Here is a 40,848-nt window from a genome sequence, read left to right as displayed (position 1 = left end):
GGGCCGCCGTAATGATGGAACCAGAGAAAAGCCAATAGATGGGCGAGAATGATCGCCAGCAACAACACACCGAACAGGCGTCCGAACAGCGTGTCGAAGCGTGCGCGCATCAGCCGATTTCTCTCGCGTCGAACAGGTAGCCTTCACCCCGCACGGTCTTGATCAGTTGCGGCGATTTCGGGTCGTCGCCGAGTTTCTGTCGCAGCCGCGAGACCAGCAGGTCGATGCTGCGGTCGAAGGCCTCGATGGAGCGGCCGCGGGCGGCATCGAGCAACTGTTCGCGGCTGAGCACCCGGCGCGGACGTTCGATGAACACCCAGAGCAGGCGGAACTCGGCGTTGGACAGCGGCACCACCAGCCCGTCGTCGGCGATCAGCTGGCGCAGCACACTGTTCAGGCGCCAGTTGTCGAAGCGGATATTGGCCCGCTGCTCGGTGCGGTCGTCACGTACCCGGCGCAGGATGGTCTGGATCCTGGCCACCAGTTCGCGAGGCTCGAAGGGCTTGGCCATGTAGTCGTCGGCCCCCAGTTCCAGGCCGATGATCCGGTCGGTGGGTTCGCAACGGGCGGTGAGCATCAGGATCGGGATGTCCGATTCGGTGCGCAGCCAGCGACACAGCGACAGGCCGTCTTCGCCCGGGAGCATGAGGTCCAGCACCACCACGTCGAAGGTTTCGAGCTGCAAGGCCTGGCGCATGCCGGCGCCGTCGGTGACACCGGTGGCCTGGATGCTGAAGCGTGCCAGGTAGTCGATCAGCAGTTCACGGATCGGGATATCGTCGTCGACGATCAGCGCGCGGACATTCCAGCGCTTGTCATCGCCCGGCGAGAGCGGTTTGTTGACATCAGCCAGAGGAGCGGGAGTGTTCTGCATGCGTGCGATTATCTACCGGTAGGCGGCCAACCACCAAGAGGGGCCGCGAGATTGTTGCAGGATAGGTACCCGGCCAGCAGGCGCGCGTCCCTTTCAAGTGTAGCTGCGCAAGAAGCTACAGGCGGCGCATGTTGGCCGCTTGTCGGTTATGTATCGAAACCGACACAGTGAGTTTCCTTCGCGTCCTCCATTTCTTGGCGGGCCTGCGGATTCTAGGGTGTAACGCCTGCGTAAACTCACTCTTTACGCCTTCTTTACGCATCGCCCCGGGCGTCGCCCTCGTTCCTTTACGGCCTCCCTCACGACAATGAACCCCACACGCGGCCATTGCCGTACCACGGGGAAAATTCCATGAGCATTCTGGACGGGGTGTCACTGCTGTTGGCTGTGGCGCTGTTCATTTATCTACTGGTTGCGCTGTTGCGCGCGGATCGGAACTAGGAGCGGCAGGTATGCACAGTTATGACTATTTGCTGATCCTGGCGTTTCTCGTGCTGGTGCTTGCGCCGGCACCGGCATTGGGGCGGTTCTACTACAAGGTGATGGAGGGCCAGCGGACCTGGCTGACGCCGCTGTTCGGGCCGGTGGAGCGGGCCTGTTATCGGCTGTCCGGGGTGGATGCCAACAGTGAACAGAGCTGGCAGAAATATGCCCTGGCCTTGTTCGCCTTCAACCTGGCGGGATTTGTGCTGCTCTTCGCGATCCTGCTGTTCCAACAGTACCTGCCACTCAACCCGCAGAATCTGCCGGGCCTGGAGTGGACCCTGTCGTTCAACACCGCCATCAGCTTCATGACCAACACCAACTGGCAGAGCTACAGTGGGGAAGCCTCGCTGAGCTACCTGAGCCAGATGGTCGGCCTGACCGTGCAGAACTTCGTCAGTGCCGCCACCGGCCTGGCCGTGCTGGTGGCGCTGTGCCGCGGTATCGGTCGGCGTTCGGCGGCGACCCTGGGCAACTTCTGGGTCGACATGACCCGCGCCACGCTCTACGGCCTGTTGCCGCTGTGCCTGGTGCTGGCGCTGTTCCTGGTCTGGCAGGGCGTTCCGCAGAGCTTCGCCCACTACGTCAATGCCGTGACGATGCAGGGTGTGGACCAGGTCATCCCCCTGGGACCTGCGGCCAGCCAGATCGCGATCAAGCAGTTGGGCACCAACGGCGGCGGTTTCTTCGGCGCCAACTCGGCCCATCCGTTCGAAAACCCCACCGCCCTGAGCGACCTGCTTGAACTGGTGTCGATCATCCTGATTCCGGCGGCGCTGGTGTTCACCTTCGGGCATTACGTCAAGGACCTGCGCCAGAGCCGGGCGATCATGGGCTGCATGCTGGCCCTGCTGCTGATCGGCGGCGCGGTCTCGCTGTATGCCGAGTATCAGCCGAACCCGGCGCTGCATCATCCGCTGGTGGAGCAGACCGCTCCGCTGGAAGGCAAGGAAACCCGCTTCGGCACCACCGCCAGCACGGTCTGGGCGGTGACCACCACGGCGGCGTCGAACGGTTCGGTCAACGCCATGCATGACAGCCTCAACCCACTGAGCGGGATGGTGTCGCTGGTCAACATGATGGTTGGCGAGGTGATCTTCGGCGGTGTCGGCGCGGGCCTCTATGGCATGTTGCTGCACGTGCTGACCGCGGTATTCCTCGCCGGCCTGATGATCGGCCGCACCCCGGAATATCTGGGCAAGAAGCTCCAGGCCAGGGAAGTGCAACTGCTGGTGGTGACCTTGCTGGTGATGCCGGTGGGCACCCTGGTACTGGGCGCGATTGCCGCCAGCCTGCCAGGACCTGCCGGCGCGATCAGCAACCCGGGGGCGCATGGCTTCAGCCAACTGCTGTACGCCTACACCTCGGCCAATGCCAACAACGGCTCGGCGTTCGGCGGCTTCAGCGGCAACACCGCGTTCCACAACCTGATGCTGAGCCTGAGCATGCTGCTCGGTCGCTTCGGTTACATCGTCCCGGTACTGGCCCTGGCCGGCAGCCTGGCGATGAAGAAGACCGCACCGGTCGGCCAGAACAGCTTTCCGACCCATGGCCTGCTGTTCGTCACGCTGCTGACGGTGACCATCCTGCTGGTGGGGGGCCTGACCTTCCTGCCGACGCTGGCACTGGGACCAATTGCCGAACAACTGAGCATGGCTGCTTTTGGGCTGAAGAGCTGAGGAATCAATGATGAATATGCCTCTACCCGCAACAAAACCGGCTGTGGTGGAACAGCCCAAGACCGCGATTTCCGCCCTGTGGCGTCCGGCCCTGGTACAAGCCTTCGTCAAGCTCGACCCGCGCCAGTTGCAACGTGCACCGGTGATGTTCGTGGTCGAATTGACCGCGGTCCTGACCACGCTCCTGTGCTTTGTGCCGGACTCTGCGGTTTCGACCTTTATCGCCGCCCAGATCGCCCTCTGGCTGTGGTTCACCGTGTTGTTCGCCAACTTTGCCGAGGCCCTGGCCGAAGGCCGTGGCAAGGCCCGCGCCGATAGCCTGAAGGCCGGCAGCGAAGGCCTGGTGGCCCATCGTCGCAAGGCCAACGGCAGCTTCGAGTCGGTCCCGGCCGCCAACCTGCGCAAAGGCGACGTGGTGCGCGTATCCGCCGGGGAAATGATTCCCGGCGACGGCGAGGTGATCGAAGGGATCGCCGCCGTCAACGAAGCGGCCATTACCGGTGAGTCCGCGCCGGTGATCCGTGAGTCCGGCGGCGACCGCTCGGCGGTCACCGGCAATACCCGCCTGGTGTCCGACTGGTTGATCGTGCGCATCACCGCCAACCCCGGCGAGTCGACCCTGGACCGCATGATCGCCCTGGTGGAAGGCGCCAAGCGGCAGAAAACGCCCAACGAAGTGGCACTGGACATCCTGCTGATCGGCCTGACCCTGATCTTCCTGCTGGTGGTGGTGACCCTGCAGCCCTTCGCCCATTTTTCCGGTGGCAGCCTGCCGCTGGTGTTCCTGGTGGCGTTGCTGGTGACCCTGATCCCGACCACCATCGGCGGCCTGCTCTCGGCCATCGGTATCGCCGGGATGGACCGCCTGGTGCGCCTGAACGTGATCGCCAAATCCGGTCGTGCGGTGGAAGCGGCGGGTGACGTGCATGTGCTGTTGCTGGACAAGACCGGCACCATCACCTTCGGCAACCGTCGCTGCACGGCGGTCTATGCCACCCCTGGCGTCAGCGCCAAGGAACTGGCCGAGGGTGCCTTGCTGGCCTCGCTGGCGGACGACACCGCCGAAGGCAAGTCGATCGTCGAGTACCTGCGCGAACTGCATCCGCAGAACGAACCGGCGGCGGCCGAACTGACCGCCGTGCCGTTCAGCGCCGAGACGCGCCTGTCGGGTGTCGACTACCAGGGCCGGGTGTATCGCAAGGGCGCGGTGGATTCGCTGTTGGCCTTTGTCGGCCAGAAGCGTAGCGATCTGTCGCCGGTGCTGTCCCGGGAGATCGACCGGATCGCCCAGAGTGGCGGCACGCCGTTGCTGGTCTGCGCCGACGGCAAGCTGCTGGGGGCCATCCATCTGAAGGACGTGGTCAAGCCGGGCATCCGTGACCGGTTCGCCGAGCTGCGCAAGCTGGGTATCCGCACCGTGATGGTGACCGGCGACAACCCGCTGACCGCGGCGGCAATCGCGGCAGAGGCGGGGGTTGACGACGTGCTGGCCGAGGCCACCCCGGAGAAGAAGCTGGCGCGCATTCGCCTGGAGCAGAACGACGGTCGTCTGGTGGCGATGTGCGGTGACGGTGCCAACGACGCCCCGGCACTGGCCCAGGCCGACGTCGGCATGGCGATGAACGACGGCACCCAGGCGGCACGCGAGGCGGCGAACATGGTCGACCTCGACAGCGACCCGACCAAGTTGCTGGACGTGGTGCAGATCGGCAAGGAATTGCTGGTGACACGAGGGGCCTTGACCACCTTCTCGATTGCCAACGACGTGGCCAAGTACTTCGCCATCCTGCCGGCGCTGTTCGCGGCGATTTATCCACAGCTGGGGGTGCTCAACATCATGCACCTGGCCAGCCCGCAGAGCGCGATCCTGTCGGCGATCGTGTTCAACGCGCTGATCATCGTGGTGTTGATCCCGCTGGCCCTGCGTGGCGTGCGGGTGCAGGCGGCGAGTGCCGTGCACCTGTTGCGGCGCAACCTGCTGATCTACGGGCTGGGTGGGATCGTGGTGCCGTTCGTGGGGATCAAGGCCATCGACATGCTGCTGACGGCGTTGCATCTGGTGTGAGGCGTTTTCCTGTAGGAGCCGGCTTGCTGGCGATAGCGGCCGATCAGGCGATGCAAGGCTCACTGGCCCCATCGCCGGAACGCCGCCCGCAGCAAGCCGGCTCCCACAGATTGTTGTGTACCCCTGAATTCGAGGAATTGAACATGTCCAGTGTAGTGCGTCCGGCCTTGAGCCTGTTGGTCCTGATGAGCCTGATTACCGGTGTCGCCTATCCCCTGGTGGTCACTGGCGTGGCCCAGGTCGCGTTCCCGGAACAGGCCAATGGCAGCCTGGTGCGCGATGCCGACGGCAAGGTCCGTGGCTCGGCGCTGATTGCCCAGGATTTCACCGGTGACGCCTGGTTCCACCCGCGGCCTTCGGCGGGGGCCTTCGCCACCGTGCCCAGTTCGTCCAGCAACCTGAGCCCGAGCAACCCGGCCCTGGCCACGCGGATTTTCGACGACGCGACCAAGCAGGCGGTGCCCGGACAGGGGCCGGTGCCCTTGGCGTTGTTGACCACTTCGGCCAGCGGCCTCGATCCGCACTTGCCACCTGAGGCTATTCGCTATCAACTGGCGCGGGTTGCGCAGGCGCGCAACCTGCCGGCGGCGGATGTCGAGAGACTGGTTGAAATGCATATCGAGCAACCGCTGATTGGCCCGCCGGTGGTCAATGTGCTTGCATTGAATGCGGCCTTGGCCGAAGTCTCGAAATAGCGCCACAGGCACCAGAGAGAGTCCAGGACATGAGTGATTCCGGTCGCGCCGATGCGCTCCTAGCAGAACTGCCCCGCGAAGGTCGCGGCCGGCTCAAGGTGTTCCTTGGCGCCTCGCCCGGCGTCGGCAAGACCTACGCCATGTTGCAGGCTGCCCATACCCAACTGCGCCAGGGCGTGAAGCTCCTGGCCGGGGTGGTGGAAACCCACGGCCGCGCGGAAACCGAGGTGCTGCTCAGCGGCTTGCCGCAGCAGCCTATGGTGCGCTCCGAGTATCGCGGCGTCATGCTCGAGGAAATGGACCTCGACGGCCTGCTCAAGGCCAAGCCGAAACTGGTGCTGGTCGATGAACTGGCCCACAGCAACGCCCCCAACAGCCGTCACGTCAAGCGCTGGCAGGACGTCCAGGAATTGCTGGCCGCTGGCATCGACGTGTTCACCACGGTCAACGTCCAGCACCTGGAAAGCCTCAATGACCAGGTGCGCGGCATTACCGGCGTGCAGGTGCGCGAAACCCTGCCGGACTGGGTCCTGCAGGAGGCCGACGAACTGCTGCTGATCGACCTGCCGCCGCGTGAACTGCTGGAGCGCTTGCGCGACGGCAAAGTCTATGTGCCGGAGCAGGCCCGCGCCGCCATCGACGCGTTCTTCAGCCAGACCAACCTCACCGCGTTGCGCGAACTGGCCATGCAAACGGCCGCCGCCCAGGTGGACAACGATCTGGCCCTGGGCTACCGGACCCTCGGCCAGTCGGCGCCGGCCCTGCGCGGACGCTTGCTGGTGGGGGTGGACGGCGATTCCCAGGCCGAGCGCCTGGTGCGCCATGCCAGTCGGGTCGCCCAGCGCCGCCATCTGCCCTGGAGCTTGGTGCATGTGGACAACGGCAGGGTCCGCGACGAGCCGTCGCGCCTGCGCCTGCAAAGCGCCCAGCAACTGGCCGAGCGCCTCGGTGGCGAAGTGGTGTTGCTGCGCGCCGGGGAAGTGGCCAAGACCCTGATTCAACACGCCGCCGAACGTCGGGCCAGCCTGGTGCTGGTGGGGCAGTCACGCCAGCGCTGGCGTCGGCGCGTGTTTGGCGGAGGCCTGGCCGCGCGTTTGTTGCGCAGCTCCCACGGGCTGGAAATCAACGTGCTGGACCGCGACGAAGAACAACATGTCGCGCGGGCCCGCGCCCCGCAAGCGGTGGTCTGGTTCGACTACGCGATGGCGCTGGTGGCGACGATCCTGGCCACGGCCCTGGCCTGGGGCGTGGCGAGTCTCCTGCCGTTGCCGAATATCTCCCTGGTGTTCCTCGCCGCCGTGTTGCTGGTGGCCGTGCGCAGCAGCCTGGGGCCTTCGCTGGCCTGTGCGGTGCTGTCGTTCCTGAGTTACGACTTCCTGTTCACCCCGCCGAAATTCTCCTTCGCCATCCAGCGCGAGGAGGATGTCCTGACGCTGCTGTTTTTCCTCCTGATGGCGGTGCTCACCGGTAACCTCGCTGCCCGCCAGCGGCAGCAGCTGGAGGCCCTGCGCGATACCCAGGAAGAAACCAGCGAACTGCTCGACCTGTCGCGCAAACTGACGGCGGCCACCGATCGCCAGGCGGTGATCAGCGCCGCCTCCCAGCACCTCAGTGGTTGGGAGGAGCTGCAAGTGTGCCTGCTCAACCGCGACGGCCAGGGTGGCTGGAAAGTCGAGACCGGCGGCCCGCAGACCTTCTCCGAATCCGAGCGGGCCGCCGCCGACTGGGCCTGGCAGCATGACCAGCCGGCGGGCATGGGCACCGGGACCCTGCCGTTCGGGCGCTGGTGGTGGTGGCCGCTGTCGGTGGAAGAGGGACCGATGGCCCTGTTGGGGGTGCGTCCCAAAGACGGTCAGACCTTGAGCGGGCAGCGCCGGCGCCTGTTGACCGCCCTCAGCCAGCCGCTGGCCCAGGCGCTGGCCCGGGCCCAGTTGGCCGACGACCTCGAGGCCGCGCGCCTGCATGGCGAAACCGAACAACTGCGCAGTGCCTTGCTGGCTTCGGTGTCCCATGACCTGCGCACCCCGTTGACCTCCATGCGCGGCAGCATCGACAGCCTGTTGGCCCTGGGCGAGGCGATTCCCCCGGAAGATCGCCAGGAGCTGCTGGAAGGCACCCGCAACGAAGCCGAGCGCCTGGACCGCTATATCCAGAACCTGCTGGACATGACCCGCCTGGGCCATGGCGCATTGAAGCTCGCCCGCGACTGGGTCGCGCCGGCGGATATCATCGGCAGTGCGCTGAACCGGCTGCGGGCGGTCCTGGCGCCCTTACAGGTCAGCACCGAGTTGCCGGCGGAGTTGCCGCTGCTGTATGTGCACGCGGCGCTGATCGAGCAGGCGCTGATCAATGTCATGGAAAACGCCGCGCGCTTCTCGCCACCCCAGGGGCGCCTGCAACTGTGCGTCGGTACCACCGACAAGGAGCTGTTCTTTTCCGTCAGTGACGAAGGACCGGGGATTCCACTGGATGAGCGGCCCAAGATCTTCGACATGTTCTACACCGCCGCCCGCGGCGATCGCGGCGGGCAGGGCACGGGCCTGGGCCTGGCGATCTGCCAGGGCATGGTCGGCGCACACGGCGGGCATATCGGCGTGGATGACGGCATCGACGGCCACGGCACCTGCATCAGCCTGTTCCTTCCTCTGCAGGAGCAACCGGGCATTGAAAGTGAAGCCTGATATGCTTTGGCTACCGATTGCCACGATACCAAGACCATGACCCAGACCGCGACCATCCTGGTCATCGACGACGAGCCGCAGATTCGCAAGTTCCTGCGCATCAGCCTGGTGTCCCAGGGCTACAAGGTGCTGGAAGCCGGCACCGGCGGCGAGGGCCTGGCCCATGCGGCCTTGAATAAACCGGACCTGCTGGTGCTCGACCTGGGGTTGCCGGACATGGACGGCCAGCAGGTGTTGCGCGAGTTTCGCGAATGGTCCATGGCACCGGTGCTGGTGCTCTCGGTGCGGGCCGGCGAGGGGCAGAAGGTCGAGGCGCTGGACGGCGGGGCCAACGACTACGTGACCAAGCCATTCGGCATCCAGGAATTCCTCGCGCGGATTCGTGCCCTGTTGCGCCAGGCGCCCAGCGGCGAGGCCCAGGAGGCGGCGTTGGACTTCGGTCCGCTGACCATCGACCTGGCCTATCGACGGGTGCTGCTGGATGGCGCGGAGGTGGCGCTGACCCGCAAGGAGTATGCGGTACTGGCGCAGCTGGCACGGCATCCCGGGCGGGTGATCACCCAGCAGCAGTTGCTCAAGGATATCTGGGGGCCGACCCATGTCGAGGACAGCCACTACCTGCGGATCGTGGTCGGGCATCTGCGCCAGAAACTGGCGGACGACCCCACCGCGCCGCGATTTATCGTGACCGAGGCGGGGGTCGGTTATCGGCTACTGGATAGCCAGGCCTAGCGGCCTTCTTCCTCGTAGCGATCCAGTGTATCGCTGGCAATCTCGCGCCCCAGGGCGATCAGTTCCGGTGCCTTGTAGAACTCGAAGAACCGGCACACCCTTTTCGGCACGTTGATCAGGATGTCCGGCGGATAGCCGGCGATCTTGTATTGCGCCAGCGAGGTCTGCATCACCTCGAAACTCTGGTTGATCAGGTCCAGCAACGACGCAGGTCCGACGTTGTCGATGATCACCGAGCCGGTGGCGGACTTCGGCGCACCATTGTCTTGCGCTGCGGCGGCGGCCTGCCGGACTTGCGGTTCCGGGCCGTCGAGCCAGGGATTGTCCAGCTGTGCGGCCTCTCTGGCGAGGGTCTGCTGTTCCAGGCGCAACAGCTCCTCGGCCTGTTTACGCCGGAACGGCAGGCGCGAGCCCATGGAGCTGAGCAGGTTGTTGAAGCGACTCTTGAACGCCGGCGGCCGCTGGATCACCGGCAGCTTGTACTGCTTCTGGTTGGTGGCGTTGAGGTTGACGGCGATGATCAGGTCGCTGTGGCTGGAGACCACCGGCACGATCGGCAGCGGATTGAGAATGCCGCCGTCCACCAGCATGCGGTTGCCCTGCATCACCGGGGTGAACAGGCTGGGAATCGCCGCCGAGGCGCGCATCGCCTGATGCAGGCAACCTTCCTGGAACCAGATTTCCTGCTGGTTGGTCAGGTCGGTGGCGACGGCGGTGTAGGGGATGCGCAGGTCCTCGATATTGACCTCGCCGACGATCTTGCGGATCTGCCCGAAGACCTTTTCACCGCGCATGGCGCCCAGGCGAAAGCTCACGTCCACCAGGCGCAGCACATCCAGGTAGTCCAGGCTCTCGATCCATTGGCGATACTGGTCGAGTTTGCCGGCCGCGTAGATGCCACCGACCACCGCGCCCATGGAGCAGCCGGCGACGCAGGCGATGTCATAACCGCGTCTCTCGATTTCCTCGATGACCCCGATATGGGCATAACCCCGGGCCCCGCCCGAGCCCAACACCAGCGCGACGCGTTTTTTCATGACTCGATCCTTGAACAACCCTTTGCTAACAATGCACCTCCAGGACGGCGGCTACAATCGGGACGTGGGCTGTTTTTTGGCCTGGGGGAGCGGATCGACTGCACTAAACTTCATCTTGATTGGTTAAGCTTGAGGCAGGCCAAGGCACTTTTTGCCCGGCGCACCGTCTTAACCTGCACGATTGTTTATTTTCCTGAGGTGTCATTGATGAAAGCCTGGATCTGTGTGCCATTGATCGCGTTGGCCTTGGCCGGTTGCGCGGGTAAATCAGCCTACCGAGAAAGCTGTGGCACACAGCTGGACGCCGCCTGGCGTGAGCTGGACCTGGCCAAAGCCGAGGGCTTTGCCGGGACCGTGAGCTACTCCAAGGCGCTGTCGCTGTTGACCGGGGCCAAGACCCAGCAGCAGTTCGAAGCCTACGAGGGCTGCACCAACAAGGCCGAGAAGGCACGCTTCTACATTCGTGAGTCCCGCGCCGGACGTTGAGCCCCTCTGATGATTGATGGCCGAACACGGTAATATCCCCGGCTTCTTCCCCAGTTCGGATGTCTGCCCATGCGCAGTAAGCTGGAAGCCTGCCTGCAGGCCGTCAATCAGGTGGTGTTGGGCAAGGATGCACAGGTTCGCCTGGCCCTGACCTGCCTGCTGGCCGACGGTCATCTGTTGATCGAAGACCTGCCCGGCATGGGCAAGACCACCCTCGGCCACACCCTGGCCAAGGTCCTTGGCCTGGGTTTCCAGCGTATCCAGTTCACCTCCGACCTGCTGCCCAGCGATATCCTCGGCACCTCGGTGTTCGACAAGGACAGCGGGCAGTTCGTGTTCCATCCGGGACCGATCTTCGCCGAACTGGTGCTGGCCGACGAAATCAACCGGGCCACGCCCAAGAGCCAGAGCGCGTTGCTCGAGGCCATGGAGGAAGGGCAGGTGACCCTCGAGGGCGCCACCCGTCCGTTGCCGTCGCCGTTCTTCGTGATCGCCACGCAAAACCCCAGCAGCCAGGGCGGCACCTTCGCCTTGCCGGAGTCGCAGCTCGATCGCTTCCTGATGCGGGTGTCCCTCGGCTATCCGGCCCGGGCCGCGGAAAAGGCCCTGCTGCAAGGCGTGGCGCGGCGTGACCTGCTGCCAAGGTTGCAGCCGATCCTCAGTCATGCCGAGCTGTCGGCGTTGCAACAGCAGGCCAAGCAGGTGCGCACCAGCGATCCGTTGGTGGACTACGTGCTGCGTCTGGTCGGCGCGACCCGCGATCAGCCGCAATTCGCCTGGGGCCTGTCACCCCGGGCCAGCCTGGCGATCCTCGCCGCCGCCCGGGCCTGGGCCCTGTTGGCCGGACGCGACTATGTCATCCCGGAAGATGTCCAGGCGGTCTTGCCCTCGGTGGTCGGCCATCGCCTGCGCGAGCGCGCCGACCCCGCCGGGCAGGGCGGCGGCGCCCTGGTGCAGTGGCTGCTGCGCGAGGTGCCGGCGCTTTGATCCGGCGCCTGCGCGGGCTCTGGCAGGCCTGGCTGGTGCGGCGCCTGCCGCCCTCGGCGCGGGTTCAACTGACCCAGCGGCAGATCTTCATCATGCCCAATCGCGCCGGTGGCGTGTTTGCGGCCCTGTTGGCGCTGGTCCTGATGGTCGCCATCAACTACCAGAACAGCCTGGCCTACGCCCTGTGCTTCCTGCTGCTGTCGGTGTTCATCGTGGCGATCCTGCATACCTGGCGCAACCTGCAGGGGCTGGTGCTCAGCGCCGGGACCGGGCCCGCGGTGTTTGTCGGCGAGCAGGCGCGTTTTGTCGTGCGCCTGGAAAGTGCCGGGAAAGCCCATCAGTCCATTGGCCTGGGCTGGTCGAGGCAGACCGTGCACAACGTCGATGTGCCGGCCGCGGGCTTCCGTGAACTGGAGTTGAATCGACCGACCCAGGTCCGGGGCTGGCTGCACGCGCCGCGCATCGGCGTCGAGAGCAGCTTCCCGCTGGGGATCCTGCGGACCTGGAGCCGGCTCGACCTGGGCCAGAAGGTGCTGGTTTATCCACAGCCCCTGGAAGGTGAGCTGCCGACCCTGGCCAGTGTCAGCGCCGATGACCCGGAGGAGGGGGCCCGTGCCCATGGCGTGGGTGTCGACGACTATCAGGGGTTGAAGACCTACCAGACCGGCGACTCCTGGCGGCGGCTGCACTGGAAAGCCTACTCGCGGGGGCAGGGCCTGTTGATCAAGGAGTTCGCCCGGCTCGATGGCCGTGAGCTGTGCCTGGATTTCCTCGCCCTGGGGGGCGATGTCGAGCAACGTCTGTCGCGCCTGTGCTATTGGGTGCTGGAGCTGTCCCGGCGCGAGGCGGCGTTCTCCCTGCGCCTGCCCGACCGCGTGCTGGCCAGCGACAGCGGTGCGGCCCATTGCGAAGCCTGCCTGCGGGCCCTGGCGCTGTTCGGGAAAAGCCCATGAGCAGCGCGCCGCTGATTTCCCGCGCCAGCCTGGTCTGGCTGCTGGTGGCCCAGACCCTGGTGATGCTGCCGTTCTGGTTTCATGTCCCGCCGTGGATGCTGGCGCTGTGGCTCGGTTGCACGGTTTGGCGGGTCCAGGTCTACCGCATGCGTGCGCGTTTTCCCGGGCGCCTGATGGAAGGGCTTCTGCTGCTGGGCACCATCACCGGCATCTGGCTCTCGCGCAGCAGCCTGATCGGGCTGGACGCCGGGGCGGTGCTGCTGGTGGCGATGTTCATCCTCAAGCTGGTGGAGACCCGCACCCGCCGCGATGCGCTGGTCCTGATTTTCCTCGGGCTGTTCTGTGTCGCGGTGGCCTACCTGTTCGAGGACAGCTTGCCCTGGGCGTTCTACAGCCTGTTGCCGGTGGGGGCGCTGCTGGCGGCCTTGATCGGTTTGCAGCAAGGGCCGGCGACCCGCCCCCTGGCGACCTTGCGACTGTCCACGACCTTGTTGTTGCAAGCCTTGCCGCTGATGCTCCTGCTGTTCCTGTTCTTTCCCCGTATCGCGCCGCTCTGGTCGTTGCCGTTGGCCGTCGACAAGGCGCAGAGCGGCCTGTCCGAGAGCATGTCGCCGGGGGATGTGGCCGAGCTTGGGCGTTCCGCGGAACTGGCCTTTCGCGCCAGCTTCGACGGCCCCCCGCCGGCGCGTCGCGACCTGTACTGGCGGGCGCTGACCCTGGAGCAATTCGACGGTCGGCGCTGGAGCCAGGCGCCGGCGATTGCCTACAGCCAGGCCCCGAAATGGCAGGCCGACGGCGAGTCCTGGCGCTACAGCATCATCCTCCAACCCAGCGGTAAACCCTGGTTGCCGGCGCTGGATGTGGCCCGTACCGATCAGGCGGATGTGCACCAGTTGGCGGACTATCGCGTGCAGCGCCAGCGTCCGCTGCAGCAGGCGTTGCTGTATCGGGTCGAATCCTGGCCGCAGGTGGTGCGCGATCCGCAGCTCAATGAACGGGCTCGGCGCCAGGCCCTGCAATTGCCGGCCCAGGGCGATCCGCGCAGCCGTCAGTGGGCGGTGCAGCTGCGGCAACGTTATCCACAGCCCCAGGCGCTGGTGGCGGCCCTGCTCAGGCACTTTCACGACGAGCCGTATCACTACACCCTCAAGCCGCCGACCTTGGGCACCGACAGTATCGATGGCTTCCTGTTCGACAGCCGCCAGGGTTTTTGCGCGCATTACGCCGGGGCCATGACCTTCGTGTTGCGGGCGGCGGGGATTCCGGCGCGGATGGTGGCCGGCTATCAGGGCGGTGAGTGGAATCCGGCGGGCGGCTTCCTCACGGTGCGTCAGTTCGATGCCCACGCCTGGGTCGAGTACTGGCAGGACGGGCAGGGCTGGCGCAGTGTCGACCCGACCTACGCGGTGGCCCCGCAGCGCATCGACCAGGGGCTGGAGCAGGCCCTGGCGAGCGACGAGGATATGCTCGGGGCATCGCCCCTGTCGCCGCTGCGCTACCGCCACCTGACCTGGCTCAATGACCTGCGCCAGGGCTGGGATAATCTCAATTACGGCTGGCAGCGCTGGGTCCTCGGCTATCAGGGCGAACAGCAACTGCAACTGCTGGGGCGCTGGTTCGGTGGCCTGGCCGGCTGGGTCCTGCCGGTCGGGCTGGTGCTGATCCTGGGCTTGCTCTCGCTGCTGTTGCTGCGTCCCTGGCGGAACCGGGTCGATCCGGCGCTGCGCTTGTTCGCGATCTTTGAAAAGCTGCTGCGCAGGCAGGGGCTGGTGCGTGAACCCGGTGAGGGTCCGCTGGCTTTCGGCGAACGGGCGGCCTTGCAGTTGCCGCATCAGGCCGAAAATATCCGTGCATTTGTCCAGGGTTTCGTTGCCCGGCGCTATGCTGAACGAACCCCGTCGATGGATGCATTGCAACAGCCGTTGCGGTCATTGCGTCGCAGTCTTGGAAGTTCGATTTGGGAGTGAGTGTCGAATGTCTGCCCTGGTGGATGAAGTGGTGGCTCAGGTCGTGAGCCTCGAAGTGCGCTTGTTGGCGTGTCATGCGCGAGTGGATGCGCTGACCGACGAGGAAGGCCTGCATGACTTGCGCACCACGGTACGGCGCCTGCGTAGCCTGTTGCGGCCCCTGCGTGGCTTGCCGGGTGTCGAACAGGTCGAGTTGGCGGCGCAGCGGGTCGGAAACCTGACCACACCGATCCGCGACCGCGAAGTGCTGGCCGCCTACCTGCACCGGCAGGGGCATCACGTGGCGGCGGCGCGGCGCACGGCGCAGTTGTCCGAGGATTATTGGGCCGTGGCGCGCAGTACCGAGTTGAAACAGTTATTCGACATGCTCGATGCCTTCCCGCGATTCCTGCGTGCTTCGCAGCATCAGGGCCTGTTGCGCAAGTTGCGCAAACGCATCGAAAAACGCCTGGATAAACAGTGGGAGGCGCTGGATGAAGCCTTGCACGATCCGCTTCATGACCGCCATCGGCTGCGCCTGCTGATCAAGCGGGTGCGCTACGCCGCCGAAGCCTATCCGCAACTGAACCGCTTGCCGGCGGCGGCGATCAAGGGTCTGAAGTCGGCCCAGGAGGCGCTGGGTGACTGGCACGATTGCTGGCAATGGCTGCTCCGGGCGGAACATGAAGCGGACCTGCAAGCCTGCATCACGGGATGGCGCAGGACCATGACCCTGGCCGAGAGCAGGGCCGACAGGGTGCTGGATCGGTTGAGCGAGACCTGTTTCAGCTGACGGGCGACGGCCTGTTTGGCGGCTGCTTTGGCTGGTATGGGCGCTGTATGCCCCGAATGAGCTGGTTACTATTGCGCAGGACTTTTTCCAGCCGAGGTGTGCATGCGCTTTTCAGATTTGCTCGATGCGGTTCGTCGCCAGCCGAGGGGGCTTTCCATTCCCGCCGATTGGGCGCAGGGGCGGGCCACGTTCGGTGGCCTGGTGGTGGCGCTGCAATACGAGGCGATGCGCGCCCGGGTCCCGGCCGAGCGCCCGTTGCGTTCGCTGGCGGTGACCTTTGTCGGGCCGGTCGAGCCGGGGCTGGCCGTCGACTTTGAAGTGGAGGTGCTGCGCGAGGGCAAGGCGGTCAGCCAGGTGCTGGGCCGGGCCGTGCAGAACGGCCAGGTGGTGACGCTGGTGCAGGGCAGCTTCGGCGCCTCCCGGGAATCCGTGGTGAATGTGCCGGCCGAGCCGGCGCCGTCGTTCAAGCACTGGGACGAATGCCAGGAGCTGCCGCATGTCCCCGGGGTGATGCCGGAATTCATGCGTCATCTGTCGATGCGCTGGGGCGTCGGCGGCATGCCTTTTACTGGCAACAAATCCCGCGAGATGGGCGGTTGGGTGCGCTTGCGCGGGTATATCCGGCAAGAACCGTTGACCGAGGCGCACCTGCTGGCGCTGGTGGATGCGTGGCCGCCGGCCTTGTTGCCGCACCTGGGCAAACCGGCGGCCGGCAGCACCCTGACCTGGACGGTGGAGTTCGTCCAGCCGTTGCTGGAGCTCGATACCCTGGACTGGTGCCAATACCGCGCGGTGATCGAGCATGCCCGCGATGGCTACGGTCATGTGGCGGCGGCGTTGTGGAGCGCGGATGGACGGCTGATTGCCTTGAGCCGGCAGACCGTTACCGTGTTCGGCTGATATAGGCGGTGACTGTTACATCGCTATCGTCAGCAATCGAGCGTCGACCGGCCGCTCCCACAGGTGCGAGGCCCGGCGATAGTTTTGTGTTGGAACACGGACCTGTAGGAGCCGGCTTGCTGGCGATGAGGCCGGCAAGCCTTGCGTCGGTTGTCCGATCGCTATCGCCGGCAAGCCAGCTCCTACAGGTGCGAGGCCCGGCGATAGTTTTGTGTTGGAACATGGACTTGTGGGAGCCGGCTTGCTGGCGATGAGGCCGGCAAGGCTTGCATCAATCGCCAGCTCCTACACAAAACCGTAGCGGTTCAGGCTTCCAGCGCCAGGCGCTGGCCTTTGCTGCGCAGGCTGAACGCAGCCACCAGGCCCAACACGCCGACGGCGAAGTTGGTCGGGTTCTCGGCGAACACCCCGGAACTCACCAGCAGGAAGGACAGCGCGAACAGGATCACCGCCAGCACTTGCATGCCTTCGCGGGTGCCATCGTGCGACGCTTGGGGAGCAACCCGCCATTGCCAGGCGGGGAAGTTGGGGTGACGTTGGCCCATGGTCTTGTCCTCTGTTCGGGTAGTCGGTGAACAGAGATTAAGCCGGGCCGACGGCCAGCGCGAATCAACTCTTCCTATCGATCCTATAGTTTGAGCTGGCCAATGGCCTTGCTCAGCTCTCCCGCCAGCTTGGCCAGGTCATGGCTGGTGGTGGCCGAGTCCACGGTCTGCTGCACGGTGTTCTCGGTCACGTCGCGGATGCTCACCACCGCGCGGTTCATTTCCTCCGCCACCTGGCTCTGCTGTTCAGCGGCCACGGCGATCTGGGTATTGCTTTCGCGCATCTGGGCCACCGCGCCGGTGATCTGGGCCAGGGCCTCCCCGGCTTCCTGGGCCTGTTGCACACAGTCGTCGGCCTTGAACGAGCTTTCCTGCATGAAGTCCACGGCGTCGCGGGTGCCGGCCTGCAAGGCGGAGACCATGGTGGTGATTTCGTCGGTGGAGGTCTGCACCCGCTTGGCCAGGTTGCGCACTTCATCGGCGACCACCGCGAACCCGCGGCCCATTTCCCCGGCCCGGGCCGCTTCGATGGCGGCGTTCAGCGCCAGCAGGTTGGTCTGTTCGGCGATGCTGTGGATCACGTTGACCACGCCATTGATCTTCTGGCTGTCCTCGGCCAGTTGCTGGATCATCACGGCGGTCTGCTGCACGCCGCTGGACAGCCCGGTGATGGACTGCTGGACCCGGCTGACCACCGCCTGCCCGCTGCCGGCCAGGCCGTCGGCGGTTTGCGACAGGTCACGGGTGGCACCGGCGTGCTGGGCGATGTGATAAACGGTCGCCGACATCTCGTTGATGGCCGTGGCGGCCTGGTCGGTTTCGCTCTGCTGGCCGAGCATGCCGTGGCGCACGTCGTTCATGCTCGAGGCCAGGCGCGCGGCGCCGACATCCAGTTGCGCCGCGGTGCGCGCCACCGTGCCGACGACCCGCTGGTAGCCGGCCTGCATGGCATTGAAGGCGCTGGCCATTTGTCCGACTTCGTCCTTGCACGCCAGCGGGACACGGGCCGAAAGGTCACCGCTCTTCTCCACATGGAGCATCACGTCCTTGAGGGTATTGAGCTGGCTGAGCAGGAAGCGGATCAGCAACTGCGAGGCGCCGAGCATCGCCAGCATCAGGATGAACACCGCCACCGCATAGTTGGCGAAACGCTCGCTGAACACCTGGGCCAGGCTGGGGGCATAGGCGAGTACGGCCACTTGCTGATCGCCATGGCCGAGCACTTGCGCGCCGAGCAGCGGGTTGTCGCCGAACAGCGGCATATAGTCGTAGGCGACCCAGCCGCTGGCGTCCTTCAGGCGCGGCAACATCTGGCCCTTGAGGGTAGGCGTTTCGCCGGCCTTGAACGCCAGCAGGTTGTCGGCTTCGGGCCAGGCCTTGCCTTCGGGCCAGCTGGCGAGCAGGCGGGCCTGGGCCTGGGCCGCGCCGCGCGCGGCGTCGGTGCGGGCCTGCTGTTCCAACTGCACGGCGTACAGCACCAGGAGCAGGGTGGTGACGAAAGCGACCGCGTTCACGGCCCAGAACTTGTACTTCAGCGAGATATTGCTAAGCCAGGCACCCATGGAAGGTCTTCTCTGATTGAGCGGAAACAGTTTTGGCAAGGTGCCATTATTGTGCCGCTACCCAGGAAGACGAGTGTTGATGTGCGTCAATCCCGGTTCAGTCAAGGCTCGGCAAATGGAAGAACGCCCGGGCACAAGCGGTCGTGTGGGCGGCCAGGTCTTCCTGGCTTTCGCCTCGGTGAAGGGCCACTTCGCGCAGCACTTCGCCCAGGTAGGCCGGTTCGTTGCGACCGTTCTTCGGCTTGGGCCGCAGGCTGCGTGGCAGCAGGTAGGGCGCATCGCTTTCGAGCATCAGGCGGCCGCGGGGGATCTCCCGTACCAACGGGTGCAGGTGGCTGCCACGGCGCTCGTCGCAGATCCAGCCGGTGATGCCGATATGCAGGTCCAGGTCCAGGTAGCCGAACAGCGCCTTCTGTTCTCCGGTGAAACAGTGCACCACGGCGGCGGGCAGGCGGTCGCGGTAGTCACGCAGGATCTCCAGCAACCGGGTGCTGGCGTCGCGTTCGTGGAGGAACACCGGTCGCTGCAACTCCACGGCCAGGGCCAGGTGTTCCTCGAGGACTTTTTCCTGTTGTGGGCGCGGGGAGAAATCGCGGTTGAAATCCAGCCCGCACTCGCCGACCGCGCACACGTTCGGTTCCTTCAGCAGGGCTTTCAGACGAACGGCACTGTCGGCTGTCCAGTCACTGGCCGAGTGGGGGTGGATACCGGCGCTGGCGAACAGCCGCTGGCCGCTCGGATCCCGCTCCCGACAGAGTTCCAGCGCCTGTTCGCTGCCCGCGAGGCTGGTGCCGGTCACAATCAGTTGGCAGACGCCGGCGGCGTAGGCACGGTCGAGTATTTCCTGCTGTTTGCCGGCAAAACTGGGGTTGGTCAGGTTGACGCCGATATCGATGAGTTGCATGGTGCTACCTCAGGCCACAGGCCGAAAAGCATACCAGAGCTGTAGATTTATAATAAAAACCAAGAACTACAACGAGTTATGACTGTCTCTTAAAGCCGGAAGAAAACATCGGTTGGCGCGACCCTGCTGTCGTAGCCGGTCTTCCGTACTTTTCGCGTTGATAAAGACGCTCGATTTCAGTCGTCCGACTTCAGGCCAGCGTGCCAGGGACCGGGCAGTATTCTTTCCGGAGAACGGATGAAGCGACCCTCGCTGTTGCTCCTGCTGTGCCTGTCCCTGCTGCTGCCGTTGCCGGCGCTTGCGCGGCTGGCCGGGCCATTGGAAATCGTCCAGCCGGGCAAGGTCCGCGACCTGGCGGAGATTCGCAGCAGCCGTGTCCTGCGCGTGCTGGTCAACCAGAGCCGCAACAGCAGCGGCGAGGTCCAGGGCGAGGCCATCGGTATCGAATACCACCGCCTGCGCGCCTTTGAGCAGTTCCTCAACAGCCAGGCCCGCGACCATCAGGAAATCACCCTCAAGATCATTCCCAAGGCCAAGGACCAGTTGCTCGCTGCCTTGCAGCGCGGCGAGGGCGACCTGGTGGCCCCGGGGGAATTGCTCGAAGCCCAGCCGGGCCATGCGGTGATCGCCAGCGATCCGATTGGCAGTACGGTGCCGTTGTTGCTGGTGGGGCTCAAGGGCGAGAAGCGCTTCAGCCGTTTCGAGCAACTGTCCGGCCGCACCCTGGCATTGACCCCCGGCAGCGCGGCGGGCGAGGCGGTCAACCGGATCAACGAGAAACTGGCGTTGCACAAGCTGCCGCCGGTCAAGGTCGAATGGGTCGATCCGAGCCTGGCGGTGGAAGATGTGCTGGAGATGGTCCAGGGCGGGATCTTCCACCTGACCATCGTCGAGCAGCCGATTGCCGAACGTTGGGCCAGGATCATGCCCAAGCTGCGGTTCGACAAGCAGGTGCTGGTCAGCGAGCCGGGGCAACTGCACTGGTTCGTGCGCGACGATGCGTCGATGCTGCGAGCCAGCATCGACCGGTTCCTCAAGACCTACAAGGCTCCTTCGGACCAGGACAGCGCCTTTCTGCGGATCTATCGCCGTCTCTACCAGGTGCATTACCCGTTGAGCCACGCCGATCGGCAGAAGCTGGAAAAACTGCGCCCGGTGCTGCAGCGCCATGCCCAGGCCCAGGGCATCGACTGGCTGAACCTGGCGGCGCTGGCCTTCAAGGAGTCGGCCCTGGATCCCGGCGCCCGGGGGGCCAGCGGCGCGATGGGGTTGCTGCAGATCACGCCGGCGGCGGCGCAACGGGTCGGCGTCAGCAATATCCAGAATGTCGATAACAATGTGCAGGCCGGGGCCAAGTACCTGGCGATGATCCGCCGCAAGTTCTTTGCCAGCCCCAAGCTCAACGAGCGCGAGCGCATGGCCTTTGTCCTGGCGGCCTACAACATGGGCCCGGAGCGGGTCCAGGGCATGCGCGCCGAGGCCCGCCGCCGTGGCCTGAATCCCAACCAGTGGTTCTTCCAGGTCGAGCGCATCGCCATGGAACAGGTGGGGATGAATGCCGTGAACTATGTGAACAGCGTGAACAAGTACTACCTGGCATTTGACCGGGAGCGCGACTCCCTGGAACCGAATGCGCGCAAGATTGCTCTGGGTAAATAATCGAAAAAATCGATTGTTTAGTGAAGGTTTTTGCGCTTTTTACTTTTTGAAAACTGATTAATATGAGGTCCATCAACCCCAGCATTAAAAAGGATTCACCCATGAGCACCTTGAGCAACCGCGTCCTGAACACCCGTGCCGGCTATGGCCTGACTGTCCTGCGCATTTTCGTCGGGATCATCTTCGCCGCCCATGGGGCGCAGAAGCTCTTCGGCCTGTTCGGCGGTTACGGCCTGGCCGGGACGGCGCAATGGATGGAGAGTATCGGCCTGGCGCCGGGTCACCTGATGGCCCTGCTGGCGGGTGGCACCGAGTTCTTCGGCGGCCTGGCCCTGATCATCGGCCTGTTGGCCCGTCCGGCCGCGCTGGGCCTGACCTTCACCTTGCTGGTGGCGATCTTCTCGGTACATATCCACAACGGTCTGTTCATGGCCAACAATGGTTATGAATTCGCCCTGGCCCTGTTGGGTGGCACGCTCGTGGTACTGACCGAAGGTGCTGGCAAGTTCTCGGCGGATGGGGCCATCGCCCGTTCGTAAGACTGGCACGCGCTCCGCGCAATGAAACAAGCCCGCATTTTTGCGGGCTTTTTCGTTGTGGGGGATTCTTGACAGCCAGCTACCGGCTTCTCTAGGATTGAGACATGCGCCGATTTAAACAGCTACTTGCGGGGCGCCAGGCAGGTCGAAAGACCGCCGACAGAAGCTTGCGACAGGCTTCGAAATACCGCTAAAGCGCTGGTTCGGTGTTGCCTCACACCTGCCCGGCAGATCGTTGAGGCGGAGACACGCACTTTGAACAATCCACGCCCCGTAGTACGTCTTGCGCCGATCACGGCGAACCTGCCTTTTCGCAACCCTAAAATCCTCCTTGGCGGTAATCATCAGCCCACGCTGCTGCGCTATCTCGATGGCTGGCCGCGACGCAAGGGTCAAGCTTCGGCCTTCCTGATCCAGTTCGTCGAGGACGGCGATTCCCTGGCCCGTTTTGCCGATGACAGCTTCGACCTGGCGGTGATCCAGGCGCCGGATGCCGAGCACGCCGAAGCGGTGATCCGACAGCTCACCCGCGTTGCCCGCCAGGGTTTGATCACACGACGCTAAGGTCTGCCCCGAGACATTCGAGCCAGGATTCGACAGGCTTTATCTGTGCGATTTTCAAACAGATATTGTGCCGGTTTGTGCGTTGTTGAGACAGGGAGCCCTTCCTAGACTGGCCCTCCAGTCAACTCATGTGCTCAACAGGACGCCTCGTCATGACCACCATCAGCCTGTTCAACCTCGCTCAACCCCGTCGTTCTTTCTCCGCTACCCTCAAGGCCTTGGCCGTTGGCCTCGGGCTGCTGGGCGGGCCGTTCGCGGTCGCCGCCGACACACCGGTCAACCCGCATCCGACCCTGCGCGCCCTGTCCGGTGTCACGCCGATCGATCGCCTCGACCCGAAGACCAGCGCACTGCTGGTGATCGACTTCCAGAACGAATACTTCAGCGGCCGGCTGCCGATTCCCGATGGCTTGCAGGCGCTGCAGAACACCCGGCGCCTGATCGATTTCGCCGACAGGGAAAAGATCCCGGTGATTCATGTGCAGCACGTCGCCCCGGCGGGCTCCGCGCTGTTCGCCCTGGATGGCCAGACGGTGGATTTTCATCCGCTGATGAAGCCGCGCCCCCAGGACAAGGTCCTGCGCAAGACCAGCGTCAGTGTTTTCGCCAGCACCGATCTGGACGCCCAACTGAAGAAAGCCAAGGTCAAGACCCTGATCGTCACCGGGCTCATGACCCATGCCTGCGTGGCCGGTGCCGCCCGTGACGCCGTGCCGTTGGGCTATGACGTTGTGGTAGCATCCGACGCCACCGCGACCCGTGCCATCGAGCGTTTCAATGGCCAGTCCGTGAGCAAGGACGCGCTGCACGAGGCGGCCCTGGCCGAAATCGAGGACACCTTCGGCGATGTGTTGAGCACCTCGCAGATCGTCGCCTTGCCGACACGCTGATTCACTCGCCAATCCCTGGGGCAACGCTTGAATGAACCAGCTCGCCGCGATGCGTGCCTTTCGTTGTATCGTCGAGAGCGGAGGCTTTTCCGCGGCGGCGGAGCGCCTGGATACCACCCATTCGACGATGTCACGGCAGTTGCAGCAGCTGGAGGGTGAGCTGGGTGTGCAACTGATCAACCGCAATACCCGGCGTTTCAGCCTGACCGGGGCGGGCGAGCAGTACTACAGCGCCTGCGTGGATATCCTGGAACGGATCGACGCGGCTTCCCGGGCCATGGCCCAGGGGCACCAGCGGCCTGGAGGCCTGTTGCGGGTCAGTGTGCCGTTGGTGGTGGGGACCCTGGATCTGCCCCACTGGCTGCCCGGATTTCAGAAACGCTACCCGGACATCGAGCTGGAGTTGTGTTGCGATGACCGCTTCGTCGACCTGCTGGCCGAGGGCTTCGACGTGGCCCTGCGCATCGCCGGGGCCTTGGACGATACGACGCTGGTGGCGCGGACCCTGACGGTCTCGAAACAGGTCCTGGTGGCGTCGCCGGCCTATGTCCGCGAACACGGCCTGCCACGCACCGCGCAGGAACTCACGGGGCATCGCCTGTTGAGCTTTGTCGGCGCCACCTCGGGTTGGCAACTGGCTTCGGCACGGGGTGAGTCGATGAATATTGCCCCGGCGGGGTGGTTCAGGACCAATACCATCAGCGCGCTGCATTCGGCAACGCTGGCCGGGGCGGGGATCGCGTCGTTCACCCACGCCACGGTGCGCAACGACCTGGCCCAGGGGCGGCTGGTGGCGATCCTGCCCCAGTATTCCCTGGGCGAGCGCCACTATTTCGCACTGTACCCGCAATCCCGGCACCTGGCCCCCAAGGTCCGGGTGTTCGTCGATTACATGGTCGAGTTCTATGGGCCTGACAAGGCTCAGGGATAGTCGATGGCGGTGATGTAGACGGTCTGCTCGCCGGTGGGCGTCATGACCCGGATCTCGGCGTCCAGCGCCTTGCCGATCAGTGCGCGGGCCAGGGGCGAGTCGATGCTGATCAGGTTCTGCTTGAGGTCCAGTTCGTCCGGCCCGACGATGCGATAGCGCGATTCCTTGCCGTCCTCGTCCTCGATGGTGACCCAGGCGCCGAAGTACACCTTGTTCAGGTCGCTGGGTCGTTCGCCGACCACCTTCAGACTTTCCAGGCGCTTGGTCAGGAAACGCACGCGGCTGTCGATCTCGCGCAGCATCTTCTTGCCGTAGGTGTACTCGGCGTTCTCCGAGCGATCGCCCTGGGCCGCCGCTTCGCTGACCGACTGGGTGACCTGGGGACGGCGCACGTGCCACAGCTCGTGCAGCTCGGCGCGCATGCGGGCCTCGCCCTCGGGAGTGATCAGGGCGGTGCCGGCGGTGCGCGGCGGGCGGTAGCGACTCATCTGCATTCCCCAGGCGAAACAAGGTGTTGAGTCTATCAGCCCTCGCGCAGCACTGTCAGTGGGCTGGCATTGAGCGCCCGGCGGGTGCCGAACACGCCCGCGCCGCCGACCATCAGCGCACCGATCAGCGGCAGCAGCAACAGCCAGGCATGGGGGTGCCACGGCAGGTCGAAGGCGAACCGGTAGAGCACCCAGCTCACCAGTTCCGCGCCCAGGGCGGCCAGCAGGCCGCTGACCGCCCCCAGCAGGCCGAATTCGATCCGCCGTGCCTTGACCAGCAGTGGCCGTCCGGCCCCCAGCGCCCGCAGCAGGGCGCCTTGGCGGATACGTTCGTCCAGGGTCGCCTGCAAGCCGGAGAACAGCACCGCCATCCCCGCCGCGAGGACGAACAGCAGCACGTACTCCACGGCGAAGGTGACCTGCGCCAGGATGCTGCGCAGTTGCTCCAGCAGGGCCTCGACTTGCAGGATGGTCACCGCCGGGAAGGCCCGGGACAGTTCGACGATGTCCCTGTCGTGACCCGGTGCCAGGTAGAAGCTGGTGAGGTAGGTCGCCGGCAGGTCCTGCAGGGTGCCGGGCTGGAAGATCATGAAGAAGTTCGGCTGGAAATTGTCCCAGTTGATGCTGCGCAGGCTGCTGACCACGGCCTCGCGGTTGACCCCGCCGACGCTGAACACCAGGTGGTCGCCGAGCTTGAGCTTCAGGCTCAGGGCGACCTTGGCTTCCACCGAGACGCCGGGAATGTCCCCGCTGGGTTTGTCCGGCCACCAGCTGCCGGCGGTCAGGCTGTTGCCCGGCGGCAGGTCGGCGGCCCAGGTCAGGCTGAGATCGCGCTGGGTGGCGCGATCGCCGCCGGAGTCCTTGCTGACGATTTCCTGCACCGGCGTGCCGTTGATGCTGATCAGGCGCCCCGGCACCACCGGATAGATCGGTGCTGACTGGGCCGCGAGCTTGATCAGGTGGTCGCGGAAACCCTCCTTGTCCGCCGGCAGGATGTTCAGGGCGAAATAGTTCGGTGCGTTCTTCGGCAACTGGTTCTGCCAGGTGTCGAGCAGCTCGCCGCGCAGCAGGGCGATCAGCGCCATGGACAGCAGGATCAGGCCGAACGCCAGGGATTGTCCGGCCGCCGCCAGCGGATGGCGCAGCAACTGGCCCAGGCCCAGCCGCCAGGGCAACGAGGCCCTGGCCAGCAGCCGGCGCAGGCTTTGCAGCCCGAGCAGCAACAGGCCGCCGAGGACCAGCGCGGCCACCACGCCGCCGCCGAGCAGGGCGAAGGTCAGCAGCAGGTCCAGGCTCAGGCGCCACATGATCAGGCCCAGGGCCAGCAAGGCCGCGCCATAGACCAGCCAGGTGCTGGCCGGGATCGGCAGCAGGTCGCGGCGCAATACCCGCAGCGGTGGCACCCGACCCAAGGCGGCCAGGGGTGGCAGGGCGAACCCGGCCAGTGCCACCAGCCCGGTGCCGATCCCCGCGAGCGCCGGCATCAGCCCACCCGGCGGTACGTCGGCGGGCAGCAGCTCATGCAGCAGGTAGAACAGGCCCAGCTGGGCGAGCCAACCGAGCAGGGCGCCGCTGACGCTGGCCAGCACGCCGAGGATCGCCAGTTGCAGGCTGAACAGGCTCATGGTTTCCCGGCGCGACAGGCCCAGGCAGCGCAGCAGCGCACTGGCGTCGAAGCGGCGGGCGGCGAAACGGTTGGCGCTGAGGGCCACGGCGACGCCGGACAGCAGCACCGCCACCAGGCTGGCCATGTTCAGGTAGCGCTCGGCCTTGCCCAGGGCGCCGCCGATCTGCTGGTTGCCGTCGCGGGCGTCCAGCAGGCGCTGGTTCGGCGCCAGGCCCGGCTTGATCAGTTCGCGGTAGGTGGCCAGGGCGTTCGCCGAGCCGCGCCACAGTTCGCGGTAGTCGACCCGGCTGCCGGGCTGGACCACACCGGTGGCGTCGAGGTCGGCGAGGTTGATCAGCACCCGTGGCGTCAGGCTGTAGAAATTGCCGGCGCGATCCGGCTCGTAGGTCAGGACCCGGGCCAGGCGCACGGTCTTCAGGCCGACATCGATGCTGTCGCCGATCTTCAGGTCCAGCGCAGTCAATAGTCGCGCCTCGACCCAGGCCTCACCGGGTGCGGGGCCGCCGCCGGCGGTCTCGACGCCGAAGGGCGCGGCGGCGCTCTTGAGTTCGCCGCGTAGCGGGTAGTGTTCGTCCGTGGCCTTGATGCTCGACAGCTGGATGCCATTGTCCGTGGCGATCACGCTGGAGAATTCGACTGCCCGTGCATGGGCAAGTCCCAGGTCGCGGCCGGTCTGGAGCTGTTCCGGACGGGCGCCGGAGGTGCCGTCGAGCACCAGGTCGGCGGCGAGGAATTCGGTGGCCCGCAGCAGCATCGCGCCGTTCAGGCGTGCGCCGAAGTAGCCGATCGCGGTGCTGGCCGCGACCGCCACCAGCAGGGCGAAGAACAGCACTCGCAGTTCACCGGCGCGGGCGTCGCGCAGGAGTTGGCGGATGGCGAGGCTGAACAGGCGCAACAGCGGCAGGCGTGCCATCAAGGCTCCAGGGGGCCGACCAGATGGCCGGCGTCAAGACGGATCAGGCGCCGGCAGCGATGGGCCAGGCGTTCGTCGTGGGTCACCAGCACCAGGGTGGTGCCGCGTTCCTGGTTCAGTTCGAACAGCAGGTCGCTGATGCGCTCGCCGGTGTGGCTGTCGAGGTTGCCGGTGGGTTCGTCGGCGAACAGCACGTCCGGCTCGGCGGCGAAGGCCCGGGCAATGGCGACCCGTTGCTGTTCGCCGCCGGACAACTGGCGGGGCGAATGGGTCAGGCGCCGGCCCAGGCCGACCCGCTCCAGCAGGTCGCGGGCGCGTTCGCGGGCATCGAGGCGACCGTCCAGCTCCAGGGGCAGCATGACGTTTTCCAGGGCATTGAGGCTGTCCAGCAGTTGGAAACTCTGGAACACGAAGCCCACGTGCTCGGCGCGGATGCGCGCGCGCTGGTCTTCGTCGAGGGCGCTCAGGGCTCGCCCGGCCAGGGTGACTTCGCCGTCGCTGGGCAGGTCGAGGCCGGCGAGCAGGCCCAGCAGGGTCGATTTGCCGGAACCGGAAGCGCCGACGATGGCCAGGCTGTCGCCCTTGCTCAAGGTCAGGCTCAAGGGGTGCAGGATGGTCAGTTCACCTTCCGTGCTGGGAACCACTTTGCTAAGGTTCTGCGCGGTGAGAATGCTTTCGCCCATGGAGAATCCGATGCGAATGTGGTTTTTGAGTGCCGGCCTGGCCTTGATGTGCATGGCCCAGAGCGCGGCGGCGGGTACAGTGCTGATCGTCGGGGATAGTATCAGCGCGGGTTTCGGCCTGGATACCCGTGTGGGATGGGTCTCCCTGCTGGAAAAGCGCCTGAAGGCCGAAGGTTTCACCGACCAGGTGGTCAATGCGTCCATCAGTGGCGACACCAGCGCGGGCGGGCGGGAGCGGCTGCCCGCGCTGCTTGCAGAGCACAAGCCGCAGGTGGTGGTGCTCGAGTTGGGCGGCAACGATGGCCTGCGTGGGCAGTTGCCAACGCAATTGAAACAAAATCTTGCATTAATGATCGACAGGTCCCAGGCCGTAGGAGCAAAAGTCCTGCTGCTTGGGATGCAGCTTCCGCCCAATTATGGTCCCCGCTACAATGAGGCCTTCGCCCGGGTCTACGCCGAGCTGGCCCAGGAGAAAAACATCGCGCTGGTGCCGTTTTTCCTCGAGGGCATCGGTGGCCATCCCGAGCTGATGCAGGCCGACGGGATTCATCCGGCGCCCGCTGGTCAGGGCAAGCTGCTCGATAACGTCTGGCCGAGGCTCAAACCGCTGCTTTGAGCTTTTCTAGCGGCTGTCTTTGGGCTATGGTGGCGCCCCCGATTTGGAGCCCCCGATGCAGCGTCCCGCCTGGTCCTTGTTTGCCTACCAACTGATCGAACCCGACGAGCAGCTCGATCTGTTCGCCTGTCAGGAAGTACGCGTGCACCTGGTCGCGCGTCAGCTGGAACTGGGCGGTTCGGCCGATCGGACGCTGTGCGGCACCTTGTTACCGGCGCAGCCGCGGTGGTCGGGGGTGGACCGCTCGATTTTCCGCGACCAGCGCCTGTGTCCCTTGTGCCGGGCGATTCTCGAATCGCAGAAGCGCGGTACGCCGCCGATCTGGCCGGAGCTGCGCTTCGAACTCTGACCCCCGTCTCTGTAGGTGTAGGAGCGGGGCAACCTGTACCGTACCTGTCTCGTTACGATTGTCCCGGTACGCGGTCTCCCTTGCCGGCGCCGTGTCGGTGTACAATTGTTGTCTACTCATTTTCGTCGATCATGCGAAGGATGTCCCGGATGTTGTCGCGCTTTCCTGCCGTTACCCGTTGCCTGTCTGTTGCCGCCCTCTGTGTGGCAGGCCCCGTTTCGGCGCTGGAACTACCGTTGCCGCCTCCTGGCGAGGATATCGTCGGCCAGGTCCAGGTGATCAAGGCCAAGTACGAAGACACCTTCGCGGACCTGGGCACCACCTACGACCTGGGCTATTCGGAAATGGTCGCGGCCAACCCGGGCGTCGATGCCTGGTTGCCGGGCGCGGGGACCGATATCGTCCTGCCGACCCGCTTCATCCTGCCGCCGGGTCCGCGCGAAGGCATCGTGATCAACCTGGCCGAGTATCGCCTGTACTACTTCCCCAAAGGCCGGAACGTGGTCTACACCTTCCCGCTGGGGATCGGTCGCGAAGGCTGGGGCTCGCCGGTCGCCCACACCACCATTACCGCCAAGACGCCGAATCCGACCTGGACGCCGCCGGCCTCGATCAAGGCTGAGCACGCGTCCGAGGGTGATCCCTTGCCCAACGTGGTGCCGGCCGGTCCCGACAACCCGCTGGGTCCGTTCAAGTTCACCCTGGGCACACCGGGCTATCTGATCCATGGTTCGAACATGAAGTTCGGTATCGGTACTCGTACCAGCCACGGTTGCTTCCGCATGTTCAACAACAACGTGCTGGAGATGGCCAGCATGGTGCCGGTGGGTACTTCGGTGCGCATCATCAACGAGGCCTACAAGTTCGGCGTGAGCGGCGGCAAGGTGTTCCTGGAAGCCCATACGCCGCTGGACGACAAGGGCAATCCATCGGTGGTCGACAAGCACACCGCGGTGATCAATGCCTTGCTCAAGCGTGAAGACCTGGCGAACAACTTGCGGGTCAACTGGGATCAGGTGCGTGACGTAGTTGCGGCCGAAGATGGCCTGCCGACGGAAATCGCCGTGCCGGGGACACCGTCGCTGGTGTCCAACGCACCGCTCTATCCAGAGCAGTAAGGCGCTGTACAACGACCCACCTGGGCCTTGCGGCTCAGGTGGGTTTTTTGTGCCTGCCTGGTTTTCCGGCAGGCACAAAAAAGCCGATCCAACAAGGGATCGGCTTGATAACAACCCCGAAGGATTATTACTTCTTGCTTGCCTTTTCGAGCATGCGCAGAGCGCGCTCGTTAGCTTCATCAGCAGTCTGCTGTGCTTTTTGAGCAGCAGCCAGAGCTTCATCAGCATGGCGGTAGGCTTCGTCAGCACGAGCCTGGGCACGAGCAGCAGCGTCTTCAGTAGCAGTCAGACGAGCTTCGGTTTCTTTGGATGCGCTGCTGCAACCGGTAGCCAGAACGGCGGCCAGGGCCAGAGCAGAGAATTTCAGAACGTTGTTCATCGTGTTCCCCTTCAAGGACTTTCTATTAAATAACCATCTCCCCAGAGTGGGGATATAGTCGGCGTACATACTACCCATTACTTGTAGTAAGTAAACCGACGTAACGCAAGAAGTAAAAAAATTTTTTGGAAGAGAATCTTTTCGGCTAAGTTTTCATGAACCTGTATAAAAAATGTGCAGCAACAGGGGCGTGATCCGGGCGCTTTGGGCAAGTCCGATTTGCACTAGTGTGCTGTCCGCGATCGATACCCGCGTCGCACTAGTGGTGGCGAATGACTCTTTGCTTCTACCGTCGCCAGGGCGGGGAGGCATCTTTGCCAATTGAAAAGTGACTTTAAGAAGCGCTGTTCGTCTTACAACATAACATTCCGGCAATCTTCGGTCGCTGTTCAGGTTTTCGAGCGAAAGGGCCCGTCCGGCCAGGCTGCCATGCACCTGGCGGAGCACATGACGAGTGTGCCTTGAGCAAGGGAGGCAGGGCGCCTACTATCTGTCAGGTGCCTACTTGTTCGGGAGCTGACGGCTCTTCTCGTTGTCCAACCAGGCACGGGGTGGTGTAGGATTTTGTGACGATTTGGCTGTTGCGGCGATTTTTCGTACGTAGCCAGGTGGTTCCTTCGCCGGAAAAACATGTAAGGTAGGGTCAGAATCCAAGACCCGCGAGGAGTAGTGATGAGCGAGGCGTTGTCCATCCACCATGACCAGGCAGGTCATCAATTCGAGACCAATGTGGACGGTCATCGTGCCTACCTGACCTATATGGACCTGGGTAAGCAGACCCTGGATATCTATCGCACCTTCGTGCCCAACGCCTTGCGCGGTCGGGGCATTGCGGCGGCGTTGACCGAGCAGGCGTTGGCCTATGCCGATCAGATGGGTTACACGGTGATTCCTTCCTGCTCTTATGTCGAACGTTACATGGAACGTCATCAGCGGCACGCCGCGAAGATCTGAAGCATTCCACACACAAAAACGCCGGGCATTGCCCGGCGTTTTTGTGTGCGTGCCCTGATCAGTCGCGCTGGCGCTTGGGCAGCACGTCCTTGAGCTTGGCATGCATGCTGCGCAGGGTTTTTTCGGTGGTGCTCCAGTCGATGCAGGCGTCGGTGATCGACACGCCGTATTGCAGGTCGGCGAGGTCTTTCGGAATCGCCTGGCAGCCCCAGTTCAGGTGGCTCTCGACCATCAGGCCGATGATCGACTGGTTGCCTTCGAGGATCTGGTTGGCGACGTTCTCCATCACCAGCGGTTGCAGGGCCGGATCCTTGTTGGAGTTGGCGTGGCTGCAATCGACCATGATGTTGGCCTTGATCTTGGCCTTGGCCAGCGCCTGTTCGCAGACGGCGACACTGACGGAGTCGTAGTTCGGCTTGCCGTTGCCGCCACGCAGGACCACGTGGCCGTAGGCATTGCCCTTGGTGGTGACGATGGACACGCCGCCTTCCTGGTTGATGCCCAGGAAGCGATGCGGGCTGGACACCGACTGCAGGGCGTTGATCGCCACGGTCAGGCCGCCGTCGGTGCCGTTCTTGAAGCCCACGGCCGAGGACAGGCCCGAGGCCATTTCGCGGTGGGTCTGGGATTCGGTGGTGCGCGCGCCGATGGCCGACCAGCTGATCAGGTCCTGCAGGTACTGCGGCGAGATCGGGTCGAGGGCTTCGGTGGCGGTGGGCAGGCCCATTTCCGCCAGGTCCAGCAGCAACTGGCGACCGATGTGCAGGCCGTCCTGGATCTTGAAGGAGTCATCCAGGTAAGGGTCGTTGATCAGGCCCTTCCAGCCCACGGTGGTACGCGGCTTCTCGAAATACACGCGCATCACCAGGTACAGGCTGTCGGACACTTCGGCGGCGAGGACCTTCAGGCGCTCGGCGTATTCGTGGGCGGCCTTGATGTCGTGGATCGAGCAAGGCCCGATGACGACGAACAGGCGATGGTCCGTGCCATCGAGAATATTGCGGATCACCTCGCGCCCCTTGGTCACGGTGCGCAGGGCAGTCTCGCTCAGGGGAATATCACGCTTGAGCTGATCGGGAGTGATCAGCGTCTCGTTGGAGGCGACGTTAAGGTCGTTGATCGGTAAATCAGCCATCGTGTTACTCGTCAGGTCACGGGTGCCGGCCGCCAGCGATCCCCGCGCGGCGGAGCGCAGCAGATTTAAGCGCGTCGGGGAGCGGAACCTTAGCGCGTTAAGCGGGGCGCGGGCAATGGTCTGGCCGGTTTAATCGAGCAAAGCCCGCACATAGGGACGTTCCAGGCTGGCCTGGGAGAAGTCGGCGGCGTGTTGCCGGACCCATTCCTGGGCAATGACCTCGATGTTTTGCCGATCTTCGCTTTGTCGCTCGCGCGTTCGCTGGTAGCGTTCGATCTGGCAGACCTGTTCACCCATGCGGGCGCCGAACAGGGTCTGCTCGTCGACAAAGGCAATGCCCACCCGGTACCCGTGCTTGCGTTTCAGGCACCAGGCCACGTAGCCGGGATAACGGGCCGCCTCGCCGAGGCTCGGAATGCTCATTTGCAAGGCCGAGCCTTTGCGCCAGCCGCGGGGTGAGTGGCAGGAGACACCGCCCAGGCTGATGCGGTCGAGTTGGTGAAGGGAAATGCAGGAATGTTCAAGCAGGGTCAACGTGACGGGAACGTCATCGGGATGAGGAAGAAAGCGCACCATGAACAACGACTCCCTGCGTCGGTCAGTGGAAAAACTTTCCGACAGTATAGTGAAGAGCCTGGAGTTGACGGATTTTGATATCGACCGGAATCTATTGGACTTGCCCGGTGTTTCATTGCTGATATTCACCAGTGTCGGCTGTGCGGCCTGCCGCTTCGCCCGGGAGGTCTTGCCGACCCTGGCCCTGCCGGTCGAGCGCCTGTGCTGGGTTGACGCCGGCGACAACGGTGGGGCGGTGCAGCGTTACGGTGTGTTTCATCTGCCCGCGCTGTTCGTCGTCAGGGACGGAGGGTTTCATGGCGCCGTGCAGTCACGCTTGACCCCGAGCGAGCTTGCCGAAGGTGTTCGGCAAGCCTTGAGTCTAGGACCAGAGGAGTTGCCATGACAGGTTCAGTCAGCCGGCCGCGTATCGGCATTATCGGTACCGGTGCGATCGGCGGGTATTACGGCGTCATGCTGGCACGGGCCGGCTTCGACGTGCACTTCCTTTTGCGCAGCGAGTTTGCGGCGGTGGCCGAGGGCGGCTTGCATATCGACAGTGCGGTGCACGGTCCCCTGCATTTGAGTGCGGTGCAGGCCTATTCCCAGGCCGCCGACATGCCGCCCTGCGACTGGCTGCTGGTGGGGGCCAAGACCACCAGCAACGCCAGTCTCGCGCCGCTGATCGCCCAGGCCGCGGCGCCGGGGGCGAAGGTGCTGGTGCTGCAGAATGGCCTGGAGGTGGAGGACGAGCTGCGCACACTGCTGCCCGATTCCCTGCACCTGTTGGGTGGGTTGTGCTTTATCTGCGTGCACCGCGCGGGTCCCGGCGCCATCGTACACCAGGCCCTCGGCGCGGTGAACATCGGCTATCACAGTGGCCCGCTGCAGCATGACGCCGCGGCCCGCCAGGCCCTGGTCGAGGAGGGCGCCGGCCTGTTCCAGCGGGCGGGCATCGAGTCCCAGGCCATGGCCAACCTGCAGCAGGCTCGCTGGCAGAAGCTGGTGTGGAACGTGCCTTACAATGGTCTGTCGGTGCTGCTGCGGGCCAGCACCACGCCGCTGATGAGCGATGACAACAGTCGCGAGCTGGTCCAGGCGCTGATGGCCGAAGTGGTGCGGGGCGCCCAGGCCTGTGGTCACGAGCTGCCGGCCGGCTATGCCGAGCACCTGTTCAAGGTGACGGAAAAGATGCCGGACTATTGGCCGAGCATGTACCACGACTTCCTGCACAAGCGCGCGCTGGAGCTGGACGCTGTCTATGTGCGGCCGTTGGCCGCCGCGCGCGCAGCCGGTTGCGAGCTGCCGAAGATACAGGCCCTGTACCAGGCGCTGGCGTTCATCGACGCGAACAATCGCTGAGACCCGGGGCCGGGTTCAAAGCGCTCCCGCAGGCGCCGGGGCCGGCCCGACCAGTCGGACTCCGCGGTCCCCGGGGCGCTGCTAAGCTCAACGGAACTCCGCCATTCTGGCAAGTGAGGAGGCCCCATGATCCGTTCGATGTTGTACGCCACCGATCTCGGTCTGTATGCGCCTTATGTCATGCAGCATGCCCTGGAATTGGCGCGAACCTTCAAGGCCGATTTGTATGTGGTGCATGCGGTCGAGCCCATGGGCTTGTTCGCCGAATCGGTGTTGCAGAGTTACCTGGATGAGCAGGCATTGAACGAATTGCACAGCCAGGGTCTTAACACCGTGATGGCGACGATCGAGCAGCGGGTGCTGGACAGCTTTCGCGAGGAGTGCGCGGACGGGCAGCTGGACCTGAGCATGATCCAGTCGGTCAAGGTCATCCAGGGCGACCCTTCGCAGGTCATTCTCGAACAGGCCCAGGCCCTTTCCGTGGATCTGCTGATTGTCGGCAGTCATAGCCATGGCACCAGTGGCGAGGCGCATTTGGGGCGCACCGCCGCGCGGGTCCTGCAGTTGGCCAAGGTTCCGGTTTACCTGGTGCCGCTTCTGCAACGCCGTCGCTATGGCGATATCTGAGCCGGAATGTCACTGATTTGATAAAAAAGTTCTAGATTTATTCTTCAAACCATTCATATAGTTATATATCGCCGCTGTGACCTGTGGCGTCTACCTGCTTTGAGGGATACATATGAAGCTTCAACAACTGCGCTACATCTGGGAAGTGGCGCACCACGACCTCAACGTTTCCGCGACCGCCCAAAGCCTTTACACCTCTCAGCCGGGTATCAGCAAACAGATCCGCCTGCTCGAAGACGAGCTGGGTGTCGAAGTCTTCGCCCGCAGTGGCAAACACCTGACCCGCGTCACGCCGGCCGGTGAACGCATCATCACCACGGCCGGCGAGATCCTGCGCAAGGTCGAGAGCATCAAGCAGATCGCCCAGGAATTCTCCAACGAGAAGAAAGGCACCCTGTCGATCGCCACCACCCACACCCAGGCGCGTTATGCCTTGCCGCCGGTGATCAGCAGCTTCATCAAGCAATACCCGGACGTGGCCCTGCACATGCACCAGGGCTCGCCGATGCAGATCGCCGAGATGGCCGCCGACGGCACCGTGGATTTCGCCATCGCCACCGAAGCCCTGGAGCTGTTCGGCGATCTGGTGATGATGCCGTGCTATCGCTGGAACCGTTGCGTGGTCGTACCCCAGGGACACCCGCTGACCAAGCTGCCGAAGCTGACCCTGGAAACCCTGGCCGAATACCCGATCGTCACCTACGTGTTCGGTTTCACCGGTCGTTCCAAGCTGGACGAGGCCTTCAGCCATCGCGGCCTGACCCCCAAGGTGGTCTTCACCGCGGCGGACGCCGACGTGATCAAGACCTATGTACGTCTGGGCCTGGGTGTCGGTATCGTCGCCAAGATGGCGGTGGATCCGGTGCTCGACAAGGACCTGGTGGTGCTCGATGCCAGCGAGTTGTTCGAGTCCAGCGTGACCAAGATCGGTTTTCGCCGTGGCACCTTCCTGCGCGGCTTCATGTGCGACTTCATCGAGAAGTTCGCGCCGCACCTGACCCGTGAAGTCATGGCCAAGGCTATCCAGTGCCACAACAAGCAGGAACTGGAGGAGCTGTTCGACGGTGTCGAGCTGCCGGTTCACTGAGTCGCCCGGACATGAAAAAGCCCCGACTGGTTCGGGGCTTTTTTGTGCGCGTTGGAATGCGATCGTGAAGGCTACGCGGTCCCTGTGGGAGCCGGCTCGGACGTCAGCTCTTGGCGATCAGGTTGCCGGCATGCAGGCCGCATTCCTTCTGCGTGGCTTCTTCCCACCACCAGCGGCCTTCGCGCTCGTGCTGGTTCGGCAGCACCGGACGGGTGCAAGGCTCGCAGCCGATGCTGATGAAGCCGCGTTCGTGCAGGCTGTTGTATGGCAGTTCGAGCATGCGGATATAACCCCAGATCTCCTCGCTGGTCATCTGTGCCAGCGGGTTGAACTTGTACAGGGTGCGTTCCGGGGTGGAGAAGGCGCTGTCGATTTCCAGCACCGCCACCTGGCTGCGGGTGCCCGGGCTCTGGTCGCGACGCTGGCCGGTGGCCCAGGCGCTGACGCCGGACAACTTGCGCCGCAGCGGCTCGATCTTGCGGATGCCGCAGCATTCGCCATGGCCATCCTTGTAGAAGCTGAACAGGCCTTTTTCCTTGACGAAGGGCTCGAGCTGGGTGTGATCCGGTGAGACCAGTTCGATGTCGATCTTGTAGTGCTCGCGTACCTGATCGATGAAACGGTAGGTTTCCGGGTGCAGGCGGCCGGTGTCGAGGCTGAAGACCTTGACGTTCTTGTTCAGTTTCCAGGCCATGTCCACCAGCACCACGTCTTCCGCGCCGCTGAAAGATATCCACAGGTCGTCGCCAAACTGGGCAAAGGCCAGCTTGAGGATGTCCTGGGCGGACTTGTTGGCGTATGTCGCGGCGAGTTCAGCGACGTCGAACGGTTGGCTCATCAGGCGGTTCCTACGGTCAGTGGCGCTTTGCGCTCGAATAGAGATGATAGTAACAAAATCCTTCAGTCTCGGCCCCATGGTCCTACACGGTCCACTTGTGGGAGCCGGCTTGCTGGCGAGAGGCCCTTGAGCCTTGTGGTGCCTATCCGGTCGCCATCGCCGGCAAGCCGGCTCCTACAGGTTTTGCAGGGTATCGAGCAACACCTTCACCTTGGTGATGGATTCCTGGTATTCCGCCTGCCAGTCGGAGTCGGCGACGATACCGCCGCCGCCCCAGCAGCTGACCTGTCCGTCCTTGACCAGCAGGCTGCGGATGGCGATGGAACTGTCCATCTCGCCACGCACATCCAGGTACAGCAGCGAACCGCAATACAGCGCCCGCCGGGTCGGCTCCAGCTCGTCGATGATCTGCATGGCGCGGATCTTCGGTGCGCCGGTGATCGAGCCGCCGGGGAAGCTGCCGGCGATCAGGTCAAGGGCGTCGCGGTCGTCGGCCAGGGTGCCGGTCACGCTGCTCACCAGATGATGCACGTTGGGGTAGCTCTCCAGGCTGAACAGTTCCGGCACCTGTACCGAACCGATACGGCAGGTACGCCCGAGGTCGTTGCGCAGCAGGTCGACGATCATCAGGTTTTCCGCCCGGTCCTTGCTGCTGGCCAGCAGTTCGGCGGCGTTGGCGGCGTCCTCGCGAGCATCGCGGCCGCGCGGGCGGGTGCCCTTGATCGGTCGTGTCTCGACCTGCCGCTGGCTGACCTTGATGAAGCGCTCCGGCGACAGGCTGAGCACCGCGCCATGCTCGGGCAGGCTCTGGAAACCGGAGAAGGGCGTCGGGCAGGCGGCGCGCAGGGCGCAATAGGCGATCCACGGATCGCCCTGGCAGGCCGCCCGGAAGCGCTGGGCGAAGTTGACCTGGTAGCAGTCGCCGGCCTGGATATAGTGCTGGATACGTTCGAAGGCCTGGCGGTAGTCCGCGGCCTCGAGGTCCGCGGTCATCGGGCCGTTCAGGTGAAATTCGGTACTGTCGTGGCCGACCGGTTGGCTGAACAGCCGGATCAGCCGTTCGCGCTCGGCGGACTCGACGCTGGGATGGAAGACCAGCTGGCTGCTGCCTTGCTGGTGATCGCTGATCAGGGCCCAGGCGTACAGGCCGAAACGCGCATCGGGCAGTTGCAGGTCGTCCCGGGCCTGCGCGGGCAGGCTTTCCAGGTGCCGGCCGAAATCGTAGCTCAGGTAGCCGATCAGGCCGCCGGCAAAGGGCAGTTCGCAAGCCGCGGGGAGTTGCGCCTCGCCCAGTCGGGCCAGGTTGTCCCGCAGGCGTTGCAGGAACGCCTCGCCGCGTTCGTTCGGCAACACCGCCAGTTGCTCCAGCGGCCAGGCGCTGAGCAGGTCGTAGCGCCCGCGCTCGGCGGCGGGGCGGCCACTGTCGAGCAGCACCGCACCAGGCGCATGGCGAATCGCCGCGAAGTAATGGGCGGGATTGGCGTGGTAGGGCAGCGGATGTACGGTGCAGGTCAGCATGGGGGGCGGGTCAGTCATGGAAGCGCGGTGCGCGATTGTAGTCCCCTGCCTGCATTGCTCCTAGAGGTATGTCGCGGGATCGATGGCTGGCGCCGGTGGTGTGCGGACCTTGGGAGGGCTGGCGTCGACCGACGGTACGTGGCCGAACAACGCCTGGACGAAGCGCACCCGTTCCTCCGGTGTTTCGCTGATGCCCGCGGCGGCCAGTTCCGCCAGGCGCGCCTCCACGGCATGGGTGCGATGGGTCAGGCCGCAGTCGTTGGCGATCTGGATATTCAACCCGGGACGGGCGTTGAGCTCGAGGATCAGCGGGCCCTTGTCCTGGTCCAGCACCATGTCCACGCCGATATAGCCCAGGCCGCAGAGCTCGAAGCAACCGGCCGCGAGCTTCATGAAGCCGTCCCAGTTCGGCAATTGCACACCGTCTACCGGGTGCATGGTATCCGGGTGCTTGCGGATGATGTTGTTCTGCCAGGTGCCGCGCAGGGTGATACCGGTCGCCAGGTCGATGCCCACGCCAATGGCGCCCTGGTGCAGGTTGGCCTTGCCGTGGGAGTGGCGGGTCGGCAGGCGCAGCATGGCCATCACCGGATAGCCCATCAGCACGATGACGCGGATGTCCGGCACGCCTTCATAGCTGATGCGCTTGAAAATCGGGTCGGGGATGACCCGGTATTCGATCAGTGCCCGGTCGCGGTGTCCGCCCAGGGAATACAGGCCGGTGAGGATGCTGGAGATCTGGTGCTCGATTTCGCCGTGGCTGAGGATGCGCCCGGAGATCGAGCGATAGCGGCCCTCGAAGCGATCGGCGATCACCAGGATGCCGTCGCCGCCGGCGCCCTGGGCCGGCTTGATGACGAAATCGCTGCGCCCGCCGATGATCGAATCGAGCTGGTCGATTTCCTTTTCCGTGGAGATCACCCCGTACATTTCCGGTACATGGATGCCGGCGGCCATGGCCCGCTCCTTGGTGATGATCTTGTCGTCGACGATGGGGTAGAGGCTGCGCTTGTTGTACTTGAGCACATAGTCCGCATTGCGCCGGTTGATCCCCATGATGCCGCGGGCTTCCAGGGCTTTCCAGGTTTTCCACAGGCCGAACATCAGTTGTGTTCCTTCAGGAACGCCTTGAAGCGCACCAGTTCGGTCAGGCGGTAACCGCGATAACGTCCCATCGCCAGCATGAAGCCCACCAGGATCAGCAGGATCGCCGGGAAGGTGAACACGAAGTAGATCAGCTCCGGCACCGTCATGATCAGGTGTGCCAGGGACGCCGCGAACAGCGTGCCGATGGCGACCTTCAGGGCATGGCTGGCGCCGCGCTCTTCCCAGGTGATGGACAGGCGCTCGATGGTCATGGTCAGGATCACCATCGGGAACAGCGCCACCGACAGGCCGCGCTCCAGGCCCAGCTTGTGGCTGAACAGGCTGATGGCGGCGATCAGCACCACGACGAAGGTCAGTACCACCGACAGCCGCGGCAGCATCTGCAGTTTCAGGTGTTCCAGGTACGAGCGCAGCGACAGCCCCAGGGCGGTGATCAGGGTGAACAGCACGATGCCGAAGCCCAGCTGGGTTTCGCGGAAGGCCAGGGCGATCAGCACCGGGGTGAAGGTGCCGAGGGTCTCAAGGCCGACCAGGTTGCGCAGGATCAGGATCACCAGCACGCCGATCGGGATCATCACCATGACCATGAAGGTCTGCTGGGTTTGCAGCGGCAGGCCGTAGAGCGAATATTCGAGGAAGTTGGCGTCGGAGTTCTCGTCGGTCAGCTTGGCCAGGCGGATCGCGTTCATCTCGCTGTTGTTCAGGCTGAAGGTGACCCCGGCCTTCTTGCCGCCCTCGACGGCGATCAGGTTGTCGGGGCCGGTCCACCACAGCAGGCGGTCGGGCGGCAGGCCCTGTTCGCCGGTGTCCGGGTTGAAGTACAGCCAGTCGCTGCCGCTGAAGCTGCGTAGCCAGAGTTCCGGGGTCTGCGGCTGGTCGGCCTCCAGGCGGAGGGTGTGGGCCCGTTCCATCGGCACGTGGGCGATGGACAGCAGCAACTCGATGATCTGCGCCTTGTGCGGGGTCGACGGATCGCCCGCCAGCAGCAGCTTGACGTTGTCATCGCCAAGGTTGTTGACCCGCTTGATGGTCTCGCCGATGAAGGTCTCGACATCCGCCGAGTGCTGGCGGATGGGGGCGAGCAAGGCCTCGGCGGCGATTTTCTCCGGGCCTTCGACGGCCATGCTGTCGCGGAAGGTCGGGCCCTTGACCTTGGGTTTCTCGCCGGTATAGCGCTTGGTCAGCACCAGGCGGTAATACAGCGTCTGCTTGCCACTGACCCGCCGCGCCGACCAGGTGACCTTGCGGTTGCCGTCGGCACGGTTGACGCTCACCCCATAGTTGTTGGAAATGAAGCTCTCGTTGAGGCTGACGTAGTCGCGGCTCAGGGGCGGCACGAACATCTGGATCTTCACCGGTTCCTTGGTGTTGGCGACGAACTCGACCTTGGCGTCGATGTTCCACAAGTCGTCCGTGGCATCCTCGGTGACCGGAATACCCAGCACGAAAATCTGATAGGCCGTGACCGAAACCCCCAGTAGCACCAGCACGGCGATCAGGATTTTCAGGTGGAGGGTGAGAGAACGCATTCGGATTACTCGGCGGTATGAGCGTCGTGGCTGCAGGCGGGTTTGCCGGCGGCGTATT

General features: G+C 64.4%; 40 protein-coding genes and 2 pseudogenes (1 of these 42 running past the window's edge). 25 read left to right on the top strand and 17 right to left on the bottom strand.

Annotation, left to right across the window (positions count from 1 at the left end):
• Together UCMB321_RS30640 and UCMB321_RS09075 are read right to left on the bottom strand one after the other, a co-directional pair.
• A pseudogene (locus UCMB321_RS30640) lies at window positions 1-110 on the bottom strand (two-component sensor histidine kinase); the annotation flags it as partial.
• The gene (locus UCMB321_RS09075) at window positions 110-874 is read right to left on the bottom strand and encodes a response regulator (RefSeq protein WP_040065506.1); all 765 of its coding nucleotides are present in this window, start codon (window positions 872-874) and stop codon (window positions 110-112) included. The pseudogene UCMB321_RS30640 and the gene UCMB321_RS09075, both read right to left, overlap by 1 nt.
• A gap of 351 nt (window positions 875-1,225) precedes the next feature.
• Between UCMB321_RS09075 and kdpF the strand changes: the two genes are divergently transcribed.
• From kdpF to UCMB321_RS09045, 6 genes are all read left to right on the top strand, one after another.
• Window positions 1,226-1,315 carry a K(+)-transporting ATPase subunit F gene (gene kdpF, locus UCMB321_RS09070; protein ID WP_017128001.1) on the top strand — a complete coding sequence of 30 codons (90 nt, stop codon included), beginning with the start codon at window positions 1,226-1,228 and terminating at the stop codon, window positions 1,313-1,315.
• Window positions 1,316-1,326: 11 nt separating this feature from the next.
• Entirely contained in the window at window positions 1,327-3,036 is a 1,710-nt protein-coding gene (gene kdpA / locus UCMB321_RS09065) for a potassium-transporting ATPase subunit KdpA (protein ID WP_040065504.1), read from the top strand.
• Between the two features lie 16 nt (window positions 3,037-3,052).
• Window positions 3,053-5,101 carry a potassium-transporting ATPase subunit KdpB gene (kdpB, locus tag UCMB321_RS09060; protein ID WP_425338544.1) on the top strand — a complete coding sequence of 683 codons (2,049 nt, stop codon included), beginning with the start codon at window positions 3,053-3,055 and terminating at the stop codon, window positions 5,099-5,101.
• A gap of 143 nt (window positions 5,102-5,244) precedes the next feature.
• Window positions 5,245-5,796 carry a potassium-transporting ATPase subunit KdpC gene (kdpC, locus tag UCMB321_RS09055; protein ID WP_040065568.1) on the top strand — a complete coding sequence of 184 codons (552 nt, stop codon included), beginning with the start codon at window positions 5,245-5,247 and terminating at the stop codon, window positions 5,794-5,796.
• 29 nt (window positions 5,797-5,825) lie between these two features.
• Window positions 5,826-8,477 (top strand): sensor histidine kinase, encoded by a 2,652-nt coding sequence (locus UCMB321_RS09050; protein WP_040065502.1) that lies wholly within the window; start codon window positions 5,826-5,828, stop codon window positions 8,475-8,477.
• A gap of 36 nt (window positions 8,478-8,513) precedes the next feature.
• Window positions 8,514-9,209, top strand: coding sequence for a response regulator (locus tag UCMB321_RS09045; protein ID WP_040065566.1), 696 nt, complete (start codon window positions 8,514-8,516; stop codon window positions 9,207-9,209).
• Here the strand turns inward: UCMB321_RS09045 and UCMB321_RS09040 are convergent.
• Window positions 9,206-10,246, bottom strand: a complete 1,041-nt coding sequence (locus UCMB321_RS09040; RefSeq protein WP_040065501.1) for a patatin-like phospholipase family protein — start codon at window positions 10,244-10,246, stop codon at window positions 9,206-9,208. The genes UCMB321_RS09045 and UCMB321_RS09040 overlap by 4 nt on opposite strands.
• Window positions 10,247-10,453: 207 nt before the next feature.
• Between UCMB321_RS09040 and UCMB321_RS09035 the strand changes: the two genes are divergently transcribed.
• The 6 genes from UCMB321_RS09035 (at window position 10,454) to UCMB321_RS09010 (ending at window position 16,311) form a co-directional block, all read left to right on the top strand.
• On the top strand, window positions 10,454-10,732 hold the full coding sequence (locus UCMB321_RS09035) for a hypothetical protein (RefSeq protein WP_040065500.1): 279 nt from the start codon (window positions 10,454-10,456) through the stop codon (window positions 10,730-10,732).
• Window positions 10,733-10,801: 69 nt separating this feature from the next.
• Window positions 10,802-11,719, top strand: a complete 918-nt coding sequence (locus UCMB321_RS09030) for an AAA family ATPase (protein WP_040065499.1) — start codon at window positions 10,802-10,804, stop codon at window positions 11,717-11,719.
• Window positions 11,689-12,672, top strand: a complete 984-nt coding sequence (locus UCMB321_RS09025) for a DUF58 domain-containing protein (protein WP_052451109.1) — start codon at window positions 11,689-11,691, stop codon at window positions 12,670-12,672. The genes UCMB321_RS09030 and UCMB321_RS09025 overlap by 31 nt, the downstream gene beginning before the upstream one ends.
• A complete protein-coding gene (locus tag UCMB321_RS09020; RefSeq protein ID WP_040065496.1) occupies window positions 12,669-14,639 on the top strand; it encodes a transglutaminase TgpA family protein in 1,971 nt (656 codons plus the stop codon). The genes UCMB321_RS09025 and UCMB321_RS09020 overlap by 4 nt, the downstream gene beginning before the upstream one ends.
• 7 nt (window positions 14,640-14,646) lie before the next feature.
• Window positions 14,647-15,411 (top strand): CHAD domain-containing protein, encoded by a 765-nt coding sequence (locus UCMB321_RS09015; protein WP_040065494.1) that lies wholly within the window; start codon window positions 14,647-14,649, stop codon window positions 15,409-15,411.
• Between the two features lie 102 nt (window positions 15,412-15,513).
• A complete protein-coding gene (locus UCMB321_RS09010) occupies window positions 15,514-16,311 on the top strand; it encodes an acyl-CoA thioesterase (protein ID WP_040065491.1) in 798 nt (265 codons plus the stop codon).
• Window positions 16,312-16,616: 305 nt separating this feature from the next.
• Here UCMB321_RS09010 and UCMB321_RS09005 read toward each other — a convergent pair whose 3' ends face one another.
• From UCMB321_RS09005 to UCMB321_RS08995, 3 genes are all read right to left on the bottom strand, one after another.
• Window positions 16,617-16,856, bottom strand: a complete 240-nt coding sequence (locus tag UCMB321_RS09005; RefSeq protein ID WP_040065565.1) for a hypothetical protein — start codon at window positions 16,854-16,856, stop codon at window positions 16,617-16,619.
• Window positions 16,857-16,939: 83 nt separating this feature from the next.
• On the bottom strand, window positions 16,940-18,418 hold the full coding sequence (locus UCMB321_RS09000; protein ID WP_040065489.1) for a methyl-accepting chemotaxis protein: 1,479 nt from the start codon (window positions 18,416-18,418) through the stop codon (window positions 16,940-16,942).
• A gap of 97 nt (window positions 18,419-18,515) precedes the next feature.
• Window positions 18,516-19,322 (bottom strand): TatD family hydrolase, encoded by an 807-nt coding sequence (locus UCMB321_RS08995; protein WP_040065487.1) that lies wholly within the window; start codon window positions 19,320-19,322, stop codon window positions 18,516-18,518.
• Between the two features lie 237 nt (window positions 19,323-19,559).
• On the opposite strand from UCMB321_RS08995, the gene UCMB321_RS08990 reads away from it, so the two are divergent.
• From UCMB321_RS08990 to UCMB321_RS08970, 5 genes are all read left to right on the top strand, one after another.
• On the top strand, window positions 19,560-20,981 hold the full coding sequence (locus tag UCMB321_RS08990; RefSeq protein WP_040065485.1) for an MltF family protein: 1,422 nt from the start codon (window positions 19,560-19,562) through the stop codon (window positions 20,979-20,981).
• 101 nt (window positions 20,982-21,082) lie between these two features.
• Window positions 21,083-21,520: a DoxX family protein gene (locus UCMB321_RS08985; protein ID WP_040065483.1), complete on the top strand. Its 438-nt coding sequence runs from the start codon at window positions 21,083-21,085 to the stop codon at window positions 21,518-21,520.
• A gap of 255 nt (window positions 21,521-21,775) precedes the next feature.
• Window positions 21,776-22,084: a hypothetical protein gene (locus UCMB321_RS08980; protein ID WP_040065482.1), complete on the top strand. Its 309-nt coding sequence runs from the start codon at window positions 21,776-21,778 to the stop codon at window positions 22,082-22,084.
• 152 nt (window positions 22,085-22,236) lie between these two features.
• Window positions 22,237-22,974, top strand: coding sequence for a cysteine hydrolase family protein (locus tag UCMB321_RS08975; protein WP_084614849.1), 738 nt, complete (start codon window positions 22,237-22,239; stop codon window positions 22,972-22,974).
• A gap of 31 nt (window positions 22,975-23,005) precedes the next feature.
• Window positions 23,006-23,905 (top strand): LysR family transcriptional regulator, encoded by a 900-nt coding sequence (locus tag UCMB321_RS08970; protein WP_040065481.1) that lies wholly within the window; start codon window positions 23,006-23,008, stop codon window positions 23,903-23,905.
• Here UCMB321_RS08970 and greB read toward each other — a convergent pair.
• From greB to UCMB321_RS08955, 3 genes are read right to left on the bottom strand one after another with little or no spacing between them, the layout of a single operon-like run.
• Window positions 23,896-24,393, bottom strand: coding sequence for a transcription elongation factor GreB (greB, locus tag UCMB321_RS08965; RefSeq protein ID WP_040065479.1), 498 nt, complete (start codon window positions 24,391-24,393; stop codon window positions 23,896-23,898). The two genes, UCMB321_RS08970 and greB, sit on opposite strands and share 10 nt — an antisense overlap.
• A 35-nt stretch (window positions 24,394-24,428) precedes the next feature.
• On the bottom strand, window positions 24,429-26,933 hold the full coding sequence (locus tag UCMB321_RS08960) for an ABC transporter permease (protein ID WP_040065478.1): 2,505 nt from the start codon (window positions 26,931-26,933) through the stop codon (window positions 24,429-24,431).
• On the bottom strand, window positions 26,933-27,616 hold the full coding sequence (locus tag UCMB321_RS08955) for an ABC transporter ATP-binding protein (RefSeq protein WP_040065477.1): 684 nt from the start codon (window positions 27,614-27,616) through the stop codon (window positions 26,933-26,935). Before UCMB321_RS08955 ends, UCMB321_RS08960 begins: the two co-directional genes overlap by 1 nt.
• Before the next feature lie 10 nt (window positions 27,617-27,626).
• Between UCMB321_RS08955 and UCMB321_RS08950 the strand changes: the two genes are divergently transcribed.
• From UCMB321_RS08950 to UCMB321_RS08940, 3 genes are all read left to right on the top strand, one after another.
• Entirely contained in the window at window positions 27,627-28,232 is a 606-nt protein-coding gene (locus UCMB321_RS08950; protein ID WP_040065476.1) for an arylesterase, read from the top strand.
• 55 nt (window positions 28,233-28,287) lie between these two features.
• Window positions 28,288-28,581: a hypothetical protein gene (locus UCMB321_RS08945; protein WP_040065475.1), complete on the top strand. Its 294-nt coding sequence runs from the start codon at window positions 28,288-28,290 to the stop codon at window positions 28,579-28,581.
• 149 nt (window positions 28,582-28,730) lie between these two features.
• Complete coding sequence (locus tag UCMB321_RS08940) at window positions 28,731-29,699, top strand: L,D-transpeptidase family protein (RefSeq protein ID WP_040065474.1); 969 nt, start codon at window positions 28,731-28,733, stop codon at window positions 29,697-29,699.
• Between the two features lie 127 nt (window positions 29,700-29,826).
• Here UCMB321_RS08940 and oprI read toward each other — a convergent pair whose 3' ends face one another.
• Window positions 29,827-30,078 (bottom strand): outer membrane lipoprotei OprI, encoded by a 252-nt coding sequence (oprI, locus tag UCMB321_RS08935; protein ID WP_040065561.1) that lies wholly within the window; start codon window positions 30,076-30,078, stop codon window positions 29,827-29,829.
• A gap of 672 nt (window positions 30,079-30,750) precedes the next feature.
• Here oprI and UCMB321_RS08930 point away from each other — a divergent pair.
• Window positions 30,751-31,032 (top strand): GNAT family N-acetyltransferase, encoded by a 282-nt coding sequence (locus tag UCMB321_RS08930; protein ID WP_040065473.1) that lies wholly within the window; start codon window positions 30,751-30,753, stop codon window positions 31,030-31,032.
• Between the two features lie 58 nt (window positions 31,033-31,090).
• Here the strand turns inward: UCMB321_RS08930 and UCMB321_RS08925 are convergent, their stop codons facing one another.
• Both UCMB321_RS08925 and UCMB321_RS08920 read right to left on the bottom strand, forming a co-directional pair.
• Window positions 31,091-32,167 (bottom strand): 3-deoxy-7-phosphoheptulonate synthase, encoded by a 1,077-nt coding sequence (locus UCMB321_RS08925; RefSeq protein WP_040065472.1) that lies wholly within the window; start codon window positions 32,165-32,167, stop codon window positions 31,091-31,093.
• A 129-nt stretch (window positions 32,168-32,296) separates the two neighbouring features.
• Window positions 32,297-32,743 (bottom strand): PilZ domain-containing protein, encoded by a 447-nt coding sequence (locus tag UCMB321_RS08920; protein WP_040065470.1) that lies wholly within the window; start codon window positions 32,741-32,743, stop codon window positions 32,297-32,299.
• Between UCMB321_RS08920 and UCMB321_RS08915 the strand changes: the two genes are divergently transcribed.
• The 4 genes from UCMB321_RS08915 to cysB all read left to right on the top strand — a co-directional run bounded on the left by UCMB321_RS08915 (window position 32,742) and on the right by cysB (window position 35,798).
• Entirely contained in the window at window positions 32,742-33,128 is a 387-nt protein-coding gene (locus UCMB321_RS08915; RefSeq protein ID WP_040065469.1) for a thioredoxin family protein, read from the top strand. The genes UCMB321_RS08920 and UCMB321_RS08915 overlap by 2 nt on opposite strands.
• On the top strand, window positions 33,125-34,084 hold the full coding sequence (locus UCMB321_RS08910; RefSeq protein WP_040065467.1) for a putative 2-dehydropantoate 2-reductase: 960 nt from the start codon (window positions 33,125-33,127) through the stop codon (window positions 34,082-34,084). Before UCMB321_RS08915 ends, UCMB321_RS08910 begins: the two co-directional genes overlap by 4 nt.
• Before the next feature lie 126 nt (window positions 34,085-34,210).
• Window positions 34,211-34,711: a universal stress protein gene (locus tag UCMB321_RS08905; RefSeq protein WP_040065466.1), complete on the top strand. Its 501-nt coding sequence runs from the start codon at window positions 34,211-34,213 to the stop codon at window positions 34,709-34,711.
• Window positions 34,712-34,823: 112 nt separating this feature from the next.
• On the top strand, window positions 34,824-35,798 hold the full coding sequence (gene cysB, locus UCMB321_RS08900) for an HTH-type transcriptional regulator CysB (protein ID WP_040065465.1): 975 nt from the start codon (window positions 34,824-34,826) through the stop codon (window positions 35,796-35,798).
• Window positions 35,799-35,901: 103 nt separating this feature from the next.
• Here cysB and UCMB321_RS08895 read toward each other — a convergent pair whose 3' ends face one another.
• The 5 genes and pseudogenes from UCMB321_RS08895 to rloA all read right to left on the bottom strand — a co-directional run.
• Entirely contained in the window at window positions 35,902-36,636 is a 735-nt protein-coding gene (locus UCMB321_RS08895) for a phosphoadenylyl-sulfate reductase (RefSeq protein WP_040065463.1), read from the bottom strand.
• A 174-nt stretch (window positions 36,637-36,810) separates the two neighbouring features.
• Window positions 36,811-38,154, bottom strand: coding sequence for an aminodeoxychorismate synthase component I (gene pabB / locus UCMB321_RS08890; protein ID WP_040065461.1), 1,344 nt, complete (start codon window positions 38,152-38,154; stop codon window positions 36,811-36,813).
• A gap of 135 nt (window positions 38,155-38,289) precedes the next feature.
• Window positions 38,290-39,258, bottom strand: a pseudogene (locus UCMB321_RS08885) (alpha-L-glutamate ligase-like protein); the annotation flags it as partial.
• Complete coding sequence (rloB, locus tag UCMB321_RS08880) at window positions 39,258-40,790, bottom strand: osmotic stress tolerance membrane protein RloB (protein ID WP_040065460.1); 1,533 nt, start codon at window positions 40,788-40,790, stop codon at window positions 39,258-39,260. The gene rloB and the pseudogene UCMB321_RS08885, both read right to left, overlap by 1 nt.
• A gap of 5 nt (window positions 40,791-40,795) precedes the next feature.
• Window positions 40,796-40,848: the end of a retropepsin-like aspartic peptidase RloA gene (gene rloA, locus UCMB321_RS08875; RefSeq protein WP_040065457.1), read on the bottom strand. Its footprint extends 487 nt past the window's final position; the window shows 53 of its 540 coding nt (coding positions 488-540); its start codon lies beyond the right edge, outside the window; its stop codon occupies window positions 40,796-40,798.

Source organism: Pseudomonas batumici (genome assembly GCF_000820515.1).
Taxonomy (GTDB): Bacteria; Pseudomonadota; Gammaproteobacteria; order Pseudomonadales; family Pseudomonadaceae; genus Aquipseudomonas; species Aquipseudomonas batumici.
Note: the sequence above shows the minus strand (reverse complement) of the source record. Positions and strands in the feature narration are given on the sequence as shown.

What these genes read in the sequence shown, in the direction of transcription:
- UCMB321_RS09020 (WP_040065496.1), top strand. Translation starts at nt 12,669, where the DNA reads ATGAGCAGCGCGCCGCTGATTTCCCGCGCCAGCCTGGTCTGGCTGCTG.
- UCMB321_RS08955 (WP_040065477.1), bottom strand. Translation starts at nt 27,616, where the DNA reads ATGGGCGAAAGCATTCTCACCGCGCAGAACCTTAGCAAAGTGGTTCCC.
- oprI (WP_040065561.1), bottom strand. Translation starts at nt 30,078, where the DNA reads ATGAACAACGTTCTGAAATTCTCTGCTCTGGCCCTGGCCGCCGTTCTG.
- UCMB321_RS08995 (WP_040065487.1), bottom strand. Translation starts at nt 19,322, where the DNA reads ATGCAACTCATCGATATCGGCGTCAACCTGACCAACCCCAGTTTTGCC.
- UCMB321_RS09045 (WP_040065566.1), top strand. Translation starts at nt 8,514, where the DNA reads ATGACCCAGACCGCGACCATCCTGGTCATCGACGACGAGCCGCAGATT.
- kdpA (WP_040065504.1), top strand. Translation starts at nt 1,327, where the DNA reads ATGCACAGTTATGACTATTTGCTGATCCTGGCGTTTCTCGTGCTGGTG.
- UCMB321_RS08960 (WP_040065478.1), bottom strand. Translation starts at nt 26,933, where the DNA reads ATGGCACGCCTGCCGCTGTTGCGCCTGTTCAGCCTCGCCATCCGCCAA.
- pabB (WP_040065461.1), bottom strand. Translation starts at nt 38,154, where the DNA reads ATGCTGACCTGCACCGTACATCCGCTGCCCTACCACGCCAATCCCGCC.
- UCMB321_RS09050 (WP_040065502.1), top strand. Translation starts at nt 5,826, where the DNA reads ATGAGTGATTCCGGTCGCGCCGATGCGCTCCTAGCAGAACTGCCCCGC.
- UCMB321_RS08970 (WP_040065481.1), top strand. Translation starts at nt 23,006, where the DNA reads ATGAACCAGCTCGCCGCGATGCGTGCCTTTCGTTGTATCGTCGAGAGC.
- UCMB321_RS09000 (WP_040065489.1), bottom strand. Translation starts at nt 18,418, where the DNA reads ATGGGTGCCTGGCTTAGCAATATCTCGCTGAAGTACAAGTTCTGGGCC.
- UCMB321_RS09040 (WP_040065501.1), bottom strand. Translation starts at nt 10,246, where the DNA reads ATGAAAAAACGCGTCGCGCTGGTGTTGGGCTCGGGCGGGGCCCGGGGT.
- kdpB (WP_425338544.1), top strand. Translation starts at nt 3,053, where the DNA reads ATGCCTCTACCCGCAACAAAACCGGCTGTGGTGGAACAGCCCAAGACC.
- UCMB321_RS08920 (WP_040065470.1), bottom strand. Translation starts at nt 32,743, where the DNA reads ATGGTGCGCTTTCTTCCTCATCCCGATGACGTTCCCGTCACGTTGACC.
- UCMB321_RS08915 (WP_040065469.1), top strand. Translation starts at nt 32,742, where the DNA reads ATGAACAACGACTCCCTGCGTCGGTCAGTGGAAAAACTTTCCGACAGT.
- UCMB321_RS08985 (WP_040065483.1), top strand. Translation starts at nt 21,083, where the DNA reads ATGAGCACCTTGAGCAACCGCGTCCTGAACACCCGTGCCGGCTATGGC.
- UCMB321_RS08930 (WP_040065473.1), top strand. Translation starts at nt 30,751, where the DNA reads ATGAGCGAGGCGTTGTCCATCCACCATGACCAGGCAGGTCATCAATTC.
- UCMB321_RS08990 (WP_040065485.1), top strand. Translation starts at nt 19,560, where the DNA reads ATGAAGCGACCCTCGCTGTTGCTCCTGCTGTGCCTGTCCCTGCTGCTG.
- kdpF (WP_017128001.1), top strand. Translation starts at nt 1,226, where the DNA reads ATGAGCATTCTGGACGGGGTGTCACTGCTGTTGGCTGTGGCGCTGTTC.
- UCMB321_RS08895 (WP_040065463.1), bottom strand. Translation starts at nt 36,636, where the DNA reads ATGAGCCAACCGTTCGACGTCGCTGAACTCGCCGCGACATACGCCAAC.
- kdpC (WP_040065568.1), top strand. Translation starts at nt 5,245, where the DNA reads ATGTCCAGTGTAGTGCGTCCGGCCTTGAGCCTGTTGGTCCTGATGAGC.
- UCMB321_RS08950 (WP_040065476.1), top strand. Translation starts at nt 27,627, where the DNA reads ATGCGAATGTGGTTTTTGAGTGCCGGCCTGGCCTTGATGTGCATGGCC.
- UCMB321_RS09005 (WP_040065565.1), bottom strand. Translation starts at nt 16,856, where the DNA reads ATGGGCCAACGTCACCCCAACTTCCCCGCCTGGCAATGGCGGGTTGCT.
- UCMB321_RS09030 (WP_040065499.1), top strand. Translation starts at nt 10,802, where the DNA reads ATGCGCAGTAAGCTGGAAGCCTGCCTGCAGGCCGTCAATCAGGTGGTG.
- rloB (WP_040065460.1), bottom strand. Translation starts at nt 40,790, where the DNA reads ATGCGTTCTCTCACCCTCCACCTGAAAATCCTGATCGCCGTGCTGGTG.
- UCMB321_RS08925 (WP_040065472.1), bottom strand. Translation starts at nt 32,167, where the DNA reads ATGGCTGATTTACCGATCAACGACCTTAACGTCGCCTCCAACGAGACG.
- UCMB321_RS08905 (WP_040065466.1), top strand. Translation starts at nt 34,211, where the DNA reads ATGATCCGTTCGATGTTGTACGCCACCGATCTCGGTCTGTATGCGCCT.
- UCMB321_RS09010 (WP_040065491.1), top strand. Translation starts at nt 15,514, where the DNA reads ATGCGCTTTTCAGATTTGCTCGATGCGGTTCGTCGCCAGCCGAGGGGG.
- UCMB321_RS09035 (WP_040065500.1), top strand. Translation starts at nt 10,454, where the DNA reads ATGAAAGCCTGGATCTGTGTGCCATTGATCGCGTTGGCCTTGGCCGGT.
- UCMB321_RS09075 (WP_040065506.1), bottom strand. Translation starts at nt 874, where the DNA reads ATGCAGAACACTCCCGCTCCTCTGGCTGATGTCAACAAACCGCTCTCG.
- cysB (WP_040065465.1), top strand. Translation starts at nt 34,824, where the DNA reads ATGAAGCTTCAACAACTGCGCTACATCTGGGAAGTGGCGCACCACGAC.
- UCMB321_RS08975 (WP_084614849.1), top strand. Translation starts at nt 22,237, where the DNA reads ATGACCACCATCAGCCTGTTCAACCTCGCTCAACCCCGTCGTTCTTTC.
- UCMB321_RS08940 (WP_040065474.1), top strand. Translation starts at nt 28,731, where the DNA reads ATGTTGTCGCGCTTTCCTGCCGTTACCCGTTGCCTGTCTGTTGCCGCC.
- greB (WP_040065479.1), bottom strand. Translation starts at nt 24,393, where the DNA reads ATGAGTCGCTACCGCCCGCCGCGCACCGCCGGCACCGCCCTGATCACT.
- UCMB321_RS08910 (WP_040065467.1), top strand. Translation starts at nt 33,125, where the DNA reads ATGACAGGTTCAGTCAGCCGGCCGCGTATCGGCATTATCGGTACCGGT.
- UCMB321_RS09015 (WP_040065494.1), top strand. Translation starts at nt 14,647, where the DNA reads ATGTCTGCCCTGGTGGATGAAGTGGTGGCTCAGGTCGTGAGCCTCGAA.
- UCMB321_RS08945 (WP_040065475.1), top strand. Translation starts at nt 28,288, where the DNA reads ATGCAGCGTCCCGCCTGGTCCTTGTTTGCCTACCAACTGATCGAACCC.